This window comes from Pseudomonas sp. ICMP 460, assembly GCF_002723595.1.
Lineage (GTDB): Bacteria > Pseudomonadota > Gammaproteobacteria > Pseudomonadales > Pseudomonadaceae > Aquipseudomonas > Aquipseudomonas kitaguniensis.
Window position 1 is genome coordinate 1 of the sequence record NZ_LKBR01000031.1, and the last position, 54,055, is coordinate 54,055.

General features: G+C 61.4%; 48 protein-coding genes. 38 read left to right on the top strand and 10 right to left on the bottom strand.

The features are described from left to right. Both tssI and AO240_RS19475 read right to left on the bottom strand, forming a co-directional pair. The coding region (gene tssI, locus AO240_RS19470; RefSeq protein ID WP_143505407.1) for a type VI secretion system tip protein TssI/VgrG at positions 1–1,258 on the bottom strand (1,258 nt) is incomplete at its 3' end. A 318-nt stretch (positions 1,259–1,576) separates the two neighbouring features. Then, complete coding sequence (locus AO240_RS19475) at positions 1,577–4,330, bottom strand: glycoside hydrolase family 3 protein (RefSeq protein WP_099238441.1); 2,754 nt, start codon at positions 4,328–4,330, stop codon at positions 1,577–1,579. A gap of 513 nt (positions 4,331–4,843) precedes the next feature. Between AO240_RS19475 and AO240_RS19480 the strand changes: the two genes are divergently transcribed. The 18 genes from AO240_RS19480 to AO240_RS19565 all read left to right on the top strand — a co-directional run bounded on the left by AO240_RS19480 (position 4,844) and on the right by AO240_RS19565 (position 22,845). Beyond that, positions 4,844–5,065 carry a hypothetical protein gene (locus AO240_RS19480; RefSeq protein WP_099238443.1) on the top strand — a complete coding sequence of 74 codons (222 nt, stop codon included), beginning with the start codon at positions 4,844–4,846 and terminating at the stop codon, positions 5,063–5,065. Positions 5,066–5,248: 183 nt separating this feature from the next. After that, positions 5,249–6,943, top strand: a complete 1,695-nt coding sequence (gspE, locus tag AO240_RS19485; protein WP_371918660.1) for a type II secretion system ATPase GspE — start codon at positions 5,249–5,251, stop codon at positions 6,941–6,943. Continuing rightward, positions 6,940–8,142 (top strand): type II secretion system inner membrane protein GspF, encoded by a 1,203-nt coding sequence (gspF, locus tag AO240_RS19490; protein WP_099238447.1) that lies wholly within the window; start codon positions 6,940–6,942, stop codon positions 8,140–8,142. Before gspE ends, gspF begins: the two co-directional genes overlap by 4 nt. A 20-nt stretch (positions 8,143–8,162) precedes the next feature. Next, complete coding sequence (gene gspG / locus AO240_RS19495; protein WP_099238449.1) at positions 8,163–8,588, top strand: type II secretion system major pseudopilin GspG; 426 nt, start codon at positions 8,163–8,165, stop codon at positions 8,586–8,588. Between the two features lie 9 nt (positions 8,589–8,597). Then, positions 8,598–9,029: a type II secretion system protein gene (locus AO240_RS19500; protein WP_058412089.1), complete on the top strand. Its 432-nt coding sequence runs from the start codon at positions 8,598–8,600 to the stop codon at positions 9,027–9,029. Further along, entirely contained in the window at positions 9,026–9,400 is a 375-nt protein-coding gene (locus AO240_RS19505) for a type II secretion system protein J (protein ID WP_099238451.1), read from the top strand. The genes AO240_RS19500 and AO240_RS19505 overlap by 4 nt, the downstream gene beginning before the upstream one ends. Then, on the top strand, positions 9,397–10,026 hold the full coding sequence (locus AO240_RS19510) for a prepilin-type N-terminal cleavage/methylation domain-containing protein (protein WP_099238453.1): 630 nt from the start codon (positions 9,397–9,399) through the stop codon (positions 10,024–10,026). Before AO240_RS19505 ends, AO240_RS19510 begins: the two co-directional genes overlap by 4 nt. Further along, a complete protein-coding gene (locus AO240_RS19515) occupies positions 10,023–10,748 on the top strand; it encodes a type II secretion system protein GspK (RefSeq protein WP_099238455.1) in 726 nt (241 codons plus the stop codon). Before AO240_RS19510 ends, AO240_RS19515 begins: the two co-directional genes overlap by 4 nt. Next, positions 10,745–11,788, top strand: a complete 1,044-nt coding sequence (locus AO240_RS19520; protein WP_099238523.1) for a PilN domain-containing protein — start codon at positions 10,745–10,747, stop codon at positions 11,786–11,788. Before AO240_RS19515 ends, AO240_RS19520 begins: the two co-directional genes overlap by 4 nt. Further along, on the top strand, positions 11,763–12,374 hold the full coding sequence (gene gspM / locus AO240_RS19525) for a type II secretion system protein GspM (RefSeq protein ID WP_099238521.1): 612 nt from the start codon (positions 11,763–11,765) through the stop codon (positions 12,372–12,374). The genes AO240_RS19520 and gspM overlap by 26 nt, the downstream gene beginning before the upstream one ends. Further along, the gene (locus tag AO240_RS19530) at positions 12,371–12,895 is read left to right on the top strand and encodes a general secretion pathway protein GspN (protein ID WP_099238457.1); all 525 of its coding nucleotides are present in this window, start codon (positions 12,371–12,373) and stop codon (positions 12,893–12,895) included. Before gspM ends, AO240_RS19530 begins: the two co-directional genes overlap by 4 nt. Continuing rightward, positions 12,892–15,174 (top strand): type II secretion system secretin GspD, encoded by a 2,283-nt coding sequence (gene gspD / locus AO240_RS19535; protein WP_099238459.1) that lies wholly within the window; start codon positions 12,892–12,894, stop codon positions 15,172–15,174. Before AO240_RS19530 ends, gspD begins: the two co-directional genes overlap by 4 nt. Positions 15,175–15,705: 531 nt before the next feature. Next, positions 15,706–18,099: a TonB-dependent siderophore receptor gene (locus AO240_RS19540; protein ID WP_099238461.1), complete on the top strand. Its 2,394-nt coding sequence runs from the start codon at positions 15,706–15,708 to the stop codon at positions 18,097–18,099. Positions 18,100–18,124: 25 nt separating this feature from the next. Continuing rightward, positions 18,125–19,096 (top strand): amino acid ABC transporter permease, encoded by a 972-nt coding sequence (locus AO240_RS19545; RefSeq protein WP_099238462.1) that lies wholly within the window; start codon positions 18,125–18,127, stop codon positions 19,094–19,096. After that, positions 19,089–19,862, top strand: a complete 774-nt coding sequence (locus AO240_RS19550; protein WP_099238464.1) for an amino acid ABC transporter ATP-binding protein — start codon at positions 19,089–19,091, stop codon at positions 19,860–19,862. The genes AO240_RS19545 and AO240_RS19550 overlap by 8 nt, the downstream gene beginning before the upstream one ends. A gap of 18 nt (positions 19,863–19,880) precedes the next feature. After that, the gene (locus AO240_RS19555) at positions 19,881–20,813 is read left to right on the top strand and encodes an ABC transporter substrate-binding protein (RefSeq protein ID WP_099238466.1); all 933 of its coding nucleotides are present in this window, start codon (positions 19,881–19,883) and stop codon (positions 20,811–20,813) included. Between the two features lie 2 nt (positions 20,814–20,815). After that, entirely contained in the window at positions 20,816–22,399 is a 1,584-nt protein-coding gene (locus AO240_RS19560; protein WP_099238468.1) for an FAD-dependent oxidoreductase, read from the top strand. A gap of 11 nt (positions 22,400–22,410) precedes the next feature. Continuing rightward, positions 22,411–22,845 carry a RidA family protein gene (locus tag AO240_RS19565; protein WP_099238470.1) on the top strand — a complete coding sequence of 145 codons (435 nt, stop codon included), beginning with the start codon at positions 22,411–22,413 and terminating at the stop codon, positions 22,843–22,845. 24 nt (positions 22,846–22,869) lie between these two features. Here the strand turns inward: AO240_RS19565 and AO240_RS19570 are convergent, their stop codons facing one another. From AO240_RS19570 to AO240_RS19590, 5 genes are all read right to left on the bottom strand, one after another. Continuing rightward, positions 22,870–24,333, bottom strand: a complete 1,464-nt coding sequence (locus AO240_RS19570; RefSeq protein WP_099238472.1) for an aldehyde dehydrogenase family protein — start codon at positions 24,331–24,333, stop codon at positions 22,870–22,872. A gap of 134 nt (positions 24,334–24,467) precedes the next feature. Next, positions 24,468–25,313, bottom strand: a complete 846-nt coding sequence (locus AO240_RS19575) for a GNAT family N-acetyltransferase (RefSeq protein ID WP_099238474.1) — start codon at positions 25,311–25,313, stop codon at positions 24,468–24,470. Next, on the bottom strand, positions 25,310–26,482 hold the full coding sequence (locus AO240_RS19580) for an FAD-binding oxidoreductase (RefSeq protein WP_099238475.1): 1,173 nt from the start codon (positions 26,480–26,482) through the stop codon (positions 25,310–25,312). Before AO240_RS19580 ends, AO240_RS19575 begins: the two co-directional genes overlap by 4 nt. Beyond that, a complete protein-coding gene (locus AO240_RS19585; protein WP_099238476.1) occupies positions 26,479–26,883 on the bottom strand; it encodes a RidA family protein in 405 nt (134 codons plus the stop codon). The genes AO240_RS19580 and AO240_RS19585 overlap by 4 nt, the downstream gene beginning before the upstream one ends. Further along, positions 26,873–28,009, bottom strand: coding sequence for a DSD1 family PLP-dependent enzyme (locus tag AO240_RS19590; RefSeq protein WP_099238478.1), 1,137 nt, complete (start codon positions 28,007–28,009; stop codon positions 26,873–26,875). Before AO240_RS19590 ends, AO240_RS19585 begins: the two co-directional genes overlap by 11 nt. A 95-nt stretch (positions 28,010–28,104) precedes the next feature. On the opposite strand from AO240_RS19590, the gene AO240_RS19595 reads away from it, so the two are divergent. Beyond that, the gene (locus AO240_RS19595) at positions 28,105–28,989 is read left to right on the top strand and encodes a LysR family transcriptional regulator (protein ID WP_099238480.1); all 885 of its coding nucleotides are present in this window, start codon (positions 28,105–28,107) and stop codon (positions 28,987–28,989) included. 3 nt (positions 28,990–28,992) lie between these two features. Here the strand turns inward: AO240_RS19595 and AO240_RS19600 are convergent, their stop codons facing one another. Together AO240_RS19600 and AO240_RS19605 are read right to left on the bottom strand one after the other, a co-directional pair. Then, complete coding sequence (locus AO240_RS19600) at positions 28,993–29,706, bottom strand: cupin domain-containing protein (protein ID WP_099238482.1); 714 nt, start codon at positions 29,704–29,706, stop codon at positions 28,993–28,995. Positions 29,707–29,728: 22 nt separating this feature from the next. Then, positions 29,729–30,580, bottom strand: a complete 852-nt coding sequence (locus AO240_RS19605; RefSeq protein WP_099238484.1) for a GNAT family N-acetyltransferase — start codon at positions 30,578–30,580, stop codon at positions 29,729–29,731. A gap of 800 nt (positions 30,581–31,380) precedes the next feature. On the opposite strand from AO240_RS19605, the gene AO240_RS19610 reads away from it, so the two are divergent. The 16 genes from AO240_RS19610 to AO240_RS19690 all read left to right on the top strand — a co-directional run bounded on the left by AO240_RS19610 (position 31,381) and on the right by AO240_RS19690 (position 48,929). Further along, positions 31,381–32,757 (top strand): PAAR domain-containing protein, encoded by a 1,377-nt coding sequence (locus AO240_RS19610; protein ID WP_099238486.1) that lies wholly within the window; start codon positions 31,381–31,383, stop codon positions 32,755–32,757. Then, a complete protein-coding gene (locus AO240_RS19615; RefSeq protein WP_099238488.1) occupies positions 32,754–33,143 on the top strand; it encodes a hypothetical protein in 390 nt (129 codons plus the stop codon). Before AO240_RS19610 ends, AO240_RS19615 begins: the two co-directional genes overlap by 4 nt. A 137-nt stretch (positions 33,144–33,280) precedes the next feature. Beyond that, the gene (locus AO240_RS19620; protein ID WP_099238490.1) at positions 33,281–33,670 is read left to right on the top strand and encodes a hypothetical protein; all 390 of its coding nucleotides are present in this window, start codon (positions 33,281–33,283) and stop codon (positions 33,668–33,670) included. A gap of 141 nt (positions 33,671–33,811) precedes the next feature. Then, positions 33,812–34,201, top strand: a complete 390-nt coding sequence (locus AO240_RS19625; protein ID WP_099238491.1) for a hypothetical protein — start codon at positions 33,812–33,814, stop codon at positions 34,199–34,201. 691 nt (positions 34,202–34,892) lie between these two features. Next, positions 34,893–35,561 (top strand): haloacid dehalogenase type II, encoded by a 669-nt coding sequence (locus AO240_RS19635; RefSeq protein WP_058414710.1) that lies wholly within the window; start codon positions 34,893–34,895, stop codon positions 35,559–35,561. Positions 35,562–35,583: 22 nt separating this feature from the next. Next, entirely contained in the window at positions 35,584–36,858 is a 1,275-nt protein-coding gene (locus tag AO240_RS19640) for an FAD-binding oxidoreductase (protein WP_099238495.1), read from the top strand. A 96-nt stretch (positions 36,859–36,954) separates the two neighbouring features. Next, positions 36,955–38,592, top strand: a complete 1,638-nt coding sequence (locus AO240_RS19645; protein WP_099238497.1) for an ABC transporter substrate-binding protein — start codon at positions 36,955–36,957, stop codon at positions 38,590–38,592. Between the two features lie 13 nt (positions 38,593–38,605). After that, positions 38,606–39,562, top strand: coding sequence for an ABC transporter permease (locus AO240_RS19650; RefSeq protein ID WP_058414713.1), 957 nt, complete (start codon positions 38,606–38,608; stop codon positions 39,560–39,562). Beyond that, on the top strand, positions 39,559–40,434 hold the full coding sequence (locus AO240_RS19655) for an ABC transporter permease (RefSeq protein ID WP_099238499.1): 876 nt from the start codon (positions 39,559–39,561) through the stop codon (positions 40,432–40,434). The genes AO240_RS19650 and AO240_RS19655 overlap by 4 nt, the downstream gene beginning before the upstream one ends. A 1-nt stretch (position 40,435) precedes the next feature. Then, on the top strand, positions 40,436–42,277 hold the full coding sequence (locus AO240_RS19660) for an ABC transporter ATP-binding protein (protein ID WP_099238501.1): 1,842 nt from the start codon (positions 40,436–40,438) through the stop codon (positions 42,275–42,277). Beyond that, positions 42,274–42,582 (top strand): (2Fe-2S)-binding protein, encoded by a 309-nt coding sequence (locus AO240_RS19665; protein ID WP_099238503.1) that lies wholly within the window; start codon positions 42,274–42,276, stop codon positions 42,580–42,582. The genes AO240_RS19660 and AO240_RS19665 overlap by 4 nt, the downstream gene beginning before the upstream one ends. Continuing rightward, positions 42,564–43,940, top strand: a complete 1,377-nt coding sequence (locus tag AO240_RS19670; protein ID WP_099238505.1) for an NAD(P)/FAD-dependent oxidoreductase — start codon at positions 42,564–42,566, stop codon at positions 43,938–43,940. Before AO240_RS19665 ends, AO240_RS19670 begins: the two co-directional genes overlap by 19 nt. Next, positions 43,937–45,091, top strand: a complete 1,155-nt coding sequence (locus AO240_RS19675; RefSeq protein WP_099238507.1) for an FAD-binding oxidoreductase — start codon at positions 43,937–43,939, stop codon at positions 45,089–45,091. The genes AO240_RS19670 and AO240_RS19675 overlap by 4 nt, the downstream gene beginning before the upstream one ends. Beyond that, a complete protein-coding gene (gene argE / locus AO240_RS19680; protein WP_099238509.1) occupies positions 45,088–46,245 on the top strand; it encodes an acetylornithine deacetylase in 1,158 nt (385 codons plus the stop codon). The genes AO240_RS19675 and argE overlap by 4 nt, the downstream gene beginning before the upstream one ends. Before the next feature lie 117 nt (positions 46,246–46,362). Further along, positions 46,363–47,823, top strand: a complete 1,461-nt coding sequence (locus AO240_RS19685) for an NAD-dependent succinate-semialdehyde dehydrogenase (protein ID WP_099238511.1) — start codon at positions 46,363–46,365, stop codon at positions 47,821–47,823. A gap of 20 nt (positions 47,824–47,843) precedes the next feature. Next, positions 47,844–48,929, top strand: coding sequence for a tartrate dehydrogenase (locus AO240_RS19690; protein ID WP_099238513.1), 1,086 nt, complete (start codon positions 47,844–47,846; stop codon positions 48,927–48,929). Between the two features lie 1,138 nt (positions 48,930–50,067). Here AO240_RS19690 and AO240_RS19695 read toward each other — a convergent pair. Further along, positions 50,068–50,994 carry a glyoxylate/hydroxypyruvate reductase A gene (locus AO240_RS19695; RefSeq protein WP_099238515.1) on the bottom strand — a complete coding sequence of 309 codons (927 nt, stop codon included), beginning with the start codon at positions 50,992–50,994 and terminating at the stop codon, positions 50,068–50,070. A gap of 193 nt (positions 50,995–51,187) precedes the next feature. On the opposite strand from AO240_RS19695, the gene gabT reads away from it, so the two are divergent. The 3 genes from gabT (at position 51,188) to AO240_RS19710 (ending at position 53,746) form a co-directional block, all read left to right on the top strand. Further along, on the top strand, positions 51,188–52,480 hold the full coding sequence (gabT, locus tag AO240_RS19700; RefSeq protein ID WP_099238517.1) for a 4-aminobutyrate--2-oxoglutarate transaminase: 1,293 nt from the start codon (positions 51,188–51,190) through the stop codon (positions 52,478–52,480). A gap of 87 nt (positions 52,481–52,567) precedes the next feature. Continuing rightward, entirely contained in the window at positions 52,568–53,212 is a 645-nt protein-coding gene (locus AO240_RS19705; RefSeq protein WP_099238519.1) for a 2-haloalkanoic acid dehalogenase, read from the top strand. A 45-nt stretch (positions 53,213–53,257) separates the two neighbouring features. Continuing rightward, complete coding sequence (locus AO240_RS19710; RefSeq protein ID WP_003174918.1) at positions 53,258–53,746, top strand: Lrp/AsnC family transcriptional regulator; 489 nt, start codon at positions 53,258–53,260, stop codon at positions 53,744–53,746. The last annotated feature ends 309 nt before the right edge of the window (positions 53,747–54,055 follow it).

Sequence of the window (54,055 nt, forward strand, 5' to 3'; positions counted from 1 at the left end):
CCCTTCCGTGTCGGTCACAGTGGATGTCTTCGCCTTTGGGGCCAGTCACCAATGCCGTCTGACAGCCGAATATCCGCGGCTTCCGGTAAGCCTGTTGCGGGCGATAGAACACGTCCCACGGCGTGGCCGTAAACGTATTGCGGTAACCCTGAACGAAGTCGTCTTTGTGCGCACTGCCGTCGCTCGCAAGGCTCTCCTCCAGAACAGCCGGCTGCAGGCCTTCGTGGCCAATCGAGGTGAGCAACCAAAGGTCATTCCAGTCATTTCGCGGGTGTTGCGACAGCGGCAAAAAATGACCGCTGACCAGCGTGGGTTGGTCACTTTTACCCTCGGCCTGACGGTAATCTGCGCGATGGCGTTCCAGAGCCCGCTGGCTCAACAACTGGCCGCGTGTGCGCTGGGTAAAACCACCGGGGAATTGGTAGTCTTCCAGGTCGGGCTGGCCGTCCTGGGCTGGCGGACGATGGCCCGCTTCGAGCGTGATGCGGGCCTTCTCGAAGTTGTAATCACGTCGCGTTGTGCGGCTGGAACGATGGCCCGCTTCGAGCGTGATGCGGGCCTTCTCGAAGTTGTAATCACGTCGCGTTGTGCGGCTGGTACGCGCCGCAAAACGCAGGTTAAAACGCTTGATTACGGGTTCGTCAGCGACGAGGCCGGTGTCCTGCACATAGGCTGTGGGCCGGCTCAGCCTGGGGAATATGGTTTGGTCGTCACCCAATACCAATACGTGACCGTTTGGCGAGTGCTGAAAGTGATAGTGAATACCTTCTTCCCAGCACAAACGGTGGATGTACAACAGGTCTGACTCGTTGTACTGCACGCAGTAATCGCGCACCGGATAGGTCGAGCCCACGTGAAAATAGTAGGCGTCACCCTGGATGCCATGCTCTTCAAGAATCAGCGCGATAATGTGCGGGACGCTTTTTTGTTGGAAAATGCGCTGGTTGGTGCGGTGCGCCAAATAGGCCAACTGCGGCACCAGCGTAAGGCTGTAATGGGTCAGGCGCTTGCCCGAGTCACCTTGGGCAACGCGGTAGATTTGCCCATGAACCCCCGCGCCAGTGTTGTTGAATGCGAGGAAGGCTTGTTTGTGCAACAGACGTTCGATGTTCAAGTCAGGGTGTTCGCTGACCAGTTGCAGATCAAACGAAAAGGGCGTGCTGATGGACTCTTTGCCGGTGAACGAAAGCACCTGAAAATCATGCTCGAAATCGTTGATCGTCAGGTTGAATTGCGCGTGTGGGGTTGTGACGAACATCCGCCTTTTCCTTGTCGGACTTTTAGCTTGGGCCCATCTGCTGGCAGCAGGCGGACGCCTGTGAGCGTGTGGGGGCTAAAAATCAGGTTAAACAAGGAGCGGAAAAGAAATATGCAGGAAGCTTCCTATATCTAAACGGAATTTTCTCTGATTCAGGAAGGGCTTGGGAGGGCGTTGCTGGGGAAGGGTACTGAGTGAAGCACGTTCTGCGTCACCTGGCGGTGATATTCCCACAGCAAGTTAAGGCGCTTGAGCGTGTGCAATCCTGAAAAAAAGGGGGAGCGGGGCTAGCCCGCTCCCCCCTGGCACGTGCCGGTATCAGTTACCGGCTGCGCTGCCCTGACTGCTATCGTCGGACATGTCGTAGCCATCACCTTCGCTGGTGTCGCTGTCGCCCTGATTCTGCTTCAGCACGCCGCCGGTCTTCACCGTTGGCGACTCACGCAGCGTGGCTTTCAGCGCAGCGCGCGGCAGCGGGTTGCTGGTGGTGGTCGACAGTTCCTGACGGAACGGGTTGACCAGCTTGGCGTTCAGACGAATGTCCTGAGACGACGCGCCCAGCGACAGGGTGAAGCTGTCGGCATCGACTACCCACTGCTTGCTGGTTTCATCGAAGTAGGCCAGCGAGCGGTCGTTCAGCTCGATAGTCACGCGCTTGCTTTCGCCAGGCTTGAGGAAGACTTTCTTGTAGCCCTTCAGCTCTTTGAGCGCGCGCTCGACTTTCGGGTTGTTCTGGCCCACGTACAGCTCGGCCACCTCGGCGCCCGCGACCTTGCCGGTGTTGGCCAGGTCGAACGACACCTTGATCGGTGCGCCCGCCACCGCAACCCCAGGGGTTACGCTGATGTTGCTGTAGCCGAAGGTGGTGTACGACAAGCCGTAGCCGAACGGGTAGAGCGGCTTGATGCCCTTCTTCTCGTAACCGCGATAGCCGAGGAACAGGTCGTCCTTGTAGCTCATCTCGGCCAGGGTTTCCTGGTTGTCGAATTTCGGGAAAGTCGCGTAAGTCGGGTTGTCTTCGATGTTACGTTCGATACTGATCGGCAGCTTGGCCGACGGGTTGACCTTGCCCAGCAGAATTTCCGCCAAGGCCTGGCCGCCGTTCTGCCCAGGGTAGAACGCATGCAGTGCCGCTGGAACCTGGTCGATCCAGTCGCTCATTTTCAGCCCGGTACCGCCGTGCAGGGTGACCACGGTGTTCGGGTTGACCTTGGCGATGCTCTGAATCAGTTGGCCCTGGAACTCCGGCAGGTCGAAGCTATGGTCAAAGCCTTCGCCCTCGTATTCGTTGCTGTTACCGGCGGCTACCAGTACCGCGTCGTACTTGGCCAGGTTCTGCGGTGCAACCAGTGACGCCCAGCTCATCTGTACGCCAACCAGGCCGCCCATGGTTGAGAGGTAGCCATTGCGGCGCGAGTATTCGAGCTTGATCTCGACCGGCTTGCCGGCTTCCAGGTTGACCTTGGCAAACACCGGAATGGTTGGCGGAATGCTGTTGTTCGGCAACGGCTTGCCGTCGCCGTTATCCAGCACTTTTTGGCCGTTGACGTAGAGGCGCACTGCACCGTCGGCGCGAACCTTGAACACCTGTTCGCCGCTGACGGTCGGGGTGATCTGGCCGCTGTAGCGAATCGATGTGGCAGCGGTATCGCCGTTCACCGGCAGGCTGTCGGTCGACCAGTCGAGGTCAACATGGTTGTCGGTGCGGCTGGCGGCCGGGTCACCGGACCAGTTGGTATTGCTGAAGAACTCGGTCTTCAAACCGGCGACGCTGTTGCCATTGCCGTCGGTGTGGGTCCAGGTCGAAACACTCGGGTCCAGCGACAGGCCGTCGATGAACTCGACCTTGGCGCCAGGTGCCAATTGCTGCAGGCCGCTCAGCTCGCTGATGTAGTTGGCTGCCATCACATTCGCGCTGCCAAAACCGGTAGGCGGTGCGTACTTGGCCAGGTTGCCGACCACGGCGATGGTCTTGACCTTTTTCGCGTCCAGCGGCAGCAGGTTGTTCTGGTTCTTCAACAGCACGATGCCTTCGCGCGCCGCGTTCAGCGCTACGCGGTTGCTGGTGGCGCTGTTCATGTTGTGGCTGGTCAGCGGCGCTTTGCTGTCGAACTTGTACAGGTAGATCTGCTTGAGGATGCGGCGCACCTTGTCATCGATGGTCGCGCTGCTCAGCTCGCCACTGTCGAGGAACGGCTTGAGCACCGTGCTGTTCATCTGGTAGCCCATCATGTCCAGATCGGTGCCGGCTTGTGCGGCGGGCAGGCCGTCGACTACGGCGTTGTAGTCGCTCTGCACGAAGCCCGGGTAGCCCCATTCGGTTTTCAGAATGTCGTGCATCAAGTGCTTGTTCTGGCACGCGAACTCACCGTTCACCTTTTGGAACGAACACATCATCATCGCGACTTTGCTGTTTTTCGAGGCGGACTCGAACGACGGCAGGGTCATCTCGCGCAGCACGCGCTCACTGATGATTTCGTTGAGGTGGAAGCGGTTGCTTTCCTGATCGTTGGCGGCGAAATGCTTGGCGTTGGCCCATACACCGCGCGACTGAATGCCGTTGATCACGGCAGGCCCAAGGCTGGCGCCGAGGAAGGGGTCTTCACCCGACAGGTACTCGAACGCACGGCCGCTGTACGGCATGCGGTACAGGTTTACACCGGGGCCGGTAATGAACTGATAACCGCCGCTGGCGGTGTCGTAACCCAGGGCGCGGCCCAGGTCGATGGCGCGGCGCGGGTTCCAGCTGGCGGCCAGGTTGGGGCCGGACGGATACACCACGCCTTGCGCGTTGCCTTCGCTGGTATAGCGCACGCCCACGCCGCCATCGGCGCCGTGAATCTGCGGCACGCCGTATTGGGTCAGTGGCTTGACGTCCCAGCCACCGGTGCCGCCGATGTAGGCGAGCTTTTCTTCCATGGTCATTTTCGCCAGGGTTTTATCCGCCGCCTTTTCTGCGCGGCTCACACGACCTTCATCCAAGGCTGGGCTGGTCGCCGCATGCACTTGGGAGACTGCCAGTGCCAGCAAGGCGAAAGCCGACTGCGCACCGATCATTTTGCGTTTACTCATGGGGTCTCTCCGACAACTGTTTATTGAATATTTAGCGTGGATGAGTGCGTATTGCTCTACGCGCTCATCACTTTGTTACAGGCAATAAGTCGCCCTGATCGCAATTTTTAACCAGTGGCTAATTGCAATTACTTGGCGAATTTCGCGATGTTATTAGTTTAATAATTGTATTGGTTATTATTGTAAGTAGTGTCAATGCGATATCACGAGGTGGCACTTTGAATCGCAAAAACTGCATAATTAAGGCAATTCTTGCGCATGTAAGTCAAACAAAAGCTAATTTTTGCGTGAAATAAGAAATATTTCCTTACGTTCAGGAACTAAGTCTAAACCTACCAGTCGATTGGTTTAAGAAAATGTCTGGCGGCGTGACGAACTAGTTTTTTTCTTCGGTAGTTCTAAACTCGCTAGGCGTAATCAAGCTGTCACACACAAAGCTTAAGTGTAGGGTCTTGAACCATTTCAGGGCGCCGCTTGGGCTATCCGCTGCTGTTTTTGATCTGGAGAAAGTTAATGAAGATTTCCCTGTTGAGTGCCGGTTTTGTACTGGGCGTTGCACTGAGTGGCGCGGCAATGGCCGCTGAATCGACCGACGCCGACGCCAAGTCCGGTGCTGCCGATTCCACCGTCCTGACCCAAACCCACGACGCCAAGGCGGCGAAAAAGCAGAAGGCCGAAACCACCAAGGGTGGTCGACCGCTGAGCGAGTCGCAGGCGCCAAAAACGTCCAACTAAACCAGCTTCACCCTTTGTAGTCGCGAGCTTGCTCGCGAAGAACGTCAACGATGGCGCGCACATCCTGAATGAACGCGGTATTCTTGGGTTTTTCGCCCGCAAGCTCGCTGCTATATGGGGCACCGACAGCCTCTCAGACAGTTACCCATGCCCAGCCTCTCGACACCGATCAACGCCTGCCACATGCACATCCCTGATACCGACCAGGTATGCGCATGGCTGATGCAAAAGGCTGGCTTGAAAACGGTGGACCTGGAGCGCGCCCGACGCCTTTCGCAAGAGTCCGACGACACCGAATTACTCGGCCTGCTGACCCGTCTGGGGCTGGTCTCCGAAGTCGAGCTGGCCCGCGCCTGGGCGGATTTGCTCGGCGCGCCGCTGGTGCTGGCCGATGCCGCGCCGCCGCTGCTCGACCCGCTGCCGGTACTCACCGAGCGTTTTATGCGCCACTACCAAGTGGTGCCGGTGGGCTGGAGCCAGGGCGGCTTGCGCGTATTGGCGGCCAACCCCGCGCTGGTGTATCCATTCCAGGCCATGGCCTATGCGTGCGGCGTGCCGGTGTGGCTGGCGGTCGGCCCGCGCAATGAAGTCGAAACCTTGATCGAGCGTTACTACGGCCAGGGCCGTTCGGCCATGGGCACGCTGATCGAAAACCTCGACGAGCAGAGCGGTGCGCTGGAAGACATCGAACACCTCAAGGACATGGCCTCCGAAGCGCCGGTGATTCGCCTGGTCAACCTGATCTTGCAGCGCGCGGTGGAACATCGCGCTTCCGACATTCATATCGAACCCTTCGAAAACCAGCTCAAGGTGCGCTACCGCATTGACGGCGTGCTGCACGAGGCTGAGGCCCCGCCGTCGAGCTCATCGGCAGCGGTGATTTCGCGGGTCAAGATCATGGCGCGGCTGGACATCGCCGAGCGTCGTTTGCCTCAGGATGGGCGGATCATGCTGCGCATCCAGGGCAAGGAACTCGACTTGCGTGTGTCCACCGTGCCCACCAGTTTTGGCGAGTCGGTGGTAATGCGCCTGCTCGACCGCCAGACCGTGCAGTTCGACTTCCAGAGCCTCGGTTTTGACGGCCAGCGCCTCGAAACCTTTTTGGAAGTGCTGGAACGGCCGCACGGTATTCTGCTGGTCACCGGGCCGACCGGCTCGGGTAAAACCACCACGCTGTACACCGCGCTGTCACGGCTTAATACCGCCGAGCGCAAGATCATCACCGTCGAAGACCCGGTGGAATACCAACTGGAAGGCATCAACCAGATCCAGGTCAAACCGGCCATCGGTCTCGACTTTGCCGGGGCGCTGCGCTCGATCGTGCGTCAGGACCCGGACGTGATCATGATCGGTGAAATCCGCGACCTGGAAACCTGCCGCATCGCCATTCAGTCGTCGCTGACCGGCCACTTGGTGCTCTCGACCCTGCACACCAATAGCGCTGCAGCGAGTATCACGCGCCTGCTCGACATGGGCGTTGAAAGCTACCTGATCGCCTCGACGGTCAACGGCATCCTGGCCCAGCGGCTGGTGCGACGCCTTGACCCGGCGACCCGTGAAGCCTTTGAAGCGCCGCCCGAACTGATCGCCGAACATGGGCTTGATCGCTTCACCGAGCAGCGCCCAATCATGCTCTATCGCCCACGCGCCGATGCACCGGGCGGCGGTTACCACGGCCGCTCGGCGATTACCGAATTGCTGGTGATGAACGACGAATTGCGCAGCCTGTTGATGCGCCAGGCCGACGCCGCCACGCTGGAACAGGCCGCCCGCCGCGGTGGCCTGCGCACCTTGCATGAAGAAGGCCTGCGCCAGGCCGTGGCGGGTGTTACCTCCCTCGAAGAAGTGCTGCGTGTGACGCGTGGAGAGGGCGCATGAGCCTGTTCAAATACCGCGCCCTCGACAGCCAGGGCGCGCCGCAGAATGGCACCCTGGAAGCCAAGGATCAGGAGGCCGCCGTCGCCGCGCTGCACAAGCGCGGTTTGCTGTTATTGCAGATCGATGCGGCGGGCGCCGAAGGCTTGCGCAGGGCGTTCGGCCGTGGCCAATTGAACGGCGCGGCACTGGTCAGCTTCACCCAGCAACTGGCCACGCTGTTGGGCGCGGGCCAACCGTTGGAACGCTCGCTGGGTATCTTGCTCAAGCAGCCCGGCCAGCCGCAGACGCGTGCGTTGATCGAGCGCATTCGTGAACACGTCAAGGCCGGCCAGCCTTTATCCAAAGCACTGGAAGAGGAGGGCAGCCAGTTCTCGCCGCTGTACCTGAGCATGGTGCGTGCCGGTGAGGCCGGTGGCGCGCTGGAAAACACCCTGCGCCAGCTCAGTGATTATTTGGAGCGCAGCCAGCTATTAAGGGGCGAAGTGATCAACGCCCTGATCTACCCGGCCTTTCTGGTCGTCGGCGTACTCGGTTCGCTGGCGCTGTTGCTGGCGTACGTGGTGCCGCAGTTCGTGCCGATTTTCAAGGACTTGGGTGTGCCGATCCCGCTGATCACCGAAGTCATTCTGGGCCTCGGTCAATTCCTCGGGGCTTACGGGCTGGCGGTCTTGGCGGGCTTGATTCTTACTGTATGGACGTTGGCCGCACGCTTGCGCGACCCGCAGCGCCGCGAAAGATACGACCGCCGCGTGCTCGGCATTCGGGTGATCGGCCCGCTGCTGCAACGCGTCGAAGCGGCGCGGTTGACGCGCACCCTCGGCACCTTGCTGAGCAATGGCGTGGCCCTGCTGCAAGCCTTGGTCATCGCGCGTCAGGTCTGCACCAACCGCGCCCTGCAAGCGCAAGTCGCGCAGGCCGCCGAATCGGTCAAGGGCGGCGGCACCCTGGCCAGTGCCTTTGGCAGCGAGCCGCTGCTGCCGGACCTGGCCCTGCAAATGATTGAAGTCGGCGAACAAGCCGGCGAACTCGACAGCATGCTGCTCAAGGTCGCCGACGTGTTCGACGTCGAAGCCAAACGCGGTATCGACCGCCTGCTCGCCGCCCTGGTGCCGTCCCTGACGGTGGTCATGGCGGTGCTGGTGGCGGTGATCATGCTGGCGATCATGCTGCCGCTGATGAGCCTTACCAGCAATATATGAACCCTCGAGGACACACACCGATGCGCCAACCCCGTCTCAAATCCGCCCGCCGCCAGGGCGGTTTTACCCTGCTGGAAATGCTCGCAGTGATCGTGCTGCTGGGCATCGTCGCGACCATCGTGGTGCGCCAGGTCGGTGGCAACGTCGACAAAGGCAAATACGGCGCAGGCAAGGCGCAACTGGCCAGCCTGAGCATGAAAATCGAAAGCTACGGCCTCGACGTCGGCTCGCCGCCCAAGAATCTGCAACAACTGGTCGAGAAGCCCGCCAACAGTTCAGGCTGGGCCGGGCCGTACGCCAAGCCTTCAGACCTCAAAGACCCGTTTGGGCATGCGTTCGGCTACCGCTTCCCCGGCGAACACGGCCCGTTTGACCTGATTTTCTACGGTCAAGACGGCCAGCCTGGTGGCGAAGGCTACAGCGCCGACCTGGGCAACTGGGAGTAACCCGCGACCATGCCTAACCCCCAACGCGGCTTTACCCTGCTGGAGATGCTGGTGGTGATCGTTTTGATCAGCCTGGCAGCCGGGTTGGTGGGATTTGGCCTGCAACAAGGCCTGCGCACCGCTAAAGAGCGCCAGGTGGTTGGGCAGATGGTCGAGGCATTGCGCAGCACGCGGGCACGCGCGATTGTCAGCGGCAACGCAGAAAAAACCGTTTTTGATCTGCGCGCGTTGAGTTTTCAGGCGCCGGGGCGGCCGGTAAAACACTGGCCGGCCGACCTGCAAGTGACCTTGAACACCTCCGAGCAAGCGGGTTCGACCGTGGAGTTTTACCCCGACGGCAGTTCAACCGGCGGCAACCTGTTGCTGGCCAGCGGCAGTCGCCATTGGCGCATCGATATTGGCTGGCTGACCGGCAGCGTGCAGTCCAAGGCGTTGCCATGAGCCGCCATCGCCAATCCGGTTTTACCTTGCTCGAAATGCTCGCCGCGCTGACGCTCATGGCCGTTTGCAGCACGGTGCTGCTGGTCGCTTTTGGCCAGAGCGCGCGCTCTTTATTGCAGGTCAATCACAGTGATCGGTTGACCCACGCGGCGCAAAGCGTGATGGACCAGGAAGTCACAGGGCCGTTGGTGAGTGGCGTGCGCGAGGGCAACCTGGAAGGCATCCATTGGCAATTAAGCATCGCCCAGCAGCCGACTCGTATCGGCCAGCCGCGTTTGTTTCGCCTTGACCTTACCGTCAACGAAGGCCCGCGCAAGGCACGTTTCAGTACCTTGAAACTGCGCGCCGCTACCGACAGTGCCGGCCTGTGAAGCAGGCTCAACAGGGTTTTACCCTGCTCGAAATCATGATCGTGCTCAGCTTGCTCGGGGTCTTGTTGACCCTGGTCGGTGGGGCTCTGTTGGGCGCCAATCGCGCGGTGCTCAAGGCCCAGCGCTACACGGTGAGCCTGGATGAAACGCGCGCCGCGCAGCAGTTTTTGCGCACCTCGATCAGCGAGGCGCTGCCGCTGGACGTGACCGAAGACGACAGCCAGACCAACGGTTTTTTCACCGGCAGTGCGCAGCGCATGCAGTTTGTCGCGACCTTGCCCGGCGTGCTCGGCGGCGGTATTCAGCGTTTCACCCTGCAATTGGCCGGGCCTGAGGCGCACCGTGATTTGCAGGTGGCGTTCGCGCGTTTTGAATCCGCCGCGCAGGCCAGCGTACCGGCATCACGTGGCGAGCCGCAGGTGTTGCTCAAAAACGTCGAGGACCTGCAATTCAGCTATCGCGGAATATCGCCGAAGGGCCAGCACACCGGTTGGGTCAGCGACTGGCCCTGGTCCCAGCGCCTGCCCCACGCGGTGCGCATCGCCGCACGCGTCAACGGGCCGGTGCCGTGGGTGACGCAGGTGGTTGCCTTGCGCCTGAACCTCTCCGGCGGGACGCCCGAATGATCAAGCATCAACGCGGTGTCGCTTTGCTGCTGGTGCTGTGGGTGCTGGCCTTGCTCAGCCTGCTGCTCGGCGGCCTGGCCGGCTGGGTACAATTGGAAGCGCGTCAGGCCACCTGGCAGCGCCAGCACACGCAGGCATTGCTGGCGGCCGAAGCGGGTTTGGCATTGGCCGTACAGGCGCTGGTCGACCCGGTGCAGCGCAAGCAATGGGTGGCCGACGGGCGTGAAATGCCGATGGTGTTCGACGACGCGCAGCTACACGTGAGTGTGCGCAGCGAGCGTGGCAAGTTGTACCTGAACAGCGCCGAGGTGGCTGACTTCGCACGCCTGGCACTGGCCTGCGGCGCGTCGCAGGCCCAGGCCAACCAGCTCGCCAAAGACCTGGAAGTGCGTCGCAACAAAGGCCTGGCGCCGTTTCGAGTGGTTGAGGAACTGCGCCAATTGCCCGGCATGACCCAAGCGCTGTACAGCGCGCTGGTACCGGAAATCAGTTTGTGGAGTGGCCTTGATCGGCCAGACCCGGCATTCGCCAGCGCGTTGATGCGCCGCGCACTGAACCTGCCCCACCAAAGTGCAGTGGGCGCCGACGCCGGTGAGGTGCTGGTGATCGACAGCCGCGCGAGCCGCCCCGGTGGTTATCACGCCCAGCTGCAAGCCACGGTTTTATTAAGCCCCGCGCTAGGAAGCGCTTACCCTTATCGAGTCTTACGTTGGCAAGAATAAATGAACAACTGGTTGCGCGGTTGCAGTTGCTGACAGAGCCGGTCACCCGGCGCTGGCACGGCAGCCTGCTGCAACAGGCATGGCGCCTGTGGCTCAAAGAGCTGCGCGGTTGCCTGCCTGCGTGGTTATCGCTGCAAGACATTCCCGAGCACGTTTACCCGTGGCCGCTGACTGCGCCGGTGGAAAAACGCCTCGGTGAAGTGCGTCAGGTGTTGCTGCTGGCGCCCGACGCGGTGCTGCGGCAAACGCTGCAATTACCGCTGGCCGCCGCGCGCAACCTGTCGGCGGTGGTGGGCTATGAGCTCGACCGCTTTACCCCGTTCGACGCCGCCCAGTTGTATTTCGTTGCGCGGCAGGAGCGCCGCACACCGACGCATTTGCACGTGACGTTGGTGGCGATCCTGCGCGAGCGTCTCGACCAGATTCTGAGTGACTGCGCCGCGCTGGGTTTGCAGCCGCATGCTGTGGATGTCGACGACGGTCATGGCGTGCCGCTGGGCATCGACTTGCTGCCGACGCCCTTGCGTCCGCGCCAGCGCCCGACCGGCAAGGGCTTGCAGCGCAGCCTTCCATGGCTGTGCGGCGCGTTGCTGATCGCGGCCATGCTGCTCTGGCTCAACGACCGCCAACGCTTGCTCGACGCCATGCAACACAGCGTGCAAGCGCAAAAGGCCCAGGTGGCGCAGGTTCAGGCGTTGCGTCAGCAATTGCTGAATACCCGTGGCGCCGCGCAGTACTTGATCCGGCGCAAGGCCGCGCAACCGCCGCTGTCGGCATTTCTCAGCGAACTGACGGCCTGCTTGCCGTCCGACACCTGGCTGGACCAGTTGGAAGTCAACGACGGCGCGGATGTTTCATTCTCCGGGCAAAGCGCCAAGGCCAGTGCGTTGATCACCCGGATCAAGGGCTGCCACAGCCTCGAAAACGCCCAGTTCGAAGGGGTGATTCAACCCGATGCGCAAACCGCCAAGGACCAGTTTTCCTTGCGCGCCCATCTGCACCAGGAGGCCGCCGATGCGCCGACCACTGACACTCCTTGAACGCCGTGGCGCCGCGTTGATCGTCCTAGCGCTGGTGCTCGGCGCCGGTTACTGGCTGTTGATCGACAGCTGGTTCGCCGGGCCGCTGCGTGACATGGGCGAGCAGGCCGACCAATTGCGCGAGCAACAACAACGTTACGCCGGCGTGTTGCGCCAGGGCGATAGCCTGCGCGAACAATTGGCGCAGGCCCAGCAAGACCCGGCCAGCAGCACCAGCCTGTTGCCAGGCGATGACCCCAGCGCGGTAGCGGCTGACCTGATGCAGCGCATCGCCGACCTGATTAAAAACCGCGCCAACCTCGGCGGTGGCTGCAGCCTGACCCAGCGCATGCCGATCACCCCGGAGCAGGACGACACCGAGCCGTATCGCCAGGTCAAAGTCAGCCTGACGCTCGACTGCGCGATTGAACCGCTGACCGCGATCCTGCATGAACTGGAGTACCAGCGGCCGTTTTTGTTCGTCGATGAACTCAGCATTCGCCGCCCGCCAAATGCCCCCGCCAGCGGTGGCGCTGGCAAACTGGTGGTGCACATGTTGGTGCGCGGTTACCTGCAACCCGCCGATACCGCGAAGGTGCGCCGATGATCGCTGCATTGCGACCCCTGGAATGGGGCTTGCTCGGTGTCGCCGGGCTGCTGGGCGTGCTGATGGTCGGCATCTACAGCAGCATCGGCGATGCCCCGCAGTGGTTGCCGGTGCCCGAGCCGGATGCGCGTGCCAACGCCCCGGCAAAGGTGCTGGTGGCGCCGAGCGCAACCCTTGAAAGCCTGGCCGGCACCTGGCAAGCGCCGTTGTTCAGTACCAACCGTAGCCCCGACCGCGCCGTAAACCAGACCGAGGTGTCCAGCCTGTCGAGCCTGACGCTGACCGGCATCGTGCTCGACGGCGACGTGCGCGTGGCAATGCTCAAGCGTGCCGACGGACCGCCACTGAAAGTTCATCAAGGCCAGGCCCTGCCCAATGGCTGGTTGCTGGAAAACCTGACACCGCGTAACGCCCGTTTCGTCCTCGACGGCCGCACGCAAACGCTGAGCCTCACCACCCTGCGTTTGCCGCCGCCGTCGACTACACCCCCGATTACCCTTCCTCATGAGCCCACCCCTTGATCGACACATTCCCCGGCGCCTTGCGCACCACCGTGTTTTGCCTCGCCACCGCTGTTTCACTCGGCGGCTGCGGGACATTCCCCGACCATCTCGACCCGGACGAGGCTCTGTTGCATGAGGCAATGCAGGGCACTGGGTCACAACGTCCACACGTCGACCCGGCTACCGAACAGGCCTCGGTCGACACTGGCCAACCGCAGGCGAAAACGCCGCCGCAACGCCAGTTGATCCGCGGCAACCAGCAGTTCGTGCGCCCACCGGCAGCGGCGGCGCCCAAGCAGGAGGGCAGCGGTGACATTGTGTTCAACTTCGCTGACCAGCCGATCGAAGCCGTGATCAACAGCGTGATGGGCGACTTGCTGCACGAAAACTACAGCATCGGCCAAGGTGTGAAAGGCAACGTCAGCTTTTCCACCTCCAAGCCTGTGAACAAGCAGCAGGCGCTGTCGATTCTCGAAACCCTGTTGTCGTGGACCGACAACGCCATGATCAAGCAGGGCAATCGCTATGTGATCCTGCCGGCCAACCAGGCGGTGGCGGGCAAGCTGGTGCCGGAGATGCGCGTCTCGCAACCTTCCAGCGGCCTGTCGGCGCGGCTGTTCGTGCTGCGCTATATCTCGGCCACCGAGATGCAAAAGTTGCTCAAGCCGTTTGCCCGTGAAAATGCATTTTTGCTGGTCGACCCGGCGCGCAATGTGCTCAGCCTGGCGGGCACGCCTGAAGAATTGGCCAACTACCAAGACACCATCGACACCTTTGATGTGGACTGGCTCAAGGGCATGTCGGTCGGGGTGTTCGGCCTGCAACGCGCCTCGGTCGCCGAGCTGATGCCGGAGCTGCAAAAGATGTTCGGCCCCAACAGCGGCATGCCACTGGCGGGCATGGTGCGCTTTTTGCCGATTGAGCGGACCAACTCGGTGGTGGCGATTTCGTCCCAGCCGCAGTACCTCAGCGAAGTCGGTGACTGGATTCACACCATCGACGAAGGCGGCGGCAACGAGCCACAGATGTACGTCTACGACGTGCGCAACATGAAGGCCACCGACCTCGCCAAATACCTGCGACAAATCTACGGCAGCGGTGCGATCAAGGACGATGCGCCAGCTAAAGTCGCGCCTGGTTTGCGCACTGCAACCCTGTCGTCGCCCGCCACCAACAGCACTTCCGGTGGAATGAATGGCAACAGCTCGGGCATGGGCACCGGCATGGGCATGGGCACCGCTAATGGCATGGGCAACAACGCTGGCATGGCTAACAACCAGGCTGGCGGCAGTGAAGAAGAGCAGGAACCGGAAGCCGATCCCGACAGCGAGAGCGAGGGTACCGAGCAGGATGCAGGCGCGGGCACAACGGCCAAAAGCCTTGACGCCGGCACCCGCATCACCGCGCAAAAAAGCAGTAACCAATTGCTCGTGCGGACTCGCCCCGTGCAGTGGAAAGAGATCGAATCGGCGATCAAGCGCCTCGACAACCCACCGCTGCAAGTGCAGATAGAGACGCGCATTCTGGAGGTCAAACTCACCGGTGAACTGGACCTCGGTGTGCAATGGTATTTGGGCCGCCTGGCGGGCAATTCCACCAGCACCACCGTGGCCAACACATCCGGCAGCCAAGGCGCGCTGGGCGGCGGCGGTGCCGGTTTGGGCGCCGCCGATTCGTTGTTCTATTCGTTCGTCAGCTCCAACCTGCAAGTGGCCTTGCACGCCCTGGAAACCAACGGACGCACCCAAGTGTTGTCGGCGCCGTCGCTGGTGGTGATGAACAACCAGCCGGCGCAGATTCAAGTCGGCGATAATATTCCGATCAGCCAGACCACGGTGAACACGGGCCTTTCCAACACCACCTTGAGCAGTGTCGAATATGTGCAGACCGGGGTGATTCTCGACGTGGTGCCACGGATCAATCCGGGTGGCCTGGTGTACATGGATATTCAGCAGCAGGTCAGTGATGCTCAGGCGCAGACGGCTAGCAGCAGTGACACGCAAAATAACCCGCGTATTTCTACGCGTTCGGTGTCCACCCAAGTGGCGGTGCAGAGCGGGCAGACGGTATTGCTCGGCGGCTTGATCAAGCAGGACAACGCCGAGAGCGTCAGCGCGGTGCCTTATCTTGGGCGCATTCCCGGGTTGCAGTGGTTGTTTGGCAGCACCAGCAAGTCCAAGGATCGCACTGAGTTGATCGTGCTGATCACGCCTCGGGTGATCACCAGCGGCAGCCAGGCGCGGCAGGTGACGGATGATTATCGCCAGCAGATGCAGTTGTTGCAGCCAGGCAAGTAGCGCAAAGCCGAACGCAGTAAATGTGGGAGCGGGCTTGCTCGCGATTGCGGTGTATCAGATAAATATTTATCAACTGACACACCGTCATCGCGAGCAAGCCCGCTCCCACATTTTTTTGATCGCATCGGGTGTGCGAGAGTGGGCCGGCTTCTGAAGAACAACAGCATAATCTCAAAAAGACATTATTTATATGAATAACCCAGTCATAAAATAATGAAAACTCAGAATATTAGCTTATGCCCAAATAGCATTATATTTTTGAAATTCATTCCGTTATGTTTGATCGCAACAGCCTACCCCTGACCTCGGATGGTACCCATAGCAATTCGGATTCTGCGCACCCAAGCCGGGTAATCACCCCGTAGCAGAATCGTTGGAAGGGAGTTCAACGTATGTTGCCAATTCAAACCCCACGCTCGCTCCACACCTAGCTCCAAATCGCAGGCAACCCCCTGAAAACCGAGCACCCCGCGCCGTCCAAATCGACAGCGTGACTGCCCGACTTCGCGATTTGGAAAGTTTGGAGTGGCCATGAAGCACGTTTTACCCCCGACCGCCGCACTCGCGCTGGCCTTGCTGGCGAGCACCGCCCAGGCCCAGGACGACAGCACCCTGTCCACCGTGGTGGTCACCGGCAACCGAGGCGCCGAACAGCGCACCGTCACCAGTAGCCCGGTGCCGATCGATGTGGTCAGCGCCAAACAACTGCAAAGCACCGGCAAGCCCGGTTTGATGGAAGCCTTGAGCGCGGTGATCCCGTCGCTGAGCCTGCCGGAAAAAACCGGTTGGGACGCCAGCGGCATTGCCCGCGCGCCCAACTTGCGTGGCTTGAGCGCCGCCGAAGTGCTGGTACTGGTCAACGGCAAACGCCGCCACACCAGCGCCACCCTCAACATCAACGGCATCAACACCGGCGCTGCACCGGCGGACCTCGACCTGATCCCGATCAGCGCCATCGATCACGTCGAAGTGCTGCGCGATGGCGCTGCCGCCCAATACGGCTCCGACGCTATCGCCGGGGTGATCAATGTGATCCTCAAGGCCGACACCAGCGGCACGGCAGTCACTAACCTCGGCCAGGGTTATGACGGCAAAAAACAGACCGTGCAGCAAAGCCTGAACAAAGGCTTCGAAATCGGCAACGGCGGCATCCTGCAACTGGCGCTGGATGCGCGCAGCCAGAACGACGACAACAAGGCCAGCGCCAACGGCTACACCTACGAGCAAGCCTACGGCCTGGCGGGCAAGTCCACCTACGGCGGCTACGGCACGCCCAAGACCAACTTGCTGACCCTGGGCTACAACGCCGAACTGCCGATTGATGACAGCTTCAGCCTTTACTCCTTCACCACCTATTCGCGGCGCAAGGCCGAGCAGGGGCAGAACTTTCGCCTGCCGACTATCACCAACACCATCACCACCGGCCCGAATGGTTACCCGTCCGGGTACACGCCGACCTGGTACATCGACGAGGACGATTTTCAAGCCGCGTTCGGCGGCAAAGGCACCGTCGGCGAGTGGCAGTGGGATGTGTCCACCACCTACGGGCGCAACGACGCGGAGCAGGGCACCACCCACAACCAGAACCCGTCGCTGGGTGAGGCCACGCCGAACCGCTTCACGTCCGGTACGTGGATTTCCACCGAGCTGACCACCAACCTCGACTTCAAACGCGGCTTCGACATCGGCCTGCAAAAGCCACTGGACCTGTCTTACGGCTTTGAGCATCGGCGCGACACCTACGAGGTGCAGGCCGGTGATGATGCCTCGTATGCCAATGGCGGTTATTGCGTGGCGCCGGGTAACTGCGCGTCGTCCGGCGCGCAAGTCACCAACGGTATTTCGCCGGACGAAGAAAGCAGCGCCTCACGCAACAGCCTCGCCAGTTACGTCGACGCAGGCTTTAACCCGCTGCCGGATTGGTACGTGGGCACCGCGTTGCGTTACGAGCATTACAACGAAGGCGTCGGTGCCACCCGCAGCGGCAAGCTGACCACGCGCTACGATTTCACCCCGCAATTTGCCGTGCGCGCCACGGTCAGCAACGGCTTTCGCGCGCCGTCGCTGGCGAACAGCCTGTTCAGCGCACGCTCCACCACCTATGGCGTGGTAGACGGGGTTTACCAGTCGATCAACTACGGCGTGCTGCCGGTGAATTCGGCGGCGGCCAAGGCGTTGGGCGCTGAAGGCTTGAAACCCGAGCGCTCAACCAACTTCAGCCTCGGCTTCACCTTGACGCCCACCGACCGCCTGAGCTTCACCGCCGATGCCTACGTGATCAACCTGCGCGACCGCATCACGCTCACCGGCACCTTGCTCGGCCCGGAAGTCACCCAGGTATTGCAAAACAACGGCGTCAATTCCACCTCCGGCGGCCAGTACTTCATCAACGGCGCCGACACCCGCACCAAAGGCCTGGACCTGGTCAGCAACTACAACCAGGACCTCGGCGAATACGGCGCATTGAAATGGACGGCGGCGTTTAACTGGAACCAGACCAGGATCCTCAACTACAAGGCGTCGACGACTATTCTCGGCACCTCGTACGACCTGATGGACCGCGAGGCGCGCAACCTGATCACCGGCGTGCAGCCGAGCACCAAGCTGATTCTGGGCGGTGACTGGAGCATCGACCGCTTCAACCTCAACCTGGCCCTGACCCGCTACGGCTCATACAAAGAAGTGAATGTCTCTGCCGACCGCAGCCTGGACCGCGTTTACAGCGCGAAATGGATCACCGACCTCGACCTTGGCTACGACCTCACCAAAGACCTCAACATCGCCATCGGCGCGAAAAACCTGTTCGACGTCTACCCGAAAAAACAAGGCGTGCCGAGCAGCACCATGGTTGCCAGCTACGGCACGTATTCGCCCTACGGTTTTACCGGCGGGTACTACTACACCCGGCTGACTTACGCCTTCTAAGGCCGCTACCCGCGAGGAATAGAACATGCCCATTGTCGCCAAATCGTATCACCTGATCGATCAGGTCAGCGCGCAACCGGTTCGCCGCAGCCGCGTTTCCACACCCATCAAGGCGTTGCAAATAGTGCCCGCCCGACACCCGTGGCGCTGGGCGGGGTCAATCTTCGCCGCGTTGGTGGTGTTGGCCATCGTGTATTCCCTGGCCACCAACCCGCGTTGGGAGTGGGGCGTATTCGGCCAATGGTTCTTCTCGCCGTCGGTGTTGCGTGGCCTCGGCCAGACGCTGTTGCTGACCCTGCTCAGCAGCGTGTTCAGCATCATCCTCGGCACCGCGCTGGCCTTGGCGCGGTTGTCCGGCTCGCCGTTGTTGGCGGCCTTGGCCTGGGGCTACATCTGGTTTTTCCGTTCGATGCCGGCGTTGCTGGTGCTGATCATCCTCTACAACTTTGCGTATCTGTATGACCACATCGTGCTCGGCGTGCCGTTTACCTCCGTGGTGTTCGCCGAGTGGTCGACGGTGGATGTACTGAGCCAATTCACTGTGGCGGTGTTGGGCCTCAGCCTGATGCAAGCGGCGTATGCCGCAGAGATTATTCGGGGCGGCTTGATCGGTGTCGACGCCGGCCAGCATGAGGCGGCCGCGGCCTTGGGCTTGCCGGCCTCGCGACGGGTTTTCCGGATCATCCTGCCGCAGGCGCTGCGCTCGATCTTGCCCTCGGGTTTCAACGAAATCATCGGCCTGGTCAAGGGCACGTCCATCGTCTACGTGCTGGCCTTGCCGGAGCTGTTCTACACCGTGCAGGTCATCTACAACCGCACGCAGGCGGTGATCCCGCTGCTGATCGTCGCCACCGTCTGGTACTTGATCATCACCACCGTGCTGACCAGCGCGCAGTACTACGTCGAGCGACATTTTGCGCGTGGCACGGCCAGGGTGCTGCCGCCCACGCCGCTGCAACGTGTGCGCCGTTGGCTGAAGGAGAAAACCCATGAGTGAAGCCCGCGCCGGCCGTATTCAGATCCAGGGCGTGGGCAAGCGCTTTGGCAACCAGCAGGTATTAAAAGACATCGACCTGACCATCGACCCCGGCAAAGTCACGGTGATTCTGGGGCCGTCCGGCTCGGGCAAATCGACCTTGCTGCGCACCATCAACCACCTGGAGAAAATCGACAGCGGGCACATCACCATCGACGGTGAATACGTCGGCTACCGGCGTAAAGGCGACCTGCTCTTTGAACTCAAGGAGCGCGAGATTCTCAAGCAGCGCATCGACGTGGGGTTCGTGTTCCAGAACTTCAACCTGTTCCCGCACCTCACCGCCTGGGAAAACGTCGCCGAAGCGCCGCTGGCGCACAAGCGCTGGAGCAAGGCTGAGGCTCAGGCCAAGGCCGCTGAGCTGTTGGCCAAGGTCGGCCTGGCGGACAAACTCGATGCTTACCCGCGCCAGCTCTCCGGCGGCCAGCAACAGCGCGTCGCGATTGCCCGCGCCTTGGCGCTGGACCCAAAGGTGCTGCTGTTTGATGAACCGACCTCGGCCCTCGACCCGGAACTGGTGGGCGAGGTGCTCGACGTGATCAAGGGCCTGACGCAACTGGGCGTGACCCTGGTGATTGTCACCCACGAAATCGGTTTTGCCCGCGAAGTGGCCGACCACGTGGTGTTTCTGTGCGACGGCCAACTGATCGAAGAAGGCCCGCCCGAACAGATTTTTCGCCAACCCCGACATCCCCGCACCGTGGCCTTTTTGGGCAAGGTGCTTTAGTTCAAGGAGTGACTGCCCATGTTTATCACGACTACCCGCGTGGCCTTGCTGGCGCTTGCCGTCGGCACCGCGCAAAGCGCCTTCGCCGTGCAACAGGTTGACCTCAGCCCCGACCGCGTGCGCGTTCATGTGCCGCGCAACGAAGCGGCGATCGCGCAGATCCCGCCGGGCTTCAAGTTCGCCCAGCCCGGCAAGTTCACCGTGGCCGTGTCCGGTGTCGCCGGGCCACCGCTGGCGCTGCTCGCCAATGACGACAAGACCACCATCGGCAGCGAGGCCGACACTGCGCAGTTGGTGGCCGACAGCCTCGGCCTGCAACTCAATGTGGTGCAAACCAGTTGGGAAGACTGGCCGTTGGGCGTGAGTTCAGGCAAGTACGACGCGGTGATCAGCAACGTCACCGTGACCGAGGCACGCAAGAAGCGCTTTGACTTCGCCACGTATCGCCAGGACGTGCTGGGGTTTTACGTAAAAAGCACGAGCAAGATCAGCGAGATCAAACACGCGGCGGACATTGCCGGGTTGAAGATCATCGTCGGTTCCGGCACTAACCAGGAAAAGGTCCTGCTGGCGTGGAACGAGGTCAATGAAAAGGCCGGCATCAAGCCCGCGCTGTTGCAGTACTTCGACGACCAGGCCGCCGCGCAACTGGCGGTGCAATCGGGGCGCAGCGATGCACTGTTCGGGCCTAATTCGGTGTACGCCTATTCCGCCGCGATCACTGGTGGCATCAAGCGTGTCGGCACCGTTAACGGCGGCTGGCCATTGCAGGCGGATATTGCCGTGACCACGCGCAAGGGCAATGGCCTGGTCGAGCCGATTCACACCGCCCTTGAAGGTGCAATTGCCGGCGGCCAATACGCGCAAGTATTGCAGCGTTGGGGGCTGGACGTGGAGCGCGTCGACGCCTCGCTGATCAACCCACCGGGCCTGCCGGATCAGGAGCATTGAGCATGGGACTGACACGACGTGAAGCGTTGTCGAGCATCGCCGCAGTCGGCGGTGAAAAGGCGGTCAAGGATGCATTGGCGGCGCTCGGGCTGGGGCCGTCGTCGCACCGCCGGCCGCAACCGCTGAGGCTCAAGGCTGGCCTGGGCCAGGGCACTCGCGTGCTGGTGCTGGGGGCCGGGGTCGCCGGGCTGGTCAGCGCGCTGGAACTCAGCCGCGCAGGCTTCAGCGTGCAGGTGCTGGAGGCGCGTGACCGCGTGGGCGGGCGCACCTGGACCCTGCGCAACGGCGACCCTGTGGATTACAAAGATGGTCGCAGGCAAACCGTGGCGTTTGATCCGGGCGTGTATTTCAACGCAGGCCCGGCAAGGATTCCCAGCCAGCACCGCACGATTCTCGACTACTGCAGCGAACTCGGCGTGCCGCTCGAAGTGCTGGTCAACAGCAGCCATGGCGCCCAGGTGCGCCCGGACCTGCAACAACCGGCGTTCAGCGTCGGCCAGGCGATCAATGATGCGCGCGGGCACGTGTCCGGGTTGTTGGCCAAAGCGGTGCAACGCGACGCCCTCGACGATATGTTGAGCCGCGAAGAACGCACGCGTTTGCTGGCGTTCCTGCAAGTGTATGGCGACCTGTCCCAAGCGCTGGTGTATGAAGGCAGCCTGCGTTCCGGTCACCAGGAATCGCCTGCGCACCCGGGCGCATTGCCGGCCAGCACCCGCCCGATTGGCCTTGAACGCTTGCTGCATCCGGAATTATGGGGCGCGTTGTTGCACACCGAATTTCCCGAGTTCTCGGCCACCATGTTCCAGCCGGTCGGCGGCATGGACCGTATCACCGAGGCGTTCTACCAATGCGTCCGCGAGCAGGTGCAACTGGGCGCGCAGGTGCGCCAGATTCGCCAGTTGGAAGACGGCGTGGCAGTGACCTACCACGACCAGCACAGCGGCCGCGAACAGGTGGTGCGCGCCGATTACCTGGTCTCGACCTTGCCGCTGCCGTTGCTGGCCAAGCTCGACACTGATTTCAGCGACCCGATCAAGGCCGCGCTGCTCAGCACGCGCAGCGACCAGGCGACCAAAGTGGCGTGGCAATCGCCGCGCTTCTGGGAGACCGACTACCGCACCTACGGCGGGCTTTCGTGGGTGGATCACCCGGCGCGCCTGCTCTGGTACCCGAGCAACGACCTCAACACCCGCAACGGTTTGCTGGTGGCCGGTTACGTGACCGGGGAGGGCGCCGACGTGTTTGGCGCGCAACCGTTCGAGCAACAGTTCTCGACCTCGAAGGCAGCCGTCGAGTTGCTGCATCCGGGTTATTCAAAACACCTGCGCGACCCGCTGGCGGTGTCTTGGGAACAGATTCCCTACAGCGAAGGCCCGTGGCTGCAACGCGAACATTTCCCGGCGCACGCCAGCGAACTGCTGGAGCAAGGCCACGGCCGCGTGTACTTCGCTGGCGACGGCCTGGTGCAAAGCGGCGTGGGTATCTGGCAGGAGTCGGCGGCCAACTCGGCGCGCCATGTGGTCGCGCAACTGGCTGAACGCGTTACCCAGCAACGACACAGTGCGGCACTTGCCGCTTCATAAGGAGAGACACCATGAGCGACAGCATTCAACGCACCAGTGTGGGCGATTTCCCGATCTCGCAAACCGTCACAGTACCGGCTTCCGCCAGCCTGATTTTTGTCAGCGGCACCTTGCCGGACCTGGCTGATGCGAACGCCCCGGCGGGCACGCCAGCCGCTTATGGCAACACTGAAGTGCAGACGGTGTCGGTGTTCAAGAAACTGCAAAGCATCTTGCGCCAGCAAGACCTCGACCTCGGCGACATCGTGCAACTGCGGGTATTTCTGGTCGGCGCCGAAGAGACCGGCGGCAAGCTCGACTTTGCCGGTTTGCAGGCCGGTTACACGCAGTTCTTCGGTACGCCCGAGCAACCGAACAAACCTGCGCGTACGGCGTTGCAAGTGGTGGCGTTGCCGTTACCGGGTGCGTTGGTGGAAGTCGAAGCCATCGCCGCGCGCAGCGCCTGATCCTCTAGCCGCTGCGCGCGCGGGTTATTCGCCAAACCCAAGGATGGCTTTGGTTTCCAGGTACTCCTCAAACCCCTGCACGCCGTATTCGCGGCCATTGCCGGAGCGCTTGTAGCCGCCGAAAGGTGCCATGGGGTTCCAGGCCGGGTAGTTCAGGTGCACTTGGCCGGCGCGAATACGCGAAGCGACGGCACGCGCAAGGTCAAGGTCTTTCGCTTGAACGTGGGCGCCCAGCCCGTAGACAGTGTGGTTGGCGATCGCCACCGCTTCGTCGACCGTCTCATACGCAATAATGCACAGCACCGGGCCGAATATTTCCTCTTGGGCGATGCGCATCGCGCTGTCGACGCCGGAGAAAACCGTCGGGCGGGTATAGAAGCCCTTTGTAAAACCCGCCACGCGGCCTGGCCCACCGCAGAGCAGTTTTGCGCCTTCATCAAGGCCTGCCTGGATCATGTGCTGAACGCGATTGAACTGGGCTTCGTTGGCAATCGGCCCCAGTTGCGTCGCTTCCGACAGTGGGTCACCGACGATGATTGCATCAGCGGTGGCCGCGGCCAGCGCTTCGACTTCGGCCAAGCGGTTTTTCGGCACGATCATTCGGGTCGGCGCGCTGCACGATTGGCCGACGTTGCGAAACGCCGCCAGCACGCCCAGCGGCACGGCTTTGGCGAAGTCGGCGTCGGGCAGCAGCACATTCGGCGACTTGCCGCCCAGCTCCTGCGTGACGCGTTTCACCGTCGGCGCGGCCGCTTGCGCAACCAGCGCGCCGGCGCGGTTTGAGCCGGTGATCGAAATCATGTCGATGTCGGCATGTGCCGCCATGGCTGCGCCGACCTCGGCACCGCTGCCATTCACCAGGTTGAACACGCCCGCCGGCAGGCCTGCGTCGTGCACCAGTTGTGCAAACAGCAGCGCGCTCAGTGGCGACAGTTCGCTGGGCTTGAGCACCACGGTGCAGCCGGCGGCGATGGCCGGGGCGACTTTTGCGGTGATTTGATACAGCGGCCAGTTCCACGGCGTGATAAGACCGCATACGCCGATGGGTTGGCGCTCGATGGCGGTGCCGCCTTCGACGGTCTGGAAGCGATAGGTGCCGAGCAGGTCACGCGCGACCCGAACATGCTCGGCCGCCAGCGGCACTTGCATGGCGCGGGCGGAACTGATCGATGCGCCCATTTCCAGGGTGAGGGCTTGGGCAAGCTGCTCTTTGCGCTCCAGGATCAGTGCGTGGATTTTTCCAAGCATCAGCGCGCGCTCAGTGACCGAGGTCTGCGACCAGCCTGCAAAGGCCGCGCGTGCTGCCGTAACGGCCCGATCTACGTCCTCGGCAGAGCCGCTCGCGACCTCTGCAACCACCGCTTCGGTGGCCGGGTTGACCACCGGCAAACTGGCCGCAATGGCGGGGGCACACCAACGGCCATTGATATACAACAGGTGAGCCGTTTGCGGATCAATGCTGGGGTTATTCGAAGACTGTGTGGTCATCCAACGGGCTCCCTGGAGCGGTAAAAGGCGCGGCGAACAGCACGGCCCTGTGTGTGGCTACGCTAGCAAAACGCGCCAATGCATAGATGCCGTTATTCAAGCCTGCAAGGGATAATCTGCTGAATCTGGCCTGCCTAGCCGATGGCTTGCGTCACCAGCGCAAATTGGGCAATGTCGCCGCTTGATTGCGGGGGCGCCCCCAGCACCATGCGCGGTGCTTTGTCGACGCATGGCAGCCCGAGGCTTTCCAGCCAGTCGGCCAACCCGCACGCGATGGGAATATCGAAGCGTACGAAGGCGCCAGGAATCAACTGCAGCAGGTGGGTGATCATCTGGCGGGCCTGTTGCTGGTCGTGTGCGACCACGGGGCCAATCAGATGGCCACGACCAAATCGGCGCAACAACGCGCAACCTTGCAGTTGCCCTTGCACTTCGATGCCGACTACATGCTCGGCGCTCGGCAGCAAGTCGTTGAGCACGGCACTGCGGTCCAGGCCGCTGCCCGCGTTGGCCAGCTCAATTACCAGCGGGTACTCGGCCGGGCTTAATGCGCGACACTGCGCGTGCTCGGTCGCAGGCATTGGTGCTGGCATCTGCGCAACGCCCTGATGTTGCTGAATGCGCGCAAAGTCGACAAAACCCATGCTTGCATAAAGCGGCGCGCCCGACTCAGTCGCATTGAGAATCGGTGTGCGTGGCGCCGCAGCCTCCAGGCACAGGTTCATCAGCTTGCGGCCAATGCCTTTGCCCTGGTGCTGATCGCTGACGATCACCAGGCCGATAGACGAATAAGCGCCCTGATGGCAGGCGAATGCCACGCCGACCAATTGGCCGTCATGTTCGGCGACAAAACCTTCGGACGTACGCTGAACCATGGCCCAATCTTCTTCGCGGTGCGGCCATTTCAGGTGCACCGACAGCGCGTGCGCCGCAGGCATGTCCGCCGCGTTGGCAGTGCGATAAACATAGGCGTGGCTCATATGAGTTTTCCTGTGGTGAGGGCGGTTGCGGGCACCGTTAAAGGTTGGGTAAACCTGCGAATGTCGAAGGGGCTGATCAAGGTGCTGGTGCTGCCGGTGCTGATCAGTTCGGCCATCACATCGCCCACGCCCGGGCCGAGCTGGAAGCCGTGGCCGCAGAAACCAAAGGCATAAAACAGCCCGTCCACACTGCCGCTGCGGCCCATCACCGGCAGCGAGTCCGGCGTGTAGCTTTCGATGCCGCTCCACACGCGGATGATGTTCAGCTTCTCGGCGCCGGGTAATAAGCGCTGCATCTGGCGCATCTGGTTGAGCAGGCTTTCGGGCTTGAAATACGCGCGTCGGTTGAGCATGTCGGGGGTGCAGCGGTTGCCGCCGCCGATGATGATGTTGCCACGCGGGATCTGGCGGAAGTAGATCACTTCTTGCTTGATTTTGGTAAACACGCCGATCACGGTCGGCAAGGCGTAGGGCACCGGTTCGGTGACCGACATCTGCGGGCCGTTCGGCTCCAGCGGCACCGCCTCACCGAAGCGCTCGGCCAACTTGGCCGCCCACGCACCGGCGGTAATCAGCAGTTGTTCGGCGGCGAACAACTGGCCGTCGGTGGTGGTGACGTGGAACAGGCCGTTGACCTTTTGCACATCGGCCACCTCGGTTTTTTCTTCGATTCGCGCGCCCAGCCGCCGCGCTGCACGGGCAAACGCGGGCGCGGCCAGGCGTGGGTTGGCGTGGCCATCGTGGGGCGCATAGGAGCCGCCTTTGACCTGCGGCCCGAGGAAGCCGAAGCGCCGGTGCAACTCCGCGCCGCGATAGATTTTGAGGTCCAGTTGCGCGGCTTCCGGCGCGGCGGCGTAGGCCTCAAGCTCAGCGATTTCATCCTCGCGATAACACACGCGCATGTGCCCGCTGGGAATGAACTCAAGGTCGTCGTCAATCAGTTCCGGCAGGCGTTTCCACAAGGCCCACGAACGATTGGCCAGCTCAAGCTGGCCCAAATAGCGGCCCTGGCGGCGCACGTTGCCAAAATTCACACCGCTGGCGTACTGACCAATCTGGTCACGCTCCAGCAGCGTGACCGAGCTACCGCGACGCCGCAGAAAAAACGCTGACGAGGCGCCCATGATGCCGCCGCCGATAATCAGCACATCGCTTTTTTGCAGGTTCATGCGCGCTCCTTGGGTGCGTGACGGGCCACGGCTTGGATTTCGATCAGGTAACCATGATGCAATTCCGGTACCGGCACCACGGCGCGGGCCGGCCGGTGCTCAACGAGGTAGCGCGCGTAAACCTGATCAAACGCCGGCCAGTGTTGTATGCCGACCACGTACACCGTGACGCTGAGCAGGTCAGCCACGCTGGAGCCCGCGTCCTCCAGAATCGCCACCAGGTTATCCAGCGCAATCGCCGCTTGAACCGCAAACGGTTGACCGGCGCTGTGCTCGCCATTCGCGCGTACCGGCAGTTGCCCCGACACATACAAAATACCTGCGTGGGCCAGCGCCTGTGAATAGTGCCCGCCCGGCGCGGCCGCGTTGGTCGTGTGAATGCGTTGCAGATTACCAGCCATGCAGGCGACTCCAGGTGTGTACGTCGCCCTCGGCGTCGACGGCGTGATAGTCCGGGAACTGCGCGCCGGTGGCGCAGGCATGGTTGGGCAGAATGCGCAGGCGGCTGCCGACCGGGAAGCGCGCGACCAGGTCGGTAGTCGGCGTATCGCCCAAGGTGACAATCCCGTGTTCCTGATTGGCGCCGGTGACCCGCGCGCCGTCGATCCAGGTGCCGGCTTCGCTGCACACTTGGCCATAACCGAAGTCTTCGCGCTGACGCTGCGTGCCGCGGTCGCGACTCATGGCCATCCAGCCGGCGTCGGTGATAACCCAGCCTTTCTCCTGCTGATGGCCGATAACCGTGGTCAATACGCTGAGTGCCAGCTCGTCGGCCTGGCACACGCCGATGTTGTGCATGACCAGGTCGAAGAACACATACACGCCGGCGCGCACTTCGGTGACGCCCTGCAGGTTCAGCGCCGAGAGGGCCGTCGGCGTGGAGCCGATACTGACCTCGGGGCACGCCAAGCCAGCTTCGCGGAGTCGTTCGGCGGCGCGCACGCAGAGCAAGCGTTCCTGTTCAGCCAGCGCTTGCAGGGCTTGCGGGTTGTCCAAATCGTAGCTGGAACCGGCGTGGGTCATCACCCCGCGCAGCTGCACAGCGCCTGCACTAAGGAGGCGTGCGACGTCGATGAGCGCAGGGTCTTCTGGCACCAGGCCGGAGCGATGGCCGTCGCAATCTATTTCAATCCACACCGCAAAGCGTTCAGCGTGTTGCTCGGCAAAGGCCACGATAGCCTGGGCACCGGCGACGCTGTCGGTGAGTACGCTGAGCTGGCAGCCTTTGCGGCGCAATGCCAAGGCCTGCGCTAATTTGCCCGGCGCGATGGCGACGGCGTAGAACACGTCGTCAATGCCTGCGCTGAAACAGTGCTCCGCTTCTTTAAGCGTCGACACCGTCACACCGCTGGCGCCAGCGGCAATTTGCGCCTGGATCACCGGCAGGCATTTGCTGGTTTTGATGTGCGGGCGCAAACGCACGCCGAGGGCACTCATGCGCTGCTGCATGCGTTGGATATTGCGCTGCATTCGCTGGACATCGACGAGCGCGGCGGGCGTGTCAAGGGAGGCAATCGGCATGGGCATGGCAGAACTCGAGTGGCTGGGGGCAAGCTGCACTCTACTCAGATGTCGTTAACCTGTGGTTCAATCAAGGCTAATCAATCATTAAGTAAAATTGAATGATTTCCATCGAAGACTTACGTCTTGCCGTCACCCTCGCACGCGCTGAGTCGCTGAGTGCCGCCGCCAGAGTGTTGAATGTTTCGCCGCCGGCGCTCTCCATGCGCCTGCGCAAATTGGAGACGCTGCTGGGGTTGACCCTGGCCAATCGTGATGCGCGGCGCCTGAGCCTTACGTCCGAGGGTGAGCGGTTCGCGCGTGAAAGCGCTCTGTTGCTGGAACAGTTGGAAGCGCTGCCGGAGTCGTTCAGGCAACAGGACGAAAGGCTGGTGGGCACCCTGCGGCTGGCGGCGCCGTTTGGCTTTGGTCGACAGCGCCTCGCACCGCTGTTGGCGCGTTTCGCGCGCCTGCACCCGCAGCTGTGCCTGCAACTGGACTTGCGCGAAACACCCTGGCCAGACCGGCATGACAGCGATGCGGTGGTTCACATCGGGCACCTGAATGACAGCCTGTGGACGGCGCGGCAACTCACGCCAAACGAGCGCTGGTTATGCGCCAGCCCCGCCTACCTGCAGGAAAATGGCGTGCCGACCGTACCTGACCAACTCGCGGCGCATCGCTGTATTTGCATTCGTGAAAACGATGAGGATGTGACGCTATGGCACCTGCGCAAGGGCCAGGGCCGCAAAACCCTGCGCATAACGCCTGCGTTGCTCAGCAACGATGGCAGCGTGGCCCGGCGATGGGCCGAGCAGGGCTTGGGGTTGGTGCTGCGTTCGCAGTGGGATGTGAGTGACGCGGTTGCTGGCGGCAGCCTGGTTCGGGTGTTGGCGGATTGGAGCTTTGACAGCGCGCCGATCATTTTGCTGGTGCCTTCGCGCAAGCTTCGCAGCCCGCGCGTACAGGCGTTAGTGACGTTTCTGGAAGACGCGTTAAAAGCCTGATCACTACTTCACTGCGTACACCTTGCGCACATACACCGTGCTGGTCCAGGCGCAGGGCGCACCTTTGGCTACAAATACGCTGTCGCCCGGGTTCACCGTCACCGCAACGCCCGCGTCATCTTGCAGGGTGACGCTGCCTTCGAGCAGGTGCATTAATTCATGCAGCTTGTGCGGCCGACCGTGGCGGGCGTACGGCGTCGAATCCCAGATGCCCACGCGCAGTTCGGTGACTGCATCATCAAACAGATTCAGCGCGCGGCACTGCGGCGTGGGGCCGATCAGAATCGCAGGTTCCGGCGCGGCGGAAGGGTTCAGCAAGGTATGCGCCTCAAGCAGGGTGAGGCCCGGGCGGGCAGGGGCGTCTGGCAGGTCGACGGCGCAGAACGCCCATTCGCAACCCTCGCTCGCCTGCACGCTGAGGCGGCTGCCACGCCCAATTACCGCACTCGCGCCGACGCCCAATTCCAGGGTTTGATCCGCGCTGCTGAGCAGCACGTGGCCTGTGTGCACCACCAGCGTCTCACTGTGCGGGAAGTCGTTGATGACCGCCTCACCGCTGAACCGCACCAGGCCTGCGGACACACCATCGTCGCCCAGCCAGGCGAGTTGGCGGCTGTCGCCGAACGGGTCAAGCGCGCTTAACGCCGCGCGGTGAAAGGACGTGGTAACGCGGCTGCCGTCGGCGCGCGCCAACAGCAAAATGCGGGGAGATGACATAGGGCGTGCTCCGGGATATAGGTCAGCCGATGGCTTGAGTGATCAGTGCAAATGGGTGTACGCCTTGGCTAGCCTGAGGCGGTGCGCCCAGCGCCATCTGCGCAACGGTGTCGATGTTCTTCAGGCCAGCGTGCTCAAGCCAGTCACTCAGGCCGCAGGCAACCGGGATGTCGATGCGCACAAAGGCCTGGGGCACTTGCGCCAGCAACACCGCGATCAAGTGTTTGGCCTGGTCAATATTTTCTGCTACCACCGGGCCGATGCAGCGCCCACGACCGAACGGGCGCAGCAAGGCAAAACCGCGTAACTGGCCCTCGCGCTCAATGCCCACGGCCTGCTCCACCTGCAGGTCGCGCAGTACCTCACGGCGGTCCAGGCCACTGGCGGCTTTGGCCAGGGCCAAGAGCGCGGTGTGATCATCCGCGCCGAGTGCACGGCAGGTTTCACCCTCGGCAAGTTGCGGCAGCGCGGGCACCAGCGCCTGGCCCTGATGTTGCTGCACGCGGCCGAATTCGACAAACCCCTGGCTGGCATACAGCGGCGCGCCGGCCAGGGTGGCATTAAGGATCGGCGTGCGTGACTGGCACGCGGCGATGGCCATTTCCATCAAACGGCGGCCGATGCCCTGGCCTTGGTAGTCATTGCTCACGATCACCAGGCCGATGGTGGCGTAATCGCCTTGAGTGCAACTGAATGCACTGCCGATCAGACGCTCGCCATCCAGCACCACAAAGCCGTCGCTGACCCGTTGCAACATCGCCCAGTCTTCCAGACGATGCGGCCATTTCATTTGCACCGACAGCGCATGGGCGGCGGGCAGATCGGCCACCGTCATCGGGCGGTAGACATAAGCAGGGTGTGGCAGGGCGGACATGGCGAGCCTCCATGGAACGTGGTTTTTGCGGCGTGAGGCTGCTTGTATCCCACCTGTATTAGAGGCTGGCAAGGGGCGCGGGAATATTCGGTAGATTGCTGGTGCGGGTCGGGGGCTGGACCACAGTTACTACTTAAATCGGGCGGGAGCGCAGCAGCAAATGCCAGGGGCGCAGATTGAGCCCGTTTGATCGTTCCCACGCTCTGCGTGGGAATGCATCCTGTGACGCTCTGCGTCACCTAACGCTCACCGCGCATTAATTAATGTGCTTGCACTGTAATGCGTCGAGCGCCTAACCACTATCAGAGTCGCAACTGTGTAAGTGACGTTTATACGCGACATTACTCCGCCAACTTAAGCAACTGCTACTTTTCCTTCAGACGTTTACAGTGCCATTTTCGGAAACGTCCGACTTTACTTTAAACTTTTATATTATCAATGTGGCGGCGTAATAAAGGTGCGCTGATTCCTGTTCCGTCTGATAGGCATCCACGCTATCGTCCAGTCAAAGTTACAACACAGAGAGCCGCCTACTGAAACCACGGATCAGGATAAAAAAAGTGAGTGCGGCACTGTCTCTTTTGTATATCAATTAAATGTCTTCAGCACCTATCGCTATTTACCGCGCCACCGCACAAGGCAACCAAAATTCGGCAGATGGATTTTCTCCAGTCATTGAACGTTAACCCATGAACGCTGAGTTGCAAAGTGCAGTTCTGTTTTGAATGTGCTTGAAGCGCACGGCGAACTCATGGTCGAGAATTTAGTTGCCTCGGCCGGAATAGATAACGGAGAAAATAATGCGTGAAGGTTACTTTATTGGCCGTGGTGACAAGACTACCTGCGGCGGAATCGTTCTGGATGGTGACCCGAGGGTTAACCTGTTCGGTGTGCTGCATGCTCGCGAAGGGGGCGACGTTACGTGTGGGAAAGACGGCGGCACCTACCAGATTATCGGCGGTGTATCGCACATACAAAGCCATGGCAAACAGGTGGCTGGCACGCTGGACAGTTTCAGCAGTTGCCCATGCCAAGCTCGGCTGATTCCCTCTGTGTTTACGGCGATCTACAGCAATGATGGCCCCGCTCAGCGAGCGGCCAGCCGTTCGGCAGCACCAGCGCAACCCGCTTTCGCGCCTTCGAACAATCCGGCCCCTGCGGCATTTAACAGCGGGCGGGGCGAGGAGCCTGGCTTCTATATTGTGCCCAAAAGCACGACGCGCGAAGCACTGGAAGCCACGCTTTTCCCCACGCGTAATGCGGCCGTGATGAGTAAATTTCAGGCGCTCAACCCCACTCTGAGCCAAGTCAAAGCAGGCTCCATGATCGTGCTCAGCGACCCGAACAACACCACCTGCACCTATCAAGAAGCGCAGTTGATGCAGGCCGCTCAAGAGGTCGATGCATCCCTGGATCCCCTGACGCCGGACGAGGCCGACTTCCTGGTTAGCCACGGTGCAGAAATCGCCAGCTTTGCCAGTCCTGCCTCAACCTGGCTCGGCGTCAGCGCGGTGGTGATGGAAACGCACATCACCAAGCTGCGCGACACCCTCCAGGCCATCGAGCGCCTGCATCAACAAAGCTATCGCCATTACGGCCACTTAAGATCGCCGCAGTTCTTCGCCGGTCGCCAGCGCTTGTTGGCACAGCTGGATGCGCACTTGCTAAACTCCACTCGCCTGCGTGGCCAGACAACACTGGGCGACCATCCCAAGTTGAAAACGGCCCTGGGTCTATCCAGCCGCAGCCTGGTGCACCACTGGGATAAAGCCGGTGCGCCGGGGCAGATTCCGGGTTACGCAACGCATGTGGAGGCGACCAGTCGTGCAGCCAAATATATGAAGGCAGGTGGGTATATCGGCATTGGTATAGGCGGCGTGTCTTCGTTGCTGGCTATTGAGCAGGTGTGTAGCGGCGGCTCTGGGGCGGCGTGTGAGAAGGTCAAGTTTACTGAAGGAGGGAAGTTTGCTGGCTCGGTTGGCGGTGGCACGGTTGGGGGATGGGCAGGACGTGTTGCCGGTAGTGCGATCTGCGTGGGGCTTGGCGTTACGACAGGTGTAGGAGGCGTTGTCTGTGTTGCGGCCTTAGTGGGGACTGGCGCGTGGGTGGGGACGACTCTCGGTAGTACAGGTGGTGAATACACGGTTGACAAAATTTACGAGGCTAAACAACCATGACAAGTATCGATGACTGGCCGCTGTGGATTGCGATATTTGTATCTGGAGGCCCAATTCTTCTTGGGTTTATAGGCCTTGCGTTCAGTCTTTACCTCACCCACCGTCACTTGGACGCCATGAAGGAGGCTTTGAAGAACAGCCGCTATATTTATATATGGGGAGATAGCTTGGGGAAGCGGGGTGTACTTTGGTCCCTGTTGGAAATGTCAAAAATTGCCGGAATGATCACGATGCCCAAGGTACACCTGCGCCTGGGTGACTTGGATCCAGTAGATTTAGAAAACTTCCCACGTTATCTGAAACGTCTTCTTATAATCGTTACGGCGACAATCCTTACCTCCTTCATTGGGATGATAGTCGTTGCCATTTTGCTGAAGTTTAGGTAATTCGAACCGCACTTGCGCGACGCCCGATGCAGGGGTATCTATAGTCTCGGCCGAAGTAATGGCTGCGCAAGGGGTACGACAGTCAGTGGTACGACTGGCGAATACATTGGCGAGAAAGTTTACGAGGCTACTCAACCATGACCAGTATCGACTCTTGGCCATCTTGGATTGCGATTATTTTTATTGGTATTCCAACTCTACTCGTCGCTGCGAGTCTTGCGTTCAGTCTTTACCTTACTCATCGACATTTGGACGCCATGAAAGAAGCACTCAAGAACAGCCGTTATATTTATATTTGGGGAGATTACTTAGGGAGGCGGGGTTTGATTTGGTCCCTCTTGGAAATGGGAAAAATAGCAGGAATGGTAGCGTGGCCAAGGTCCTCAATAATTATTGGGGAATTGGACCCAGTCGATCTTGAAAATTTCCCACCTCACCTGAAACGGTATTTGATCTCCAATTTGACAGTGATGATCATCGCCTTCATTTGGATCTTGGTTGTAGCCATTCTACTGAAGTTTAGGTAATTCGAACGGGCCTCGCGCGAGGCCCGATGTAGGGGCATCTATAGTCGCGGCCGAAGTAGGGTCGGGCGCATGGGTGGGCACGACTCTCGGTAGTACAGGTGGTGAAGTGGGCGGAGAAATATTGTACGAGAAAACGTTGCCATGACGACCGAAGAATTCTGGAGGTCCTGGCTGGCTTTTTTTATTGTTAGCGGCCCAATTCTTCTTGGGTTTATAGGCCTTGCGTTCAGTCTTTACCTCACCCATCGTCACTTGGACGCCATAAAGGAGGCTTTGAAGAACAGCCGCTATATTTATATAGGGGGAGATAGCTTGGGCAAGCGGGGTGTACTTTGGTCCCTACTGGAAATGTCAAAAATTGCCGGAATGATCACGATGCCCAAGGTACACCTGCGCCTGGGTGACTTGGATCCAGTAGATTTAGAAAACTTCCCACGTTATCTGAAACGTCTTCTTATAAGCGTTACGGCGACTATCCTTACCTCCTTCATTGGGATGATAGTCGTTGCCATTTTGCTGAAGTTTAGGTAACTCGAACGGACCTCGCGCAAGGCCTGATGTAGCGGCATCTATAGTCGCGGCCGAAGTAAGGGCTGCGCATGGGTGGGGACTACAGTCGGTGCTACCACTGGGGAATACATTGGAGAGAAAGTTTACGAGGTTACACAACCATGCCGAGTATCGACTCTTGGTCTCCCTGGATTGCGATCATTTTTATGGGTGCCCAATTCTTCTATCCGCTGTATCCATAAATGCGCAGATAGCCCAGGAAAGCGTGGCGTGATTGAGCTCCTGGTGCCAGGAAGGGCCGAGTAAGGACTCCGTCCAACCCATCCGCCGATCACGCGGTAGCCGCAGATTAACCCGCATAAATAACTGCCTGATCAGCCGTCTCTCGTTTTTCGTATACACCCGGTCTATCTTCTCCATGTCCCAAATCCCGCCAACCACACTTTCTGCCGCCCCCACCCGCATGCTTAAGCCTTTCCACCCCAAAAAGGCCCATAAAAGCGCACAAACACAGGCTCTGCCCAAGCCTGGCGCGCACCGCAAACTCTGCTGAGCCCAGCCACCAAAACGGTGGTTTGTATTGAGTGCAGGTCGTTTTAGACGGCATATGCTGATTTCACAGTGTTGTAATGAAGCTGTGCTGCAACGAGGCCAACGCGCCGCCAGGGCAGCGAACGCTTGCCACACTCAACGAACTTCAGGACCGCACTCCATGAGCTTTCTTCGTCCCAAATTCATTACGTTCGACTGCTACGGTACGCTGACCAACTTCCACATGGGCACCATGACCCGCGAGCTGTTCGCAGACCGCATCAGCGCTGAGCAGATGGACCAGTTCGTCAAGGACTTCTCGGCCTACCGCCTTGATCAGGTCATGGGTGACTGGCGCCCCTACGATGAAATTCTCAAGACTGCCCTGGCGCGTACGTGCAAGCGTTGGGGCATCGACTATCGCGAAGAAGGCCAGCTGTATTACGACGCGGTGCCGACGTGGGGCCCGCATGCAGATGTGCCGGCTGGCCTGTCGAAAATCGCCGACAAGATTCCGCTGGTGATTTTCTCTAATGCCAGCGACAGCCAGATCATGTCCAACGTCGACAAACTCGGCGCGCCGTTCCACAAGGTGTTCACCGCCGAGCAGGCACAGGCCTACAAGCCGCGTCTGGCGGCCTTTGAATTTATGCTCGACAACCTTGGCTGCGGTCCGGAAGACATCTTGCATGTGTCTTCCAGCTTCCGTTATGACCTGATGCCGGCGCATGACATGAAAATCAAGCACAAGGCTTTTGTTGCTCGTGGCCATGAAGTGCCGGCGAATGCGTTTTACGGTTATCAGCAGATCACCGATATCGGTGGGCTGCCGGCGTTGGTCGGTCTGTAACTGCGCACCTTGAGGGCATTACATGGGCAGTGAATCCTATTGGCTCGACACCGCACCGGCGTTTACCGGTGCGCAACTGGGCGGCTTGCCCAAGCAGGTCGACGTGGCGGTGGTTGGCGGTGGGTTCACCGGCCTTGCGGCGGCGCGCGCGCTGGCGCTTAAAGGCGCCAGCGTGGTGGTGCTGGACGCCGGGCGGGTGATCGGCGAAGCCTCGGGGCGCAACGGTGGGCAGTGCAACACCGGGGTGGCTCAGGACTATGCCGGGTTGCACGCAAGCCTCGGTGCCGACAAGGCGCGCGCCTATTACCAGGCCTACGAACGTGCGGTGCACAGCGTGGTTTCGCTGGTCGAGCAGGAAGGGATCGCCTGCGACCTGGTGCGCAACGGCAAGCTCAAGTTGGCAGCCAAGCCCCTGCATTACGAGGGCCTGGCGCGCACCTGCGAGCTGATTCGCCAGGAGGTCGACGCCGATGTGGAACTGCTCAGCGCCGAGCAAACCCGCGCCGAGGTTAATTCGGCGCAGTTTCATGGCGGGTTGCTGCAACGCAACGGGGTGCAGATGCACGTCGGCCGCTTTGGTGTCGGCTTGGCCGAGGCGGCAGCGCGGCGCGGCGCGATGATCTACGAGCACACCCAAGTCGACAACTGGAAGGCTCAGGCCGGCGGCTATCAAGTCAACACCGCCAAGGGCTCGCTGCACGCCGGGCAAGTGCTGCTGGCCACCGGTGCTTGCCAGCATGGCGACCTCGCGTGGTACCGCCGCCGGATCGTGCCGGTGGGCAGTTTTGTGATTGCCACCGAGGTGTTGCCGCAGGCGTTGATTGACCAATTGCTGCCCCGGCACCGGGCCTATGTGACCAGCCGCATGATCGGCAACTACTTTCGCCTGACCCCGGACAACCGCCTGCTGTTCGGCGGGCGTGCGCGGTTTGCGATGTCCAACAGCGTCTCCGATGCCAAGAGCGGCAAGGTGCTGCACGCGGCGATGCTGAACATGTTCCCGCCGTTGGCGCAGGTGAAAATCGATTACTGCTGGGGCGGCCTGGTCGACATGACCTCTGACCGCCTGCCCCGCGCGGGCCAGCAAGGCGGCGTGTTTCATTCCATGGGCTACAGCGGCCATGGCGTGCAAATGTCGGTGCACATGGGCCAGGTGATGGCCGAGGTGATGGCCGGCAATGCGGCTGCCAACCCTTGGCGTGAACTCGAATGGCCGGCGATTCCAGGGCACTTCGGCAAACCCTGGTTCCTGCCGTTCGTGGGCGCCTACTACCGCTTCCAGGATTATTTGCACTGAGTTGGCCGTTGTTGCGTCACCGTCGTTTGCGTTTCCAGGACGCTCCGGACATCCGTGAGCACTCGATTCTTCCGATTATCGACAGGTAGCCTTGATATGACTGACAACAAAAACCCACCCGAGCTGATCTCCGGCCAGGAAAGCCTGCGGGTGTTTGAAAGCCTCAACCGTGGCATGTCGCGCCGCCACGCCCTGCAAATGCTCGGGGTTGCTGGCGTCGCCGCTGCCGGAGCCAGCAGCCTGTTTGGCGCCGCCGGCAAGGTGTTCGCCGATGACGCCAGCGTGGCGGGCAAAGGCAAACCCGGTGGCAAAATTCGGGTCGCCGGCATGTCCAGTTCCACCGCCGACACCCTTGACCCGGCCAAGGGTGCGCTGTCCACCGACTACGTACGCCACTACATGTTTTATAACGGCCTGACCCGTTTCGATAAGCACCTGGTGCCGCAGTTGGAGCTGGCCGAGCGCATCGAGAATACCGACGCAACTCTGTGGACCATCACCTTGCGTAAGGACGTGACCTTCCACAACGGCAAGAGCCTGAGCGCCGCCGACGTGGTGTTCTCCCTCAACCGGCATAAAGACCCACTCACTGGCTCCAAGGTCATGCCGCTGATGGAGCAGTTCGCCGAGATCAAAGCCAGCGGGCCGAACGAGGTGCAGATTCGCCTCAGCGGGCCGAACGCCGAGCTGCCGTCGATTCTTGCGGTGTCGCACTTGTTGATCGTGCCCGAGGGCACCAGCGACTTTAGCAAAGGCATTGGCACCGGGCCGTTCACGGTCGGCGAGTTCAAGCCGGGCGTGCGCTCGATTGCCGTGCGCAATAAAAATTACTGGAAACCGGGCCTGCCGTACCTCGACGAAATCGAGTTCATCGCGATCGCCGACGAGCCGTCGCGGGTCAACGCGCTGTTGTCGGGCGACGTGCACATGATCAACGAGGTCAACCCGCGTTCGACCACGCGTATCGCGGCGAGCAGCAAACACCGGGTCGTCGATGCACCGTCGGGCAACTACACTGACCTGATCATTCGCCAGGACCAATTACCCGGCAAGAACCCGGACTTCACCCAGGCCATGAAACTGCTGCTCGACCGTGAACAGGTCAAGTCCGCGGTGTTCCGTGGGTTTGCCGTGGTCGGCAACGATCACCCGATTGCGCCGGGTTCGCGCTACTTCAATACCGACCTGCCGCAGACCGTGTACGACCCGGAAAAAGCCAGGTTCCTGCTGAAAAAAGCCGGTATGGAAAGCATCACCATGCCGATCATGGCATCGCCCGCGGCCACCGGCTCGGTGGACATCGCCGTGCTCTTGCAGCAATCGGCCAAACAGGCCGGGCTCAAGCTCGATGTGAACCGCCTGCCCAGCGACGGCTACTGGTCGAACCACTGGATGAAGCACCCGCTGAGCTTCGGCAACATCAACCCACGGCCGAATGCCGACGTGATGTTTTCGCAGTTCTTCCAGTCCAAGGCGCCGTGGAACGAGTCGGGTTGGCAGAACGATCAGTTCGACCAATTGCTGATGCTCGCGCGTGCCGAAACCGATGACGCCAAGCGCGCCAAAATGTATGGCGACATGCAGACGCTGGTGCACGACCACTGTGGCATCGGCGTGCCGGTGTTTATCAGCAACATCGATGGCGTCGACCAGCGCGTCAAAGGCTATGACACCAACCCGTTGGGCGGTTTTATGGGCTACATGTTCGCCGAGCAGGTGTGGTTGGACGCTTAAGGAGGGCAGTGCGATGAACAGCAATACACTGTGGTTGATCTGCCGACGCTTCGGCGCCGGGGTCGTGACATTGTTGATCGTGTCGATGGTCGTGTTTGCGATCACGGCGGTACTGCCGGGGGACGCTGCGCAACAATCCCTTGGCCAGTTCGCGACCCCTGAACAAGTGGCGGCACTGCGCCTGAAACTGGGGTTGGACCAACCCGGTGTGTTGCGGTATTTGCACTGGTTGATGAGCCTGCTCACCGGCGACATGGGCCTGTCGGTGTCCAACGCCATGCCGGTCGGTGAATTGATGGCCGGCCGGGTACCCAACACGCTGATGCTGGCGGGCGCCACGGCGCTGGTGTCGGTGCCGGTGGCGCTGGTACTCGGCATCGGCTCGGCGATGGGCCGGGGCGGGCGCATCGACAGCTGCCTGAGCTTCGTCACGCTGGCCATGGTCGCCGTGCCGGAGTTTCTGGTGGCGACCCTGGCAGTGCTGATTTTTGCGGTCAACCTCGGTTGGTTGTCGGCGCTTTCGTATGCCAGCGATATCAGCTCGCCGCTGCAATTCATGCGCACGTATGCGTTGCCGGTGATGACGCTGTGCTGCGTGATCGTCGCGCAAATGGCGCGCATGACCCGCGCCGCCGTGATCGACCAACTCGACAGCGCCTACGTCGAAATGGCTCGCCTCAAAGGCGTCAGCCCCATCCGCATTGTGCTGCGCCACGCCTTGCCCAATGCGATCGGGCCGATCGCCAACGCCATCGCCCTGAGCCTCTCGTACCTGTTGGGCGGGGTGGTGATTGTCGAGACCATCTTCAACTACCCCGGCATTGCCAGCTTGATGGTCGATGCCGTGACCAACCGCGACATGGCGCTGGTGCAAGCGTGCACCATGCTGTTCTGCGCGGCCTACCTGGGCCTGGTGCTGCTTGCCGACCTGTGTGCAATTCTGTCCAACCCGAGGCTGAGAAACCAATGAATCCGCTCATTGCAAAGTCAAAGCCTGTGTCCTCCGCGCTGGCACTCGCCAAGGCGTCCAGCGGCCCGTCGTGGCTCGGCCTGGTGGGCGGCGTGGTGTGTGTGGTGTGGTTGCTGGTGGCGCTGTTCGGCCCCTGGCTGGCACCGCACCCGGTGGGTGAGGTGGTGTCGGATAACATCTTCGAAGGCTTCAGCCTCACGCACCCGTTCGGCACCGATTACCTCGGCCGCGACATGCTCAGCCGGGTGCTGGTCGGCGCGCGGTTCACCGTTGGGCTGGCGCTGGTGGCAGCGTTGCTGGCCAGCGCGCTGGGCACCGGTTGCGCCCTGTTGTCGGTGGTCTCGCCCAAGTGGCTGGACGAAATCATCAGCCGCATCATGGACGCGTTCATTTCGATCCCGAGCAAAATGCTTGCACTGATCATGGTCTCGGCATTCGGCTCGTCGGTCACGCTGCTGATCTGCACGGCGGTGATCAGTTATATCCCGGGCGCGTTCCGCGTTGCGCGCAGCATGGCGGTCAACATCGAGGCGCTGGAATACGTGCAGGTGGCGCGTACGCGTGGCGAGCGCCGGTTGTACGTGGCCTGCATGGAAATTTTGCCGAACATGCTCAACCCGGTACTCACCGACCTCGGCCTGCGCTTCGGCTACATCGTATTGCTGCTCAGCGGCATGAGTTTTCTCGGGCTTGGCGTGCAACCGCCAGACGCCGACCTCGGCTCGCTGGTGCGCGAGAACATCGGCGGCCTCAACCAGGGCGCGCTGGCCATTATCATTCCGGCGCTGGCCATCGGCACGCTGACCATCAGCGTGAATCTGCTGATCGACCATCTGTCATCCCGACGTAGTCGACGTATGGGAGGCCATTGAAATGACTGAGTTGATTCGCGTCAAAGACCTGCGCGTGGTCGCCGGTGGCGAGCGCGGCGAGGTGGAAATCGTCAAAGGCGTGAGTTTCGCGCTGGAAAAAGGTGAAGTGCTGGCGCTGATCGGTGAGTCTGGCTCCGGCAAGACCACCATCGCCTTGGCGCTGCTCGGCTACGCGCGGCGCGGTTGTCGCCTGTCCGGCGGGGTGGTGCAAGTCGGCGAGCACGACATGCTCGCGTTGAGCGAAAAGCAACTGCAAGGCCTGCGCGGCAACCGTGTGTCGTACATCGCGCAAAGCGCGGCGGCGGCGTTCAACCCGGCGAAAAGACTCATCGACCAAGTGGTAGAGGGCGCACTGATCCATGGCCTTGGCAGCCGCGCTGACCTGCACGCCAAAGCCATCGGGCTGTTCCGCGACCTGGCGCTGCCAGACCCGGAGCGCATTGGCCAACGCTACCCGCACCAAGTGTCCGGCGGGCAACTGCAACGGGTGATGGCCGCCATGGCGCTGATCAGCGACCCGCTGCTGGTGGTGCTCGACGAGCCGACCACGGCGCTCGATGTGACCACCCAAATCGACGTGTTGCGTGCTTTCAAGCGCGTGGTGCGCGAGCGCGGCACCACGGCGGTGTACGTGTCGCACGACCTGGCGGTGGTGGCGCAGATGGCCGACCAGATCGTGGTGCTGAACGGCGGGCAAATCCTCGAACAAAGCGCCACCGCGCCGCTGCTCAAGGCCCCGAGCCATGCATACACGCGCAGCCTGCTGGCCGCCGCGCGCCCCGACACCAACATTCGGCCGCCGTGCGGGGTTGCCGAAGAAGTGCCGTTGCTGACCATCAGCAACCTCACCGCCGGCTACGGCAACAAGAACCTGCAAGGCATGCCGTCGATTCGCGTACTCGAAGACATCGACCTCAACGTACGACGCGGCCAGGCGATCGGCGTGATCGGCGAGTCGGGCTCCGGCAAATCCACCTTGGCGCGTGTGGTGGCGGGGCTGCTGACCCCGGCCCTCGGCAAGCTGACGTTCGACGGCCAGCCGTTGGGCGGCAGCTTGTCCGAACGCACCCCCGAGCAGTTCCGACGCATTCAAATGGTCTTTCAGAACGCCGACACGGCGCTCAACCCCATGCACAGTGTGGCGACCATCCTCAGTCGGCCGTTGAAGATGTATTTCAGCCTCAAAGGCGCGGCGCTGCAAACCCGCGTCGGCGAATTGCTCGACCTGGTGCGCCTGCCGCGTGACCTGGCTCAACGCCGCCCCAACGAGTTGTCCGGCGGGCAAAAGCAGCGGGTCAACCTGGCCCGCGCGCTGGCCGCCAAGCCCGACCTGATCCTGTGCGATGAAGTGACCTCGGCGCTGGACACCGTAGTGGGCGCGGCGATCCTCGAATTGCTGCGCGATCTGCGCCAGCAGTTGGGTGTGTCCTACCTGTTTATCAGCCACGATATTTCCACTGTGCGCGCGCTGTGCGACGACATTGTGGTGATGTACAGCGGCCACAAAGTACAGGCCGGCAGCCGCCAGTCGTTCGCCGAACCGCCGTTTCATCCCTACACCGACCTGTTGATTCACTCGGTGCCGGAGCTGCGCCAAGGCTGGCTGGAAACCTGCAGCGCCAGCGCTGGCGGGTTGCCGCCGATTGGCCCGCGCGCCAACGTGCCGGAACTCTGCACCTTTCTCAACCGCTGCCCGGTGCGGGTCGACGGCCTGTGCAACCGCACCGCGCCGAGTCGGCGGACGCTGGCCAATGGCGGTGAAATTCTCTGTCACCACGACACTGCCCAGTTGCTGAATACGCAGCAGGGCCTGACCACCATGACGTTGGGAGCGTATGCATGAAAGGGCGTTTTGTGAGGCTGGCCGAACAGGGCCGGCCGACGGTCAGCCTGACCGTGGACGGTGCAGCCATCGAAGCCCTGCAGGGCGACACCCTGATGGTCGCCTTGCTGACCCAGGGCAACGCCTTGCGCCAGTCGGAATTCGACAGCGGGCGCCGCGCCGGTTTCTGCCTGATGGGCGCTTGCCAGGATTGTTGGGTGTGGACCCGCAGCGGCGAACGCCTGCGCGCTTGCTCCAACGAGGTCCGCGAGGGTCTGGATATTGTCACCACACAACCGGAGGCAACATGGCCACTGCACGGGTAGTCATTGTGGGTGCCGGACCTGCCGGGGTTCGCTGCGCCGAAACCCTGGTGAACGCCGGTATCACGCCGATTCTGATCGATGAAAATCGCCGTGACGGCGGGCAAATCTATCGCCGCCAGCCGCATGGGTTTACCCGCGACTACGCCACCCTGTACGGCAGCGAAGCGGCCAAGGCTGAGCATCTGCACCAGACGTTCGATCGCCTGCGCAGCGTGATCGATTACCGGCCCGACACCTTGGTGTGGAACCTCACGCCGGGGCAATTGTGCTGTGCGAGCCAGGGCCGACACAGCACGGTGGATTACGACGCGCTGATTCTATGCACCGGCGCCACTGACCGTTTGATGCCCATCGAAGGCTGGCAACTGGCGGGTACCTACAGCCTCGGCGGGGCGCAGATCGCCTTGAAAAACCAGGCCGTGTCGATCGGCCATCGCGTGGTCTTCATGGGCAGCGGGCCGTTGCTTTACCTGGTTGCCAGCCAATACGTCAAAGCCGGCGCCGAGGTGGCGGCGGTGCTCGACACGTCGCCCTTCAGCCTGCGCCTTAAAGCCTTGCCAAAACTGCTCGCGCGCCCCGGCTTGCTGTTCACCGGCATCAAGCTGCTGGCGCAACTGTACCGGGCCAAGGTGGCGGTGCATCTGGGGGTCAAGCCATTGCAGATCATCGGCGATGCCGCCAACGGCGTCGGCGGGGTGCGCTTTACCGCGGGCAACGGCCAGGCCATGACGGTGCAGGCCGATGCCGTGGCGCTCGGTTATCACTTGCGCCCGGAAACCCAATTGGGCGATTTGGCGGGCTGCAAGATGGCGTTTGACGAGCCGTCCAGCCAATGGTGGCTGGCCACCGACGCCGCCGGGCGCACGTCGGTAGACGGCGTTTACGCTGCCGGTGACGGCTCGAAAATTCGCGGTGCCGACGCCGCCGAGCATGCCGGGCGCCTGGTCGCGCTGACCCTGCTTGAAGATTTAAAGCAGCCTTTTGATACCGCGCTGCGTGACGCGCAACAGCAGGCGCTGGCGGCCATGGATCAATTTCGCCTCGGCCTGGCACAGGCATTCCCGTGGCCCAGCGAACAGGCCAGGGCGCTACCGGACAGTGCCATCGTGTGCCGTTGCGAGATGATCAGTGCCGGCGAATTACGCAACACGGTGAATCAGAAGGGCGCCTGCGAAGTCAACCGCGCCAAGGCGTTCAGCCGGGTCGGCATGGGCCGCTGCCAGGGCCGCTATTGCTCGCAGGCCGGCGCCGAGGTGATTGCCGCCGAGGCGCGCGTGCCGGTGCAGGAGGTCGGCCGCCAGCGTGGCCAGGCGCCGGTCAAACCGTTGTCGATGCTCACCGAGGAGGTCGCGCCATGAGTGTGCAAAAAGCTGACGTGGTGATTGTCGGCGGTGGCCTGATGGGCTCGGCAACTGCGTTTTTCCTGCGTCTTCGCGGGCAGTCGGTGATCTTGCTGGAGCGCGACCAGATCGGCCAATACGCCAGCGGTGTGAACTTCGGCAATGTGCGACGGCAAGGCCGCTTCCTCGGCCAATTAGCCTTGGCCAACCGTTCCTGGGCCTTGTGGAAACGCCTGCCGGAATTAATCGGCGATGACCTTGAGTTCATTCCCAGCGGGCACATGCGCGTGTGTTATCGCGAAGATGAAATCGCTGAACTTGAGGCCTACGCCGCCGCGCCGGAAGCCGCGCAACTGGACCTGAAAATTTATCGCGGCGCCGAGTTGCGTCAACGTTTCGGTTTTCTTGGCCCGGACGTCAAGGGCGGCTCCTATGCGCCCCACGACGGCCACGCCAACCCGCGCCTCGCAGCGCCTGCGTTTGCGCGCGCGGCGGTGCGCTTGGGTGCGCAGATTGAAGAGCGTACCGAAGTCGCCGAGGTGCACAAAGTCGGCGCTGACTTTCATGTCAGCACCACCGACGGCCGCCAGTTCCAGGCCGCGCAACTGTTGATCACCGCCGGGGCCTGGGGCCAAAAGCTCTCGGCGCAGTTCGGCGAACCGGTGCCGCTGGACACCCACGGCCCGCAAATGGCGGTGACCGAACCGGTGCCCTACGCGTTGCCGACGGTGATCGGCGTGTACACCAAAATCCCCGAAGAGGTGATCTACTTCCGGCAGATCCCACGCGGCAATATCGTGATTGGCGGCGGTTACCGCAGCAAACCGGACATGCTCAACCGTCGCGCCCAGGTCGAGCCGCGCAGCATCCTCAACCAGATCAACCAGATGCGCCGGCTGCTGCCGGGTGTCGGTAACCTGAGCATCATCCGCGTGTGGAGCGGCATCGAAGGCTACCTGCCGGACTCACTGCCGGTGATGGGGCGCAGTGGCAGCGTCGACGGTTTGTTCTACGCTTTTGGTTTTTGCGGGCATGGTTTTCAGCTCGGCCCAGGCGTTGGCGATGTCATGGCGGAGCTGCTCAGCACCGGCAGTACCAGCACGCCGATTGAGCCGTTTTCCATCACCCGCTTTGCCCAACCTGCCATCCAACGGAGCCAGGCCTCATGAAACCTCGCGTTCTCGAGATTCTCAAACAGCTGATGGCCTTCGATACAGTGTCGTCAGTGTCGAACATGGCCCTGATCGACTATGTGCGCGACCTGTTGCTGACCAAGGGCATCGAGTCGCTGATCGTCAAGGACGAAAGCGGCAAGAAGGCTAATCTGTTTGCCAGCACCGGCCCCAAGCACCAGCCCGGCGTGTTGCTCTCCGGGCACACCGATGTGGTACCGGCGGCGGGGCAGGCGTGGACTTTTCCGGCGTTCGCCGCCACGGTGAAGGACGGGCGTATTTATGGGCGCGGCAGTTGCGACATGAAGGGCTTTATTGCCCTGGCCATCGACGCGATGCTCGACGCGGCTGATAAAACCTTGAACCGTCCGCTGCAGTTGGCCCTGTCGCACGACGAGGAGATCGGCTGTGTCGGCGTGCGGCGCTTGCTCGACGTGCTGCACCTGGCGCCAGTTCGCCCGTTTTTGTGCCTGGTCGGCGAACCGACCAACATGCAGTTTGTACTTGGCCACAAGGGCAAGGGTTCATACCGCACCCATTGCCGTGGCCTGGAGGCGCATTCATCGCTGGCCCCGCGTTCGGTGAATGCGATCCACGTGGCCTGCGACTTTATCGCCGCGCTGCGCGAAAGCCAGCAGCAACTGCAACGCCACGGCGCTCAGGACACGGACTACGATGTGCCCTACAGCACCGTGCACGTCGGGCAAATTAGCGGCGGCAAGGCGCTGAATATTGTGCCCAACCTGTGCACCCTGGATTTTGAAGTGCGCAACCTGCCGGCCGACGACCTGGACCAGTTCCTGGAGCAAATGCGCGAGCGCGCCGAAGTGATCGTGCGTGAGGCGCAGAAGTTGTCCAGCGTGGCGGCCATCGAGATCGAAACCATCAACGTCTACCCAGGGCTCGACACGCACCCAAGCGTTGAGGCGGTGCGCTTTTTGAAGCAATTCGCGGCGCCGGGCACCGGCACTGCAAAGGTCTCGTTCGGCACCGAAGGCGGCCTGTTCAAGCAGCGTCTGGATGTGCCGGTGGTGGTCTGCGGGCCGGGTTCCATCGAGCAGGCGCACAAGCCCGATGAGTTTGTCGAGATCAGCCAGATGGAGGCGGGCGAGCGCTTTTTGCAAGGCATGCTGGGTTCGCTGACGGCCTAGCAGAGCCTGCCGTCCTCGCGTGATTTTCAGCACGCCACGCTGCTTCAAACGCGCTTTCGGCATCCTCGTTTGCGCGACCTGCCTAGACTTGAGCGTGTCTCGGACCAGGACTCGACCATGCTCAAGAATCGCTTGCAAGACCCCAGCCTGTTGGCTGAACTCGCCTATGTAGATGGCCAGTGGCGCGCTGCCGACAGCGGCGCCACGCTGGACATCCACGACCCCGCCACCGGCCAGCTGTTGGCACAGGTTCCGGCCATGCACGCGGTGGATACCCGCCGCGCCATCGAAGCCGCCGAACGCGCCTGGCCTGCCTGGCGCGCACGCCCGGCAGCGGAGCGCGCAGCGCTGCTTGAACGTTGGCACCAGGCGATGATCGATAACCTCGATGACCTGGCGCTGATCATGACCTGCGAACAGGGCAAGCCGCTCAACGAGGCCAAGGGCGAAATTCGCTACGGTGCCGGCTTCGTCAAATGGTTCGCCGAGGAAGCCCGCCGCGTCTACGGTGAAACCATGCCGGCGCCGAGCGGCGACCGTCGCTTGCTGACGCTCAAGCAACCGGTGGGGGTGTGCGCCGCGATCACCCCGTGGAACTTCCCCAACGCAATGATCACGCGCAAATGCGCGCCCGCGCTGGCCGCCGGTTGCCCGATTATCGTCAAGCCGTCCGACCTCACGCCACTGTCGGCCCTGGCACTGGCGGTGCTGGCCGAGCGTGTCGGCATTCCTGCCGGGGTGTTCAATGTCATCACCGGGCTGCCCGCCGGCATCGGCGAAGAGCTGACCGGCAACCCGGCGGTGCGCAAAATCTCCTTCACCGGTTCCACCGCCGTCGGCCGCCTGTTGATGCGCCAAAGCGCCGAGCACATCAAGCGCCTGAGCCTGGAACTGGGCGGCAATGCCCCGTTTATCGTGTTTGACGACGCCGACCTTGAACAGGCCGTGGCGGGCGTGATGCTGAGCAAGTTTCGCAACGCCGGGCAAACCTGCGTGTGCGCCAACCGCATCCTGGTGCAGGACGGTATCTACGCGCGTTTCGCCGCGCGGCTGGTGGAGGAGGTGGGCAAGCTCAAGGTCGGCAATGGCCTGGAAGAAGGCGTGACTATTGGCCCACTGATCAACCCTGCGGCGGTGAACAAGGTGGCGCGGCATATCGACGACGCCTTGAGCCAGGGCGCAGAGTTGTTGTGCGGCGCGATGCCCACGGGCGACAGCCAGTTCGTGCAGCCCACGGTGCTTGGCGACACCCACGCCGGCATGTTGCTCGCCAACGAAGAAACTTTCGGCCCGGTGGCGCCGTTGATGCGCTTTACCGATGAAGCCCAGGCGCTGGCCCTGGCCAATGCCACGCCGTACGGCTTGGGCGCCTACTATTTCACTCAGGACTTGCAGCGCTCGTGGCGTTTTGGCGAGGCGCTGGAGTTCGGCATGGTCGGGCTCAACACCGGGATTATCTCGATGGAAGTCGCGCCGTTTGGCGGCATCAAGCAGTCGGGTCTGGGCCGCGAAGGCAGCAAGTACGGGCTGGACGAGTACCTTGAAGTCAAAGCCTTCCATATCGGCGGGTTGAACTGACAGTTAATGAGGTGTGAGGCATGAGCAAGGCATACAGAATCGCCGCGATTGCCGGTGATGGCATTGGCAAGGAAGTGTTGCCCGAAGGGCTGCGCGTACTGCAGCAGGCGGCGAAGATTTGGCACCTCAACCTGAGCATTGAAGTGCTGGATTGGGCGCACTGCGATTACTACCTGGAACACGGGCAGATGATGCCCGAGGACTGGTTCGAGCAGCTCAAGGGCTTTGACGCCATCTACTTCGGCGCGGTCGGCTGGCCGGACAAAGTCCCGGACCACATTTCCCTGTGGGGCTCGTTGCTCAAGTTTCGCCGCGACTTCGACCAGTACGTGAACATCCGCCCGGTGCGGCTGTTCCCCGGCGTGCCGTGCCCGCTGGCCGGGCGTGAGCCTGGCGATATTGATTTTGTGGTGATCCGCGAGAATACCGAAGGTGAGTATTCGTCGGTGGGTGGCAAGATGTTTGAAGGCACCGAGCATGAATTTGTGCTGCAAGAATCGGTGTTCACCCGGCGCGGTGTGGACCGCATTCTCAAGTTTGCATTTGAGCTGGCGCAGACGCGTCCGCGCAAGCGCCTGACGGCGGCGACCAAGTCCAACGGCATTTCCATCAGCATGCCGTACTGGGACGAGCGCACCGCACTGATGGCGGCGAATTACCCCGAGGTGACGTGGGACAAGCAGCACATCGATATTCTGTGCGCGCGGTTTGTGTTGCAGCCGGACCGGTTTGATGTGGTGGTGGCGTCGAATCTGTTTGGCGATATTTTGTCGGACCTGGGGCCGGCGTGTGCGGGCACGATCGGGATCGCGCCGTCGGCTAACCTGGACCCGCAGCGGCGCTTCCCTTCGTTGTTTGAGCCGGTGCATGGCTCGGCGCCGGATATTGCCGGGCAGAATATCGCCAATCCGATTGCGATGATTTGGTCGGGCGCGCTGATGCTGGATTTTCTCGGCAATGGAGATGAACGTTATCGCGCGGCGCATGACGGGATTTTGCGGGCGGTCGAGACGGTGATTGCCGAAGGGCCGATCACCCAGGATTTGGGCGGGCAGGGCTCGACACAGGACGTAGGTTTAGCGATTGCCGAGAGGCTCGAGCTCTAAAGCGCGCAGGGTGTCAGCCAATAATGTGTTGACTGACATACCGCCATCGCGAGCAAGCCCGCTCCCACAGTTGGGTGTGTGTGTATCAGTCAGGTATCAAGCATTTTTGGATTTTTGCGGCAGACTCGGTCAAGGCGGAGGCGTGATGCGCTCTAAAGCGGGCAGGGTGTCAGCCAATAATGTGTTGACTGACATACCGCCATCGCGAGCAAGCCCGCTCCCACAGTTGGGTGTGTGTAGTCAGCCAATAATGTGTTGACTGACATACCGCCATCGCGAGCAAGCCCGCTCCCACAGTTGGGTGTGTGTGTATCAGTCAGGTATCAAGGATTTTTGGATTTTTGCGGCAGACTCGGTCAAGGCGGAGGCGTGATGCGCTCTAAAGCGGGCACTGTGTCAGCCAATGAATGTGTTGACTGATACTCCGCTATCGCGAGCAAGCCCGCTCCCACAGTTGGGTGTGTGTGTATCAGTCAGGTATCAAGCATTTTTGGATTTTTGCGGCAGACTCGGTCAAGGCGGAGGCGTGATGCGCTCTAAAGCGGGCACTGTGTCAGCCAATGAATGTGTTGACTGATACTCCGCTATCGCGAGCAAGCCCGCTCCCACAGTTGGGTGTGTGTGTATCAGTCAGGTATCAAGCATTTTTGGATTTTTGCGGCAGACTCGGTCAAGGCGGAGGCGTGATGCGCTCTAAAGCGGGCAGGGTGTCAGCCAATAATGTGTTGACTGACATACCGCCATCGCGAGCAAGCCCGCTCCCACAGTTGGGTGTGTGTGTATCAGTCAGGTATCAAGCATTTTTGGATTTTTGCGGCAGACTCGGTCAAGCCGGAGGCGTGATGCGCTCTAAAGCGGGCAGGGTGTCAGCCAATAATGTGTTGACTGACATACCGCCATCGCGAGCAAGCCCGCTCCCACAGTTGGGTGTGTGTGTATCAGTCAGGTATCAAGCATTTTTGGATTTTTGCGGCAGACTCGGTCAAGGCGGAGGCGTGATGCGCTCTAAAGCGGGCAGGGTGTCAGCCAATAATGTGTTGACTGACATACCGCCATCGCGAGCAAGCCCGCTCCCACAGTTGGGTGTGTCCCACCGGTGGGTGTGTTTGCATCCGTTCGGCGGTGTCAGGACAGCGGGCTAATAGCCTAACCGCCGATCTATCTCACCGACCATCGGCTCGCCCCGCTCAAACCGGCGAATATTCTCCAGCAATACCGCAAAGGCGCTCTGCGGTTGAGTCATCGCCGCAATGTGTGGCGTCAGCATAATCTGCGGATGAGCCCAAAACGGATGATCAGCCCGCGCCGGCTCCTCTTGCAGCACATCCAGCACCGCACCGCTCAGTTGCCCGCTGCCCAGCGCTTCCAGCAAATCTGCCTCTACCAGATGCCCGCCACGGCCCATATTGATCAACGCCGCGCCGCGTGGCAGTTGCGCAAATAACCGTCGATTCAGAATCCCATGGGTCTGCTCCGTCAGCGGCAGCACGCACAACAGAATGTCGCACTGGCTGAGAAACGCCGGCAACTGCTGCTCGCCCGCGTAACAGTCCACGCCCGGCACCTGATGAGCGCTGCGCGCCCAACCCGACAAGGCGAACCCCAGCGGCGCCAACGTCGCGAGAATCTGTTGGGCCTGAGTCCCCAGGCCCATCACACCTACGCGCCGGTTCACCGCAGGCTGCAACAAATGCGCCTGCCAGCAGCGCGCTATTTGTTGCTGGCGGTAGCGCAGCATGTCCCGGTGCAGGCTGAGCACCGCCCAACTCGCGTATTCGCACATGCCCCGAGTGATGCCTGGGTCAAGCAGGCGCACCACCGGTAGCTCGGGCGGCAAACGGTGAAGGTCCAACTGGTCGACGCCTGCCGACAAGGCAAACAACACTTTCAGATTGGGCAGCAGTTGCGCCACATCCTCCGGTGCCTGCCAGGCGGCCAGGTAGTGGATGTCTTGCGGGTTGCCGATGTCTGGCCAGGCGCGCCAAGCGATGTCGGATGCGTGTTCGGCGAACAGTGCTTGCCAGTGTTGGCCGCGCACCGGGTCAGCTTTGTAGAGCAAGGCCATGGGCATTTCCTGCGCAAGGGAGGTCACCCCCATCATCGCTCAAGGCAGGCGCAGGATCTGTTGAAAGGCGGGGGCAAAACAGTTGATCCGAATTTCTCACGGGGCAAGTTCGGCGTAGTTGGTTTTCCACACACCGTAATCTGAATGACATCGCAACCACCTTCCGGTTGCCGGACTCACGATGGGAAAAACCATGAATAGCAAAGTCGATGAAACCCCTCATTTGCTGCGTCAGCGCGACCAATTCGTGCCCCGTGGCCTGGTCACTGCTCACCCATTGGTCATTGATCGCGCCCAAGGCACCGAGTTGTGGGATGTAGACGGCAAGCGCTACCTGGATTTTGTCGGCGGTATCGGCGTGCTGAATGTGGGCCACAACCACGCGAAAGTGGTTGCGGCGGTGCAGGCTCAGTTGCACAAGGTGTCCCACGCGTGCTTTCAAGTGGTCGCGTATCAGCCTTATCTGGACCTGGCCCAGCGCCTGTGCGAACTGATCGGCGGCAAGGAGGCCTACAAAGCTGCGTTTTTTACCTCTGGCGCCGAAGCGGTGGAAAATGCAGTGAAAATTGCGCGTGCCCACACCAACCGGTCGGCGGTGATTGCCTTTCGCGGCGGTTTTCACGGTCGCACGTTGCTCGGCACCACCCTCACCGGCATGAGTCAGCCGTACAAACAGAACTTCGGGCCGTTTGCGCCAGAGGTGTTCCATACGCCGTATCCGAATGCCTATCGCGGTTTCACCAGCGACATGGCGCTGAAGGCGCTGGACGAATTGCTTGCCACGCAGGTGGCACCAGAGCGGGTCGCGGCGATCCTGATTGAACCGGTACAGGGCGACGGTGGTTTCCTGGCGGCGCCGGTAGAGTTTCTCAAGGGCCTGCGCGCGTTGACTGAAAAACACGGCATCGTGCTGATTCTGGATGAAATCCAGACCGGTTTCGGGCGTACCGGCAAGTGGTTCGGCTTCCAGCACGCCGACATCCAGCCCGACCTGGTGACCGTCGCCAAGAGCCTGGCCGGCGGCTTGCCGTTGTCCGGCGTGGTCGGTAAAGCTGCGGTTATGGATGCGCCGTTGCCCGGTGGCCTGGGCGGCACGTACGGCGGTAACGCGTTGTCCTGCGTAGCGGCGCTGGCGGTGATCAATGCTTTTGAGGAAGAACACCTGCTGGCGCGCGGTGAAATCCTGGGCGAGCGCTTGCGTCAAGGCTTGCTGCGCTTGCAACAGCGTCACCCGCAAATCGGTGATGTGCGCGGCACCGGGTTCATGCTCGCCATCGAGCTGATCAAAAACGACGAGGCCCGTACGCCAGACGCGGAGCTTAATCAGCGGCTGATTGATGAAGCGCGCAAGGGCGGTTTGTTAGTGATCAAGTGCGGCGTGTACCGCAACGTGCTGCGCTTTCTCGCGCCGCTGGTGACCACCGAAGCGCAAATCGACGAAGCCCTGCAGATACTTGAGGGTGCCTTGGCACGCGTTTTGAACTGAGCCAAGGCTGACTGACTTCTGGCGCCGCTTGTGAGCTGTTATGGAGCATGGGGTGAATGCAATGCATCATTGGAGGATCGACCCACCATGGGGCTGACAGAATATCGAGCGTTGCTGATTGACTGCGATGAAGTGCTGGTGGATCGCGATTCAGGTGTATGGGCAGCCTTGCAGCCGTTGCTCGACAGCCGTGGCGGGCAGCAGCAAAAAGAGCCGGTGCTGGCCGAATATAATGCGGTGGTCGCGGCACTCTACCCACGCTTCGCCGAGCTGGGTTTCAGCGGTGTGCTGTGTTTTGCGCATCGCCAACTCGCGCAGAGCTGGGGCTTGCAGGCCATTTGGGAGGAGGGCATGAGCTTTGCGCGATCAGCCGGCAATTGGTCGCTGTTCGAGGATGCTCCGGGGGCTATGCTCTACTTGCGCAAGTTCTACCGATTGTGGGTGCGCGGCGACCGTGATGCCGAAGACCGCGCCGCGTTGTGCGAGCGTCTGGGCATTGCACTTGAAGATTTTATCTCGCTGGCCGAGGACCCGGGCTGGCTCAGCCAGCCGGCGCTGGACGCGCAACCGATGCTGCACGTGACGCGCGCATCCGTCGCCGCGACGGCGGGCCTGGACCGCTGTTTGATTGGCCGTCAGCGCAGCCGGCAACCCACGCCGTGTGCGGCGCACTACTGCATCAACAGCATGGCGGACCTGGTTGCGCAGCATCAGCTGTCTTTACGGCGCTGATTTTGCTAGAAGATTGTCTTACGAACGGCAGTCATGAGGTACGCAATGGAAGGGCTAGTGAAACTGGACCGGATTGATATCAGCATCCTGGTCGAGCTGCAAAAAGACGGCCGCATGACCAATGTCAGCCTCGCCGACGCTGTTGGCTTATCGGCCAGCCCCTGCTTGCAACGCGTCAAGCGGTTAGAGTCGGCCGGGTATATTTCCAGCTACAAGGCGCATTTGAACCTGGCAAAAATTACCGACTCGGTGACGGTGTTTACCGAGATCACCCTCAGTGACCACAAGCGCGAAGACTTTGCCAAATTCGAGTCCAATATTCGCTTGGTCGATGAGGTGCTTGAATGTCATTTGATCAGCGGTGGCTACGACTATCTTGTGCGTTTCATGACCCGCAGTATTCAGCATTACCAGGAGGTGGTTGAAAGCCTGCTGGACAAGAATATCGGCATTTCCAAGTACTTCAGCTATATCGTGATCAAGTCTCCGGTGCTCAAGGATGGCGTGCCCCTGCGTAAGCTGTTGCGGCATTGAGGTTGATGATGTGGTGCTGTTGTTGGGGCTTTAGGTGGGTACATATCCGGTGTTTGGGTTATGGCTTGTATGGGTTCCGCCCTTACGGCGGGTCACTTTTGAACAGCGCAAAAGTAACCAAAACGCTCTTGCCCCACCACTCGGTGCCTCGCTAGTCACTTTTGAACAGCGCAAAAGTAACCAAAACGCTCTTGCCCCACCACTCGGTGCCTCGCTTGGGCTCGGCATGCCCGCCCGCAGGCTTGAATCCGTGGGCCGCCGCGATGGGCCATCCTTGGCCCAGCGCGGCTAACCCGGCGTCCTGCCGGG

What these genes read in the sequence shown, in the direction of transcription:
- AO240_RS19570 (WP_099238472.1), bottom strand. Translation starts at nt 24,333, where the DNA reads ATGACCACACAGTCTTCGAATAACCCCAGCATTGATCCGCAAACGGCT.
- AO240_RS19610 (WP_099238486.1), top strand. Translation starts at nt 31,381, where the DNA reads ATGCGTGAAGGTTACTTTATTGGCCGTGGTGACAAGACTACCTGCGGC.
- AO240_RS19625 (WP_099238491.1), top strand. Translation starts at nt 33,812, where the DNA reads ATGACGACCGAAGAATTCTGGAGGTCCTGGCTGGCTTTTTTTATTGTT.
- AO240_RS19670 (WP_099238505.1), top strand. Translation starts at nt 42,564, where the DNA reads ATGGCCACTGCACGGGTAGTCATTGTGGGTGCCGGACCTGCCGGGGTT.
- AO240_RS19690 (WP_099238513.1), top strand. Translation starts at nt 47,844, where the DNA reads ATGAGCAAGGCATACAGAATCGCCGCGATTGCCGGTGATGGCATTGGC.
- AO240_RS19480 (WP_099238443.1), top strand. Translation starts at nt 4,844, where the DNA reads ATGAAGATTTCCCTGTTGAGTGCCGGTTTTGTACTGGGCGTTGCACTG.
- AO240_RS19710 (WP_003174918.1), top strand. Translation starts at nt 53,258, where the DNA reads ATGGAAGGGCTAGTGAAACTGGACCGGATTGATATCAGCATCCTGGTC.
- AO240_RS19575 (WP_099238474.1), bottom strand. Translation starts at nt 25,313, where the DNA reads ATGAGCCACGCCTATGTTTATCGCACTGCCAACGCGGCGGACATGCCT.
- AO240_RS19655 (WP_099238499.1), top strand. Translation starts at nt 39,559, where the DNA reads ATGAATCCGCTCATTGCAAAGTCAAAGCCTGTGTCCTCCGCGCTGGCA.
- AO240_RS19640 (WP_099238495.1), top strand. Translation starts at nt 35,584, where the DNA reads ATGGGCAGTGAATCCTATTGGCTCGACACCGCACCGGCGTTTACCGGT.
- gspG (WP_099238449.1), top strand. Translation starts at nt 8,163, where the DNA reads ATGCGCCAACCCCGTCTCAAATCCGCCCGCCGCCAGGGCGGTTTTACC.
- AO240_RS19595 (WP_099238480.1), top strand. Translation starts at nt 28,105, where the DNA reads ATGATTTCCATCGAAGACTTACGTCTTGCCGTCACCCTCGCACGCGCT.
- AO240_RS19505 (WP_099238451.1), top strand. Translation starts at nt 9,026, where the DNA reads ATGAGCCGCCATCGCCAATCCGGTTTTACCTTGCTCGAAATGCTCGCC.
- AO240_RS19555 (WP_099238466.1), top strand. Translation starts at nt 19,881, where the DNA reads ATGTTTATCACGACTACCCGCGTGGCCTTGCTGGCGCTTGCCGTCGGC.
- AO240_RS19675 (WP_099238507.1), top strand. Translation starts at nt 43,937, where the DNA reads ATGAGTGTGCAAAAAGCTGACGTGGTGATTGTCGGCGGTGGCCTGATG.
- AO240_RS19560 (WP_099238468.1), top strand. Translation starts at nt 20,816, where the DNA reads ATGGGACTGACACGACGTGAAGCGTTGTCGAGCATCGCCGCAGTCGGC.
- AO240_RS19500 (WP_058412089.1), top strand. Translation starts at nt 8,598, where the DNA reads ATGCCTAACCCCCAACGCGGCTTTACCCTGCTGGAGATGCTGGTGGTG.
- AO240_RS19635 (WP_058414710.1), top strand. Translation starts at nt 34,893, where the DNA reads ATGAGCTTTCTTCGTCCCAAATTCATTACGTTCGACTGCTACGGTACG.
- gabT (WP_099238517.1), top strand. Translation starts at nt 51,188, where the DNA reads ATGAATAGCAAAGTCGATGAAACCCCTCATTTGCTGCGTCAGCGCGAC.
- AO240_RS19565 (WP_099238470.1), top strand. Translation starts at nt 22,411, where the DNA reads ATGAGCGACAGCATTCAACGCACCAGTGTGGGCGATTTCCCGATCTCG.
- AO240_RS19540 (WP_099238461.1), top strand. Translation starts at nt 15,706, where the DNA reads ATGAAGCACGTTTTACCCCCGACCGCCGCACTCGCGCTGGCCTTGCTG.
- AO240_RS19585 (WP_099238476.1), bottom strand. Translation starts at nt 26,883, where the DNA reads ATGGCTGGTAATCTGCAACGCATTCACACGACCAACGCGGCCGCGCCG.
- AO240_RS19530 (WP_099238457.1), top strand. Translation starts at nt 12,371, where the DNA reads ATGATCGCTGCATTGCGACCCCTGGAATGGGGCTTGCTCGGTGTCGCC.
- gspE (WP_371918660.1), top strand. Translation starts at nt 5,249, where the DNA reads ATGCACATCCCTGATACCGACCAGGTATGCGCATGGCTGATGCAAAAG.
- gspM (WP_099238521.1), top strand. Translation starts at nt 11,763, where the DNA reads ATGCGCCGACCACTGACACTCCTTGAACGCCGTGGCGCCGCGTTGATC.
- AO240_RS19645 (WP_099238497.1), top strand. Translation starts at nt 36,955, where the DNA reads ATGACTGACAACAAAAACCCACCCGAGCTGATCTCCGGCCAGGAAAGC.
- AO240_RS19550 (WP_099238464.1), top strand. Translation starts at nt 19,089, where the DNA reads ATGAGTGAAGCCCGCGCCGGCCGTATTCAGATCCAGGGCGTGGGCAAG.
- AO240_RS19600 (WP_099238482.1), bottom strand. Translation starts at nt 29,706, where the DNA reads ATGTCATCTCCCCGCATTTTGCTGTTGGCGCGCGCCGACGGCAGCCGC.
- argE (WP_099238509.1), top strand. Translation starts at nt 45,088, where the DNA reads ATGAAACCTCGCGTTCTCGAGATTCTCAAACAGCTGATGGCCTTCGAT.
- AO240_RS19665 (WP_099238503.1), top strand. Translation starts at nt 42,274, where the DNA reads ATGAAAGGGCGTTTTGTGAGGCTGGCCGAACAGGGCCGGCCGACGGTC.
- AO240_RS19685 (WP_099238511.1), top strand. Translation starts at nt 46,363, where the DNA reads ATGCTCAAGAATCGCTTGCAAGACCCCAGCCTGTTGGCTGAACTCGCC.
- AO240_RS19515 (WP_099238455.1), top strand. Translation starts at nt 10,023, where the DNA reads ATGATCAAGCATCAACGCGGTGTCGCTTTGCTGCTGGTGCTGTGGGTG.
- AO240_RS19620 (WP_099238490.1), top strand. Translation starts at nt 33,281, where the DNA reads ATGACCAGTATCGACTCTTGGCCATCTTGGATTGCGATTATTTTTATT.
- AO240_RS19650 (WP_058414713.1), top strand. Translation starts at nt 38,606, where the DNA reads ATGAACAGCAATACACTGTGGTTGATCTGCCGACGCTTCGGCGCCGGG.
- AO240_RS19660 (WP_099238501.1), top strand. Translation starts at nt 40,436, where the DNA reads ATGACTGAGTTGATTCGCGTCAAAGACCTGCGCGTGGTCGCCGGTGGC.
- AO240_RS19605 (WP_099238484.1), bottom strand. Translation starts at nt 30,580, where the DNA reads ATGTCCGCCCTGCCACACCCTGCTTATGTCTACCGCCCGATGACGGTG.
- AO240_RS19545 (WP_099238462.1), top strand. Translation starts at nt 18,125, where the DNA reads ATGCCCATTGTCGCCAAATCGTATCACCTGATCGATCAGGTCAGCGCG.
- gspF (WP_099238447.1), top strand. Translation starts at nt 6,940, where the DNA reads ATGAGCCTGTTCAAATACCGCGCCCTCGACAGCCAGGGCGCGCCGCAG.
- AO240_RS19580 (WP_099238475.1), bottom strand. Translation starts at nt 26,482, where the DNA reads ATGAACCTGCAAAAAAGCGATGTGCTGATTATCGGCGGCGGCATCATG.
- AO240_RS19475 (WP_099238441.1), bottom strand. Translation starts at nt 4,330, where the DNA reads ATGAGTAAACGCAAAATGATCGGTGCGCAGTCGGCTTTCGCCTTGCTG.
- AO240_RS19695 (WP_099238515.1), bottom strand. Translation starts at nt 50,994, where the DNA reads ATGGCCTTGCTCTACAAAGCTGACCCGGTGCGCGGCCAACACTGGCAA.
- AO240_RS19705 (WP_099238519.1), top strand. Translation starts at nt 52,568, where the DNA reads ATGGGGCTGACAGAATATCGAGCGTTGCTGATTGACTGCGATGAAGTG.
- AO240_RS19615 (WP_099238488.1), top strand. Translation starts at nt 32,754, where the DNA reads ATGACAAGTATCGATGACTGGCCGCTGTGGATTGCGATATTTGTATCT.
- AO240_RS19590 (WP_099238478.1), bottom strand. Translation starts at nt 28,009, where the DNA reads ATGCCCATGCCGATTGCCTCCCTTGACACGCCCGCCGCGCTCGTCGAT.